The organism is Paenibacillus aestuarii (assembly GCF_027789125.1).
GTDB lineage: Bacteria > Bacillota > Bacilli > Paenibacillales > NBRC-103111 > Paenibacillus_E > Paenibacillus_E aestuarii.
Window position 1 is genome coordinate 57,114 of record NZ_JAQFVF010000015.1, and the last position, 57,671, is coordinate 114,784.

The 57,671-nt window shown below is 48.6% G+C and carries 52 protein-coding genes, 3 pseudogenes and 1 riboswitch (1 of these 56 only partly in view); of the genes and pseudogenes, 12 read left to right on the plus strand and 43 right to left on the minus strand.

Annotated features, from left to right (window positions below):
• Window positions 1-104: 104 nt before the first annotated feature.
• Complete coding sequence (locus tag O9139_RS03420) at window positions 105-1,289, plus strand: FAD-dependent oxidoreductase (protein ID WP_270878049.1); 1,185 nt, start codon at window positions 105-107, stop codon at window positions 1,287-1,289.
• A 60-nt stretch (window positions 1,290-1,349) separates the two neighbouring features.
• On the opposite strand, the gene O9139_RS03425 is transcribed toward O9139_RS03420, so the two are convergent.
• The 3 genes from O9139_RS03425 to O9139_RS03435 form a co-directional block, all read right to left on the minus strand.
• Window positions 1,350-1,583, minus strand: a complete 234-nt coding sequence (locus O9139_RS03425) for a carboxymuconolactone decarboxylase family protein (protein ID WP_333742445.1) — start codon at window positions 1,581-1,583, stop codon at window positions 1,350-1,352.
• Window positions 1,584-1,591: 8 nt separating this feature from the next.
• On the minus strand, window positions 1,592-2,860 hold the full coding sequence (locus tag O9139_RS03430) for an MFS transporter (protein WP_270878050.1): 1,269 nt from the start codon (window positions 2,858-2,860) through the stop codon (window positions 1,592-1,594).
• A 132-nt stretch (window positions 2,861-2,992) separates the two neighbouring features.
• Window positions 2,993-3,466 carry a MarR family transcriptional regulator gene (locus tag O9139_RS03435; protein WP_270878051.1) on the minus strand — a complete coding sequence of 158 codons (474 nt, stop codon included), beginning with the start codon at window positions 3,464-3,466 and terminating at the stop codon, window positions 2,993-2,995.
• Window positions 3,467-3,912: 446 nt separating this feature from the next.
• Between O9139_RS03435 and O9139_RS33275 the strand changes: the two are divergent.
• Together O9139_RS33275 and O9139_RS03445 are read left to right on the plus strand one after the other, a co-directional pair.
• A pseudogene (locus O9139_RS33275) lies at window positions 3,913-4,043 on the plus strand (hypothetical protein); the annotation flags it as partial.
• 60 nt (window positions 4,044-4,103) lie between these two features.
• Window positions 4,104-4,376 (plus strand): annotated as a pseudogene (locus tag O9139_RS03445) (spore germination protein); the annotation flags it as partial.
• Window positions 4,377-4,456: 80 nt separating this feature from the next.
• Here the strand turns inward: O9139_RS03445 and O9139_RS03450 are convergent.
• From O9139_RS03450 to O9139_RS03530, 17 genes are all read right to left on the minus strand, one after another.
• Window positions 4,457-5,620, minus strand: coding sequence for an iron-containing alcohol dehydrogenase (locus O9139_RS03450; RefSeq protein WP_270878053.1), 1,164 nt, complete (start codon window positions 5,618-5,620; stop codon window positions 4,457-4,459).
• A gap of 30 nt (window positions 5,621-5,650) precedes the next feature.
• Window positions 5,651-6,676 carry an NADH:flavin oxidoreductase/NADH oxidase gene (locus tag O9139_RS03455; RefSeq protein WP_270878054.1) on the minus strand — a complete coding sequence of 342 codons (1,026 nt, stop codon included), beginning with the start codon at window positions 6,674-6,676 and terminating at the stop codon, window positions 5,651-5,653.
• 244 nt (window positions 6,677-6,920) lie between these two features.
• Window positions 6,921-8,084 carry a serine hydrolase domain-containing protein gene (locus O9139_RS03460; protein ID WP_270878055.1) on the minus strand — a complete coding sequence of 388 codons (1,164 nt, stop codon included), beginning with the start codon at window positions 8,082-8,084 and terminating at the stop codon, window positions 6,921-6,923.
• 174 nt (window positions 8,085-8,258) lie between these two features.
• Window positions 8,259-8,498, minus strand: coding sequence for a DUF2798 domain-containing protein (locus tag O9139_RS03465; protein ID WP_270878056.1), 240 nt, complete (start codon window positions 8,496-8,498; stop codon window positions 8,259-8,261).
• Between the two features lie 149 nt (window positions 8,499-8,647).
• Entirely contained in the window at window positions 8,648-9,679 is a 1,032-nt protein-coding gene (locus tag O9139_RS03470; RefSeq protein WP_270878057.1) for an LLM class flavin-dependent oxidoreductase, read from the minus strand.
• Between the two features lie 42 nt (window positions 9,680-9,721).
• Entirely contained in the window at window positions 9,722-10,210 is a 489-nt protein-coding gene (locus tag O9139_RS03475) for a MarR family winged helix-turn-helix transcriptional regulator (protein ID WP_270878058.1), read from the minus strand.
• Window positions 10,211-10,480: 270 nt separating this feature from the next.
• Entirely contained in the window at window positions 10,481-11,383 is a 903-nt protein-coding gene (locus O9139_RS03480; protein WP_270878059.1) for a nucleoside hydrolase, read from the minus strand.
• Window positions 11,384-11,421: 38 nt separating this feature from the next.
• Window positions 11,422-12,258, minus strand: coding sequence for a carbohydrate ABC transporter permease (locus tag O9139_RS03485; RefSeq protein ID WP_270878060.1), 837 nt, complete (start codon window positions 12,256-12,258; stop codon window positions 11,422-11,424).
• Window positions 12,259-12,284: 26 nt separating this feature from the next.
• Window positions 12,285-13,160, minus strand: coding sequence for a carbohydrate ABC transporter permease (locus tag O9139_RS03490; protein ID WP_270878061.1), 876 nt, complete (start codon window positions 13,158-13,160; stop codon window positions 12,285-12,287).
• 70 nt (window positions 13,161-13,230) lie between these two features.
• Window positions 13,231-14,541 carry an ABC transporter substrate-binding protein gene (locus tag O9139_RS03495; protein ID WP_270878062.1) on the minus strand — a complete coding sequence of 437 codons (1,311 nt, stop codon included), beginning with the start codon at window positions 14,539-14,541 and terminating at the stop codon, window positions 13,231-13,233.
• Complete coding sequence (locus O9139_RS03500; RefSeq protein ID WP_270878063.1) at window positions 14,538-16,043, minus strand: DUF5605 domain-containing protein; 1,506 nt, start codon at window positions 16,041-16,043, stop codon at window positions 14,538-14,540. Before O9139_RS03500 ends, O9139_RS03495 begins: the two co-directional genes overlap by 4 nt.
• 181 nt (window positions 16,044-16,224) lie before the next feature.
• Window positions 16,225-17,409, minus strand: coding sequence for a response regulator transcription factor (locus tag O9139_RS03505; protein ID WP_270878064.1), 1,185 nt, complete (start codon window positions 17,407-17,409; stop codon window positions 16,225-16,227).
• Window positions 17,387-19,198, minus strand: a complete 1,812-nt coding sequence (locus tag O9139_RS03510; RefSeq protein ID WP_270878065.1) for a sensor histidine kinase — start codon at window positions 19,196-19,198, stop codon at window positions 17,387-17,389. The genes O9139_RS03505 and O9139_RS03510 overlap by 23 nt, the downstream gene beginning before the upstream one ends.
• A gap of 131 nt (window positions 19,199-19,329) precedes the next feature.
• Window positions 19,330-20,874, minus strand: a complete 1,545-nt coding sequence (gene glpK, locus O9139_RS03515) for a glycerol kinase GlpK (RefSeq protein WP_270878066.1) — start codon at window positions 20,872-20,874, stop codon at window positions 19,330-19,332.
• Between the two features lie 10 nt (window positions 20,875-20,884).
• Window positions 20,885-21,823: a transketolase family protein gene (locus O9139_RS03520; protein ID WP_270878067.1), complete on the minus strand. Its 939-nt coding sequence runs from the start codon at window positions 21,821-21,823 to the stop codon at window positions 20,885-20,887.
• 4 nt (window positions 21,824-21,827) lie between these two features.
• Window positions 21,828-22,673 carry a transketolase gene (locus tag O9139_RS03525; protein WP_270878068.1) on the minus strand — a complete coding sequence of 282 codons (846 nt, stop codon included), beginning with the start codon at window positions 22,671-22,673 and terminating at the stop codon, window positions 21,828-21,830.
• Window positions 22,674-22,697: 24 nt separating this feature from the next.
• Window positions 22,698-24,131, minus strand: a complete 1,434-nt coding sequence (locus tag O9139_RS03530; protein ID WP_270878069.1) for an L-fucose/L-arabinose isomerase family protein — start codon at window positions 24,129-24,131, stop codon at window positions 22,698-22,700.
• Between the two features lie 238 nt (window positions 24,132-24,369).
• Between O9139_RS03530 and O9139_RS03535 the strand changes: the two genes are divergently transcribed.
• The gene (locus O9139_RS03535) at window positions 24,370-25,407 is read left to right on the plus strand and encodes a LacI family DNA-binding transcriptional regulator (RefSeq protein WP_270878070.1); all 1,038 of its coding nucleotides are present in this window, start codon (window positions 24,370-24,372) and stop codon (window positions 25,405-25,407) included.
• An 80-nt stretch (window positions 25,408-25,487) separates the two neighbouring features.
• Here O9139_RS03535 and O9139_RS03540 read toward each other — a convergent pair whose 3' ends face one another.
• Both O9139_RS03540 and O9139_RS03545 read right to left on the minus strand, forming a co-directional pair.
• Window positions 25,488-26,402, minus strand: coding sequence for an aminoglycoside phosphotransferase family protein (locus tag O9139_RS03540; protein ID WP_270878071.1), 915 nt, complete (start codon window positions 26,400-26,402; stop codon window positions 25,488-25,490).
• A 469-nt stretch (window positions 26,403-26,871) separates the two neighbouring features.
• Window positions 26,872-27,429, minus strand: a complete 558-nt coding sequence (locus O9139_RS03545; RefSeq protein ID WP_270878072.1) for a hypothetical protein — start codon at window positions 27,427-27,429, stop codon at window positions 26,872-26,874.
• Between the two features lie 230 nt (window positions 27,430-27,659).
• Here O9139_RS03545 and O9139_RS03550 point away from each other — a divergent pair, with 230 nt between their 5' ends.
• Window positions 27,660-28,319 carry a class I SAM-dependent methyltransferase gene (locus O9139_RS03550; protein WP_270878073.1) on the plus strand — a complete coding sequence of 220 codons (660 nt, stop codon included), beginning with the start codon at window positions 27,660-27,662 and terminating at the stop codon, window positions 28,317-28,319.
• Between the two features lie 27 nt (window positions 28,320-28,346).
• Here the strand turns inward: O9139_RS03550 and O9139_RS03555 are convergent, their stop codons facing one another.
• The 3 genes from O9139_RS03555 to O9139_RS03565 all read right to left on the minus strand — a co-directional run bounded on the left by O9139_RS03555 (window position 28,347) and on the right by O9139_RS03565 (window position 30,827).
• On the minus strand, window positions 28,347-28,778 hold the full coding sequence (locus O9139_RS03555; RefSeq protein ID WP_270878074.1) for an Ohr family peroxiredoxin: 432 nt from the start codon (window positions 28,776-28,778) through the stop codon (window positions 28,347-28,349).
• Between the two features lie 90 nt (window positions 28,779-28,868).
• Complete coding sequence (locus O9139_RS03560) at window positions 28,869-29,663, minus strand: alpha/beta fold hydrolase (protein WP_270878075.1); 795 nt, start codon at window positions 29,661-29,663, stop codon at window positions 28,869-28,871.
• A gap of 276 nt (window positions 29,664-29,939) precedes the next feature.
• Window positions 29,940-30,827, minus strand: a complete 888-nt coding sequence (locus O9139_RS03565) for a LysR family transcriptional regulator (RefSeq protein ID WP_270878076.1) — start codon at window positions 30,825-30,827, stop codon at window positions 29,940-29,942.
• 108 nt (window positions 30,828-30,935) lie between these two features.
• On the opposite strand from O9139_RS03565, the gene O9139_RS03570 reads away from it, so the two are divergent.
• A complete protein-coding gene (locus O9139_RS03570; RefSeq protein ID WP_270878077.1) occupies window positions 30,936-31,337 on the plus strand; it encodes a tautomerase family protein in 402 nt (133 codons plus the stop codon).
• A gap of 3 nt (window positions 31,338-31,340) precedes the next feature.
• Window positions 31,341-31,694, plus strand: coding sequence for a carboxymuconolactone decarboxylase family protein (locus O9139_RS03575; protein ID WP_270878078.1), 354 nt, complete (start codon window positions 31,341-31,343; stop codon window positions 31,692-31,694).
• A gap of 47 nt (window positions 31,695-31,741) precedes the next feature.
• On the opposite strand, the gene O9139_RS03580 is transcribed toward O9139_RS03575, so the two are convergent.
• A complete protein-coding gene (locus tag O9139_RS03580) occupies window positions 31,742-33,085 on the minus strand; it encodes an MFS transporter (protein ID WP_270878079.1) in 1,344 nt (447 codons plus the stop codon).
• Between the two features lie 302 nt (window positions 33,086-33,387).
• On the opposite strand from O9139_RS03580, the gene O9139_RS03585 reads away from it, so the two are divergent.
• On the plus strand, window positions 33,388-34,626 hold the full coding sequence (locus O9139_RS03585) for an MFS transporter (protein WP_270878080.1): 1,239 nt from the start codon (window positions 33,388-33,390) through the stop codon (window positions 34,624-34,626).
• 45 nt (window positions 34,627-34,671) lie between these two features.
• On the opposite strand, the gene O9139_RS03590 is transcribed toward O9139_RS03585, so the two are convergent.
• Window positions 34,672-35,568, minus strand: coding sequence for a DMT family transporter (locus tag O9139_RS03590; RefSeq protein ID WP_270878081.1), 897 nt, complete (start codon window positions 35,566-35,568; stop codon window positions 34,672-34,674).
• Window positions 35,569-35,639: 71 nt separating this feature from the next.
• A complete protein-coding gene (locus O9139_RS03595; RefSeq protein ID WP_270878082.1) occupies window positions 35,640-36,737 on the minus strand; it encodes a GNAT family N-acetyltransferase in 1,098 nt (365 codons plus the stop codon).
• A gap of 49 nt (window positions 36,738-36,786) precedes the next feature.
• Window positions 36,787-36,866: riboswitch (ZMP/ZTP riboswitch) on the minus strand.
• Between the two features lie 136 nt (window positions 36,867-37,002).
• On the opposite strand from O9139_RS03595, the gene O9139_RS03600 reads away from it, so the two are divergent.
• On the plus strand, window positions 37,003-38,349 hold the full coding sequence (locus O9139_RS03600) for a catalase (RefSeq protein WP_270878083.1): 1,347 nt from the start codon (window positions 37,003-37,005) through the stop codon (window positions 38,347-38,349).
• 128 nt (window positions 38,350-38,477) lie between these two features.
• Here O9139_RS03600 and O9139_RS03605 read toward each other — a convergent pair whose 3' ends face one another.
• The 11 genes from O9139_RS03605 to O9139_RS03655 all read right to left on the minus strand — a co-directional run bounded on the left by O9139_RS03605 (window position 38,478) and on the right by O9139_RS03655 (window position 49,791).
• Window positions 38,478-38,639, minus strand: coding sequence for a hypothetical protein (locus O9139_RS03605; protein ID WP_270878084.1), 162 nt, complete (start codon window positions 38,637-38,639; stop codon window positions 38,478-38,480).
• A gap of 129 nt (window positions 38,640-38,768) precedes the next feature.
• Window positions 38,769-39,596, minus strand: coding sequence for a carbohydrate ABC transporter permease (locus O9139_RS03610; RefSeq protein WP_270878085.1), 828 nt, complete (start codon window positions 39,594-39,596; stop codon window positions 38,769-38,771).
• 14 nt (window positions 39,597-39,610) lie between these two features.
• Window positions 39,611-40,501 (minus strand): carbohydrate ABC transporter permease, encoded by an 891-nt coding sequence (locus tag O9139_RS03615; RefSeq protein ID WP_270878086.1) that lies wholly within the window; start codon window positions 40,499-40,501, stop codon window positions 39,611-39,613.
• Window positions 40,502-40,572: 71 nt separating this feature from the next.
• Window positions 40,573-41,913, minus strand: a complete 1,341-nt coding sequence (locus tag O9139_RS03620) for an ABC transporter substrate-binding protein (protein ID WP_270878104.1) — start codon at window positions 41,911-41,913, stop codon at window positions 40,573-40,575.
• 141 nt (window positions 41,914-42,054) lie between these two features.
• Window positions 42,055-42,729 carry a helix-turn-helix transcriptional regulator gene (locus O9139_RS03625; RefSeq protein WP_270878087.1) on the minus strand — a complete coding sequence of 225 codons (675 nt, stop codon included), beginning with the start codon at window positions 42,727-42,729 and terminating at the stop codon, window positions 42,055-42,057.
• A 13-nt stretch (window positions 42,730-42,742) separates the two neighbouring features.
• On the minus strand, window positions 42,743-43,567 hold the full coding sequence (locus O9139_RS03630) for a carbohydrate ABC transporter permease (RefSeq protein ID WP_270878088.1): 825 nt from the start codon (window positions 43,565-43,567) through the stop codon (window positions 42,743-42,745).
• Window positions 43,564-44,448 (minus strand): carbohydrate ABC transporter permease, encoded by an 885-nt coding sequence (locus tag O9139_RS03635; RefSeq protein ID WP_270878089.1) that lies wholly within the window; start codon window positions 44,446-44,448, stop codon window positions 43,564-43,566. The genes O9139_RS03630 and O9139_RS03635 overlap by 4 nt, the downstream gene beginning before the upstream one ends.
• A 77-nt stretch (window positions 44,449-44,525) precedes the next feature.
• Window positions 44,526-45,833, minus strand: coding sequence for an ABC transporter substrate-binding protein (locus O9139_RS03640; protein ID WP_270878090.1), 1,308 nt, complete (start codon window positions 45,831-45,833; stop codon window positions 44,526-44,528).
• A 117-nt stretch (window positions 45,834-45,950) separates the two neighbouring features.
• Complete coding sequence (locus O9139_RS03645) at window positions 45,951-47,021, minus strand: response regulator transcription factor (RefSeq protein ID WP_270878091.1); 1,071 nt, start codon at window positions 47,019-47,021, stop codon at window positions 45,951-45,953.
• On the minus strand, window positions 47,018-48,829 hold the full coding sequence (locus O9139_RS03650) for a sensor histidine kinase (RefSeq protein ID WP_270878092.1): 1,812 nt from the start codon (window positions 48,827-48,829) through the stop codon (window positions 47,018-47,020). The genes O9139_RS03645 and O9139_RS03650 overlap by 4 nt, the downstream gene beginning before the upstream one ends.
• 122 nt (window positions 48,830-48,951) lie before the next feature.
• Complete coding sequence (locus O9139_RS03655; protein WP_270878093.1) at window positions 48,952-49,791, minus strand: helix-turn-helix transcriptional regulator; 840 nt, start codon at window positions 49,789-49,791, stop codon at window positions 48,952-48,954.
• Between the two features lie 133 nt (window positions 49,792-49,924).
• Between O9139_RS03655 and O9139_RS03660 the strand changes: the two genes are divergently transcribed.
• On the plus strand, window positions 49,925-51,301 hold the full coding sequence (locus O9139_RS03660; RefSeq protein WP_270878094.1) for an MFS transporter: 1,377 nt from the start codon (window positions 49,925-49,927) through the stop codon (window positions 51,299-51,301).
• A gap of 56 nt (window positions 51,302-51,357) precedes the next feature.
• Here the strand turns inward: O9139_RS03660 and O9139_RS03665 are convergent, their stop codons facing one another.
• Window positions 51,358-52,092 carry a YoaK family protein gene (locus O9139_RS03665; RefSeq protein WP_270878095.1) on the minus strand — a complete coding sequence of 245 codons (735 nt, stop codon included), beginning with the start codon at window positions 52,090-52,092 and terminating at the stop codon, window positions 51,358-51,360.
• Between the two features lie 285 nt (window positions 52,093-52,377).
• On the opposite strand from O9139_RS03665, the gene spoVB reads away from it, so the two are divergent.
• Window positions 52,378-53,916 carry a stage V sporulation protein B gene (gene spoVB / locus O9139_RS03670; protein WP_270878096.1) on the plus strand — a complete coding sequence of 513 codons (1,539 nt, stop codon included), beginning with the start codon at window positions 52,378-52,380 and terminating at the stop codon, window positions 53,914-53,916.
• Between the two features lie 39 nt (window positions 53,917-53,955).
• Here spoVB and O9139_RS03675 read toward each other — a convergent pair whose 3' ends face one another.
• The 3 genes from O9139_RS03675 to O9139_RS03685 all read right to left on the minus strand — a co-directional run bounded on the left by O9139_RS03675 (window position 53,956) and on the right by O9139_RS03685 (window position 56,575).
• Entirely contained in the window at window positions 53,956-54,768 is an 813-nt protein-coding gene (locus O9139_RS03675; RefSeq protein ID WP_270878097.1) for an SDR family NAD(P)-dependent oxidoreductase, read from the minus strand.
• Between the two features lie 71 nt (window positions 54,769-54,839).
• Complete coding sequence (locus O9139_RS03680) at window positions 54,840-55,418, minus strand: TetR/AcrR family transcriptional regulator (RefSeq protein ID WP_270878098.1); 579 nt, start codon at window positions 55,416-55,418, stop codon at window positions 54,840-54,842.
• Between the two features lie 116 nt (window positions 55,419-55,534).
• Entirely contained in the window at window positions 55,535-56,575 is a 1,041-nt protein-coding gene (locus tag O9139_RS03685) for an NADH:flavin oxidoreductase (protein ID WP_270878099.1), read from the minus strand.
• Window positions 56,576-56,805: 230 nt separating this feature from the next.
• Here O9139_RS03685 and O9139_RS03690 point away from each other — a divergent pair.
• A pseudogene (locus O9139_RS03690) lies at window positions 56,806-57,671 on the plus strand (IS3 family transposase) (its annotated part continues 338 nt past the right edge of the window); the annotation flags it as partial.

Consider the following 57,671-nt stretch of genomic DNA (forward strand, 5'->3'; position numbering starts at 1 on the left):
TCTTCGTCTTGAACAGAGCTGTCTTTTTTGTTTACATTCCGTTTAAGTAGGAAAGGTAAGATACAAATATGAGATCACACATTTTGAAAAAGGAGCTTGTTTGGATGCCAATATCGAATATAGCAACGAAGTCTTCATGGAAGAACGGTCGCATCGCCATCATCGGCGGCGGCCCTGGAGGACTGTCTTTAGCCCTCATTCTTCAAAAATACGGAATCCCGGCCGTCGTTTATGAACGGGAGGCATTTGATCCCAATAAAGAGCGCGGCGGATCGCTTGATATTCATGATGATTCCGGCCAATTGGCGCTGAAGGAAGCCGGTCTGCTCGAAGAGTTTCAAGCCATCGCCAGGTATGAAGGCGAAGATTTCCGCCTTTTGGATCAACACGGGAACGTGTTTATGGACGAAGTGGCGGATGACAGCCATGACGGTGATCGGCCGGAAATTGACCGCGGTGCGTTATGCGATCTCCTGCTGCAGGCGCTCGATCCGGATCGTATCCGCTACGGTTATAAGCTGCTGCAAGCCGTTCCTCTACAAGACGGCAAGCATGAGCTGCATTTCGAGAACGGGCATAGCGAAACGGTCGATCTGGTCGTTGGCGCTGACGGTGCATTCTCGCGTGTGCGCCCGCTTTTGACGGACGCCGCTCCCGAGTACGCCGGGCTCACGATGGTCGAGCTGAACGTCGAGGCAGCCGCCCATCCGGAGCTTGCCGCTTTCAATGCGCGCGGCAAACTGTTTGCACTCGGCGAGCACAAAGCGATTCTTGCCCAGCTGAATGGCGACGGCCGCATCAAAGTGTATGCCAGCTTTCGAGCCGACCGGGATTGGTTGGACACTTGCGGCATACCGTTCGAACAGCCGGAGGAAGCGAAGCGCCGCCTGCTTGAGCATTTCGCAGGCTGGGATCCGATGCTGCTGAATTATATCCGCTGCGCAGGAGATACGTTAATGCCGCGCCGGATTTACATGTTGCCGGTCGGTCTCCAGTGGAGCGGCAAACCAGGCGTTACGCTTATCGGTGACGCCGCGCACCTCATGTCTCCTTTTGCCGGGGAAGGCGTCAATCTGGCGATGCTCGATGCGATGGAGCTTGCGCTCGCTATCGTCAATCACGAAGCGCTGGATGCCGCCATTGCCGCTTATGAAGCGAAAATGTACGCCTACTCCTCCCAATCCGCACAAATGTCGGATAGTAATCTGCAAATGATATTTGGCGAGGAGGCCGCAGCAAATTTAACGGCGTTTTTCCATGAGCACAATCAAACGCTTCAGACGCACTAAATACAAAAAGAGTCCGCCCCAAGTCATCATCGCAGATGTCAGCGGGCAGACTCTTGTTATTTATTTGCTCGCGGCTGGTTGATAATCTCCTGGTATCATACCTGTGGAAATCGCCATACGATTCCAAGCGTTAATCGCATTAATCGCCATGAGCAAATCAACAAATTGCTCTTCATCAAAAAGTCTACGAACTTTATCAAACAACGCCTCCGGCACGCCGCCATCGGAAATTCGGGTCACAGCTTCCGTTAATGCAAGTGCTGCCCGATTGACAATCTTCTTAGACGATTCCACCAACTCATCTAGCTGTTCGACTGATTTTTTGTCTTTAGTGCCTGGCTAGCGAAGCGACTACCTTTATACAACACGAGAATAGCGGCTGCTATAAGAATCATCCCCATAATAGCAGGAGCGGCATGGCCAAGTGATACATAGACTTGCCCTCCAAGGATAGGCCCAATGATTCTTGCTAAAGATTGAATCGATTGGCTGCCTCCTTGAATCCTTCCTTGTTCGCTAGAATCCACAGACTTGGAGACCATCCCATTGAACGAAGGCCCAAAGATCGAATCACCAAATCCAAAAATGAACATGCCAACGATTAAAAGAGGATAGAAGGAGAACAAGGCCGATGCTGCAATAAGACTGTAGCCTATAATCTCAGAAACCATTCCGAGAATTGTAATCTGTTCATCACTAAGTTTTCTCAATAGTTTCGGCATAATGAAAGCTTGTGAAAGAATGTCTTGGATGCCCATTATTGAAAACATAAGTCCGATAAGCGCAGGCTTCCAATTGAAAGTATCTATAGTAAATTGTGAAAAGACGGCCTGTAAAGATCCGTTAGGTACCCAAAGTAAGAACGCGGACACAAGCAGCCTTTTTAAGTTTTTTATGGAAAGTACGTTTACAAGCTGTGTGAATGGATTCAGCCTTCCTAAGGTAATCTTATTCAGTCTATGATTTCTTTTAAGGCTCTCAGGCATATATAACATGCCATACACAAAATTTATTAATGTAATCGTCGCTCCAAAATACATAGGTACAGAATAACCAAACTTGGCAAGCAATCCGCCTAGCGTCGGTCCAATCGCAGCACCAGCACCCGCAACCGCACTTACCCAGCCAAAGTATTGGGTTCGTTCTTCTCTAGGCGTGATATCTGCGAAATAGGCGAAGATCGTACTTATGCTCCCGCCTGTTATACCCTCTATGATGCGCCCAACAAAAAGGATCCATAGAGCTCCTCCGATGCCAAAAATAAAGTACCCGATTGCGGAACCCAATAGGCAAACTAACAGTAATGGACGACGGCCGTATCTGTCGCTCAAAGCGCCAAGTCCGGGCGCCGCAAATAGCACACAGACTGCATAGACAGAGGTTAACAGCGTAACAACGATAGCTTGATCTCCCGGATTGCTTATATAAGGCTGCACTAAGAATGGGACGACAGGTGTAATGATACTAAAACCGATCCCGCAAAGAAAAACGGACATTAATCCGAATAAAAAAGCTTTTCTATCTATAGTTTGTTCGGTGTTCTGTCCGTTGTGTGATCTAAATTTGGACATGAAATTCTCCCCTCGATGATGTTTTGTTTCCTAGTTAACAATAATCATATGTTAATTTTGTTTCCTTGTAAACAAAAACGAAGCAATAAAAATGCAGCCTGTTCTCCTTAGAGAGCGGCTGCCTGTCGTTCATTATTCCGACTTCATATCTAATCCCTGTTTCTTGATTTCCGCATCCAAATGCTGACTATACGTTTTCAAGAAGTTAAGCACCTTATCGAATTGTGCCTCGGTTACTTGCTCAAATACGGCTTTATCCCGCTCTTCAAACTCGCTGTGCAATTCCTCATGGATTTGGTTAATGGCTTCCCCTTGCTCCGTCAGCTTAAAATAGATTTCTTTCTTATTATCTGGCTTCTGGTAGCTTTCAATTAAGTCTTTTTCCATGAGCTTCTTCGTTATTTTACTGATGGCACTTCTAGTCATATATAAGGATTCCGCAAGTTTGGTCACATTGGAATCTACATGTTTGCCAATATATTCAATACAATGCACTTCAGAAGGCTTATAGTCTTTAAGGCAGACTTCCATCTTCGATTTATTCAGCCAAGACATCTTGTTTAATAAGTCCCTGAAACCTACTATGACTTGATCTTTTTTATTCACGGCCTGTCCTCCTCCATGTGTGCATGTACCCTATTATATTATATTTTTATGAAAATAGGTCCCGCCATTTCACTCCTCTTGAACGAACCGACTGCCATATTCCATTTGTATTATTCTAGCTTACACGGAAACAAGGTACGAGTAAACGCTCTCTATGAACCATCTTCAACATGTGCATAAACGAATTTATCACAGGAAAGGGTAGAATTAGCAACTTTTGAGGAGGACATCGTCATGCAGTTAGAAGCGGATGTTATCGCCCATACAATTGCCCAAGAGTTGGGCCATCCGCCGGATCTCATTTGTCTGGCAATCGATATGCATGACCATTCGACGATTCATTGCCTTTATATTGTCTCCAACGTGATGACGAAGCAAGTGGATGAATTAATTATCAAGCCTATCATCGAGGCCAGTCAGCAAGGAAGCCATGCTGGGAATACCGAGTGGTTGAAGAGCGCGATACCTTTAGGGCAAAGGCGGTATTGCATGATTACAGCCAAGCTGCTCAACAATTGCTCGCCGGTCACTGTTTGCTCATCCCTTCTACAGAATCACAGTACCTAAGCTTCGATGTTTCGAACTCGAAATACCGAGGCGTCGAGGAACCGAGTTCAGAGGTGGCTATCCGCGGTCCGAAGGACAAGTCGCCGTACTTACGGACGGTACACCAATGGCTTTGCTCGGACCCGTCGCCTTTTTTCAGTTTTTCACATCGCCTGAAGACCATTATCAACGGGCTGACATTGCCACGCTCATCCGCTGGTTGCGTATGTTCACATTTTTGCTTGCCATTTTTACGCCTGCTCTATATGTGGCCATCGTCAGCTATCATCAGGAATTATTGCCTACATCCCTGCTCATCAACTTATCGGCACAGCGCGAACAAGTTCCCTTCCCGGCTTTCGTGGGTATTGGCCATTTGCTTGATTTTCTCATTAAATAAGTAAAAACGCGGTCCTCAACAGAGGCACCGCGTTTCTTTAATTTTTATAGCGAGTTTTGCAAAATCTCTCTGACATCCTCTTTCGCCAGCGGCACATAACTGCCGATCGTTGCACCCACCATCGCTCGTTCCGTCATCAAGTCGAGTTCTTTATCATCGATGTTATAATCGGATAGCCGCGACGGCGCGCCAATCGATGTCCAAAATTGCCGTAAGGCATGAGCGGTCTCCGCCGCCAATTGCGCATCTGTTTTGCCTTCAGCTGCGAGGTCAAATACGCGCACGCCTAACTGTGCGATTTTTTCCGGCTTTTGCTTGGCGACATGCTCCATCCAGTGCGGGAACAATATCGCTAATCCGCCGCCATGCGGGATGTCATGAACAGCCGAAACGGCATGCTCAATGTCGTGAGTCGCCCAATCTGTCTGTACGCCTATCGCCGTAATGCCGTTTAGAGCAAATGTGCCATTCAGCAACATAACTTCACGGTACTCATAATTTTCTAGGTCGTTAACGAGTTTGGGCGCTACCTCCATCACCGTGCGCAAGATGGCTTCCCCAATTCTTTCTTGCAGAGGAGCATTGGAAGAAGCATGAAAATATTGTTCAAACACATGTGACATAATATCCACAATGCCATAGACGGTTTGATCCCGCGGTACGGTGAACGTCAATTCAGGGTCCAAAATACTGAATCTTGGGTACACATGGATTGAGCCGAAAGCGCGCTTGCTGTTCGTTTCCCAATTGGTTATGACGGAGTTTCCGTTCATTTCAGAACCTGTAGCAGCCAATGTCAGCACAGTGCCGATGGGAACTGCGGATGTCACGGCCACCTTCCGCGTAATAATGTCCCAAACGTCGCCATCATAATGCACGCCTGCGGCGATCGCCTTGGCACAGTCAATGACGCTACCACCGCCAACGGCCAAAATAATGTCAAGATGGTGCTCTTTGATCAGGCCAATCCCTTTGTTAACCGTCGTTAGCCGCGGGTTAGGTTCAACGCCGCCAAGCTCAATGACTTCCGCACCGATTTCTTGTAAATTCGCCAGCACTTGATCGTACAAGCCGCTGCGCTTAATGCTGCCGCCGCCGTACAGCAGCAGCACGCGCTTCCCGTACACCGGAATTTCCGCTTTGAGTTTACTCAACTGCCCTTTACCAAAAATCAGCTTAGTAGGATTAAGAAATTGAAATGCATTCATCGTTTCTCCTCCTTGATGTTTCGTTTCTGCTTATTTAAAGCCAAGGTTGTAAACGCCAGGATATTGAATTTCTTTGCCTAGCTGCGTAGCTGCTTCCAATGCCCAATAAGGATTTCTGAGCATCCCTCTGCCTACGGCTACCAGATCCGCATCTTCATTGCCGACAACGGCATTCGCTAACCCAGGCTCGTCCAGTCTGCCGACTGCGATGACAGGGACTTGAAGTGCATTTTTAATATCTCGAGCCATCGGCACTTGATATGCAGTATGCGTACCTGGTCTGCCATGCGCCAGGATCGGGCCTTCTCCACCGGAGCTCACGTGGAAGACGTCCACACCTGCATCTCGATAAGCTTTGGAAAAGGCGATGCTTTCTTCAATGCCATATCCGCCATCCACATATTCTCTCGCGGAAATGCGCATGATTAAAGGCATACTTTCAGGCAACACGCTTTTCACGGCCCGTACGACTTCCTTGCCGAATAACGTTAAATCTTGACCATATTCATCCGTCCGTTTATTGGTATATGCCGATTGGAATTGATGGATTAAATATCCGTGTGCAGCATGGATCTCCATCGTATCAACCCCAGCTTTGACAGCCCGCGCAGCAGCCTTGCGGAATTTCTCTACCATTTCCTTCACTTCTTCGGTCGTTAGTACTCTTGGCGTTTTGGATTTCTCATCGTAAGGAATCGCCGATGGGGCAACAGGTTCAGCTGCATCTTCCGCTTTACGTCCTGCATGCGCGATTTGAATGCCGACTTTGGCACCATATTGATGACATGCTTCAATAATACGCGCTAGAGGTGCGATATGATCGTCCGACCATAATCCTAGATCCAGGTCCGTGATTCGCCCGTCCGGTTCCACATCGGTCATTTCGATGATAATAAGGCCGGCTCCGCCGATGGCGCGATTGACGTAATGCATGTAATGCCAATCATTCACGACGCCGTCTTTTTTCGTCACCGCGTATTGGCACATCGGGGGCATGACGACGCGATTTTTCAACTCAAGCCCTTTTACTTGAAATGTTTGAAATAAATGCTTCATTCTCTTAGACTCCTTTGCATGCTTCTTGATTAAAATACTAGACATACTTTCCCTGTATATCTAGGCAACAATCTGTAGTATTTCGTTACAAAACGTATTGTATTCCCTAAACATCGTTATAACATATTATGAAATACAGAGTTTCTATCGATATTTTTAGTAGATTACTGAAGAAGGTAAGTCATTTTCATAAAACCCAAAAAAAGACATGGACGCAAAGTCCATGCCTCTTTTCCTGCTATGCTTAGTTCAGTGCTCCGTAAATAGCAGCCCGCAGCCGGGGATGAATGTAAGGCTCGAGGCTTGGCAGCATCTGCTGCATGTACACAACGGACAACTCTTCCTTCGGATCGATCAACAAGTAAGAACCAGCTAATCCCGCCCAACCGAATTCGCCTATCGTACCGTTGATGCCGCCAGCGGCTGGATCGATCATCACACGAACGCCCAGGCCGTAACCATAACCGCTCATTTGCGGCCAGTTGAAGTCGTTAAGCTGCTGCGGATTTAAATGATTCGTCGCCATCAACTGAATCGTCTTCGAACTTAGCAGCCGTACGTCGTCGAGCTGCCCTCCCTTGGCGAGCAATTGGGCGAACCGGCTATAATCGCTGAGCGTGGAAAGCAAACCGCCTCCACCGCTTTCATAGCGGCTTCCCGGTTGGTAACGAGCGTCCATCCTCGTATTAGGCGTCAAGATGCCGTCCTCTGCTCGATCATACATGGTGCATAGGCGATCGCGCTTCTCATCCGGAATTCGGAAGAAGGTGTCGTTCATTCCTAGCGGCGCAAAGATCTCCTTATGCAAAAACTCGCCGAACGTTTGTCCAGACAGGACCTCGATCAAGGCTGTCAAGACATCATGGCTCGTTCCATACTTCCAATGCGTGCCCGGATCGAAGGCCAACGGTATTGCCGCCAACGCTTTGGACAAAGCCTGCATGTCCTCAATCCCTGCATCATTCTCCATCATGGCACGGGTTTGCCGTTCTGTCTCTGTGTTGTCCCCGCCGTACGTTAGCCCGGAGGTCATCGTGAACAGATCCTTGATCCGAATCGGCCCCGCCGCAGACGAAACCTGATTGGCACCGATTTCGTTATATCGGTACACCTGCGGATTTTTAAACTCTGGTAAGTATTCTTCCAAAGGATCGTTTAGTAGATATAGCCCTTTCTCATACAGCATAAGTGCCGCTACGCAAGTAATTACTTTCGTCATCGAATAGATCCGGTAGATGGAATCAGGAGCGAGTGCTTTCTTCTTCTCTATATCCGCATACCCCAGAGATTCCTCATACAAAACTTCGCCTCGCCGAACTACGGTACATGCACAACCAGCCGACCCTTTTTCCATCACACTCTTAAGCAGTGGAGTCAATCGCTCATTCAGTCGTATACTCGAGTTCATTTACCTATCCCTCCCGGAATCGTTTTCAACGATAATTATAGCATAATTTTCCAAGAGGATTGGAATTAATTTCTTGAACGAAATGAAAGAGGAGCATTGCTGCGACCCTGGCAGTTGCTCCTTGATTATTCCATATATTCCGATGTCTCCTGCTGCTGAAACCGGAATGGTTATTTAAGCTTCATTTTCCACAAAATGAATTTTGCCCATCACTTTTCTTATTCCTCTAGGCAAAAAGTAGGCGACTGGAAAGGCAATGACAAAAGACATTCCCCATGCTACGGGCCATTTTCCGAAAAAATCTGCATGAAACCCTGTTTTTACTAGCGTTGTGATGAAAGAAATAATACAGGACATCCCAAGAGCCATAAAAAATGTAAACACAATGAGTTCATATTTCTTTTTGATTTTCATGTAAATCTCCTAAAATAGTATTGTCTATAAATCAATAAGTCATCCCACCATTTTACCACGGTTCCTGCTGTTTTGTATTAAAAATAAAAGAACAGCGTCAAGAATGCGCTGCTCTTTCATCTTCTGAATCCCCCTGTCTCAACAGCGATTCATGACAACTGTGCGCGAACCCGCGGTGCGACTTCTGTCCCCAGCAGTTCGACCGCTTTCATCACATCTGCATGAGGCATCGAGCCGACAGGCATATGCAAGAAGAAGCGTGAAAAGCCTAAGTGCTTGCTCATGTAAACAATTTTGTTAGCCACTGTTTCAGCATCACCTACATACAACGCGCCTTCAAGAGTGCAAGAGGCATCGAAGTGTGCACGGGTAAAGGTACCCCAACCGCGTTCCTTACCGAACGTATTCATCGTAGCCTGCGTAGGCGGGAAATACTTCTCTACCGCCAGCTCCGTGCTTTCTGCGACATACCCGAGCGAATGTAAAGCAACCTGCAGCTTCGAAGGATCATGTCCCGCACGTGCACCTGCTTCTTTGTAAAGCTTCACAATCGGTGCAAATCGCAACGGGTTCCCCCCTATAATAGCCAATACGAGCGGTAAGCCAAGCACACCCGCACGGATCGCCGACTCCGGATTGCCCCCGCTGCCGATCCAGACGGGTAACGGGTTTTGCACCGGACGCGGATACACGCCTAAATTCGTGAACGCCGGGCGGTGACCGCCTCTCCAGGTTACGATCTCGGAATCCCTGACTTTTAACAGCAACTCCAGCTTCTCTTCAAACAGCTCTTCATAGTCCTTTAAATCATAGCCGAACAATGGGAACGCATCGACAGATGAGCCGCGACCTACGATCATTTCCGCACGACCATTGGAAATCCCATCCAGCGTGGCAAATTGCTGAAACACACGAACCGGATCCGCTGCGGATAGCACAGTAACCGAGCTTGTTAAACGGATGTTCTTCGTCATCGATGCGGCAGCAGCCAGAATCAAGGTGTTCGCTGAATCCGCAAATTCCTTACGATGATGCTCGCCGACACCGAATATATCTAAGCCGACCTGATCGGCAAGTACGATTTCTTCCACCACCTCGCGCAATCGCTGCGCATGGCTGATTGTTTTGCCTGTATGGACATCCGGCGTTGTTTCTACAAATGTATCTACTCCAATTTCCATGATCGTTTCCCCCCTAAACGTTACCTATTAAGTAAAGGTGTTTCATTTAAAATGATCCGTCTCGCCACTCCCAGCCACATCTTCACGATGTTGGATGCCGTACCCGATTTTCTTCATGACGCTAATCAGCATCATCTTCTCTTCATCCGTCGCAAAAGACAAATTGTCACAAATCGTTTCAACATGCTGTGGAAAAATCTTATCGAAATAGCGACGACCTTCGTCCGTCAAGGCGACATTCGTCTTACGCCGGTCCCCCGGAATCGGTTGCCGTTCCAAATATCCCTTCTTCTCCAGCTTGTCGATCACATACGTGATACTTCCGCTTGGAATCGAGAACGTGTCACTTATTCGTTGAACAGGCTGCGGCCCCTTATTGTAAAGCAGCTCCATGATTTGAAACGTCTCCCGGTTAAGGCCAAATCTGTCGATGTCTTTCTCTAAGCTTCCAAAAAGTGTGTTCACCGCGTTTCGTAAAACACGGACGAGCTGTAAATCAAGCGCCTTACCGGCATCATCGCGCATGGTCATTCCCATTACCCCTATATAGATGATTTGGACGAAAATCATCCTAAAATTATTTATTCTAATAATATTTAAAATAATACTAGTCGATCGTTTTGTCAACATTAGCCGAAAAGCAAATAAGATGAAGCCCTTGTCATCGTACTTTGACAAGAACTTCATCCTATAACAACGATCAATTGATCAAGATACACTCGAATAATTGGCTACCTTTTCAAAAAAGTCCCCACTGCCCGCACATAAGGCGGATTTATCGAAAATGGATGGGGCCCACTTTTACGCCCCGTAGTGCAGTTTGAGCTTGGCGAACATATCCTCCAGCGTAAAACGCGGGTCGATAAAATGGTACCAACGAACGAGGCGCTCCTCTTGCTCATGAATATATCGCATATCTGCTGTGATCCGTGGTGCGGGCTTCAGCGTGTAGCCGTATGTATGATCGTCCAAAAGTACGCTTACCGCTGGGGAATCCCCTAAGCTCCACATCTCCCCTTTGGGCCAGTGCGCTTGCCAACCCATCTCCATGTTAAAATCAACCAATTGCTGATACAGATACTCACCAATTGCACCGCATGGCTTCACTTTGACCGCCAGCTCGGCAATGCTGACACGCATCGTCGAGTACACATCGCGAGGGATGACCCAGAGCGGAATATTGGACTGAAACACGACGTTCGCCGCATGGATATCATTGCTCAAGTTAAACTCATTCTCACCGTCCGGCCACACCCCGCCGCCGATCCAAACCGCCGTCAACTTGTCGGCAATGGCTGGCTCCTTTAAATAAGCTGCTGCCAAATCAGTGATGGCGCCAAGAAAAATAACATATAACGGCCTCGAATCATCGGCAAGCGCCTCACGGATAATCAGGCCGGCTCCTTCTGACGGGGCCGGTGTTTGCTCATCAGGCATCGCCTTTTCCGCGCCTTTTAATACTGAAACGCTGCCATCCCATTTCATCAAATCCAATAGCTTCACAATCTCATCGTAGCTCTCCTGCATGGAAGCTTTCGTCCGCCGTTCGCCGAAATGGGCGGCAATGATGCCTCTTATATCAAAACGAGGCGTCAATAGTGCATGTACGATCGCAAATTGATCGTCCGCCTCATTTTTGGCGTCTGTGTTGACGATTAAGCGTATTTTTTTGCTTTCTGGAATGTCGTACGGATGTTGAATCATCGATTTTGACCTCCACATATTTGGATTCTGATCTATCATTACCCTTTGACGGAGCCTGCCATGCCGTTAACAAAGTACTTCTGGAACGTGAGATAGACGATAAAAATGGGGACGATGGAGATTAATACAGCCGCATTGAGCAGCGTGTAGTCCGTCGTAAATTGACCTCGAAAAGCCATGAGGCCGGTTGTGATCGTTTTCATCGTATCCTTCGTAATAAATATTTGCGCGAGCAAAAATTCATTCCAAGTTGCCATAAAGTCAAATATGACAAGTGTCGCGATAGCCGGCATGGATAAAGGAATAATGACTCTGAAAAATTTGCCGATATCGCCGCAGCCATCGATTAGTGCCGCCTCATCCAGCTCTTTCGGTATCGTGCGAAAAAATCCGCGTAAAATCAATATGCCAAACGGGATCCCGAAACCGATGTAAATCAGAATGATCCCTGGATAGGTGCTGACCAAATGCGTTTTATTCAAAAAAATGTTCAATGGCACAAGCGTTGCCTGTATCGGAATCATCATGCCAACTAGGAACAGCGTAAACAACGGCTCGCTCCATTTGAAATTCAGCCTCGTCAAAGCGAAGGCCGCCAAGGCTTCAATCAATATGCCCAGAGGCACTTTGATGACACTGATGAGGACCGTATTTTTCATATACATATCCATTCGGCCTTGCTTCCAAGCCTTTAGAAAATTCTCCCAATGCACCTGCTTCGGCAGCGTGTAGAAAGGATGATTCATCAAATCAGCATTGGATTTCACCGCTGTAAAAGCGATAAATGCAAGGGGGATCAAAAATAGAGCCGATAAGAGAATGAGCGCAACATAGCGGATTGCTCCGGATATCGGGCGGGTTCCTGCTTCATGCATATCTGATATTCACCTTCCTCCCGCAATTACAAATGCGATTTCTTCGTGGTGTAATAGACATACGGAACTATCACGATCATAACGATAAAGACGAGCATCCACGAAATCGCTGAACCAATCCCGATATTGGCAAATTTGAACGTTTGGTAATACATCCAGGAGGAGAGTACTTGCGTGCTCTCTGCCGGTCCCCCGCCAGTCATGGCAATAATGATGTCATAGACTTTCATCGAGGCGATCATGGTTGTGGCGATAACAATCACAAACGTCTCTTGCAATAACGGAATCGTAATATACCAGAACGACTGATAAGGCTTAGCGCCATCGATGATGGCTGCTTCATACGGATCCTGCGGCAATGTGGACAAGCCTGCCAGGAAAAGAACCATCGGTTGGCCTACACCTTGCCAGACCCCTGCAACGAAGACGGCATAGAGCGCGATTTTGGGCTCTGCGAGCCAGGCATGCGTCCAGCTTTCCAAACCGGCGGACTCCAATATTTTATTGACGAATCCTTGAGTCGGGTTGTACATCCATGCCCATACCGTGGCAACCACGACGCCTGACAAAATATACGGAAAATAAAAGATGCCTCGCATCAGCGTGCGCCCTTTGAGCTTCTTATTCAATAACAGAGCGAGCGACAAGCCGAGACCCAATGTCACCACAAGCGAGCCGACCATCCAAAGCAAATTATTTTTTAGCGCCCGGGGAAAAACGGTGTCCTTGATAAATAAATCCATATAGTTTTGCAGGCCGACAAAAGCTTTGGTAGGCGCGATTCCGTTCCAGCTGAAAAAGCTTAAATAAAGCGTATATAGCGACGGCACTAAAATGACCGTCATATAAATGACCAAAGCAGGCAGCAAAAATATCCACGGTTTCACGGTCCTAAGTCCCATCCGTCCATCCACTCCTTCCGTAAGCGTCCGGAGCGATCAATATCTTGATCGCCCCAGCCAACCGCTCTTTCTATTTCTTATTCTTGTAATCGGTTGCCGCCTTATCGATTTCTTGTGCGGCTTGCTGTGGTGTCCACTCACCGATTGCGACACGGTCTTGCGCCTCGAACACTTTCTGGATCACTTGCTGTGGCAGCGCCTGGTCCATGATCAGAAAAGCGCCATCATTTGCGCTATCCAGCAGCTCTTTCAGATGCGGCGTCTTATCCGAAATTTTCGTGTTCAACGCCGCCGGTGAACCGTAATCTTCAATATATTTATTGACGACATTCACGCTCGTCACATATTCAGCAAGCTTTACAGCCGCTTCTTGCTTCGCCTTATCGGCCGTGCCGTTAATTTGGAACATTTCGGCGAACACCGAAGGGCGTGCCGGCTTTTGCTCTGTCGGAAACTTGAATACGCTGAAATTTTTGGCATCTGTCGCGTTGGTATTCAGATTGCGGTCAAACCATGTGCCTTCGTTGATTAAGCCCGCTTTTTGCTGATAAATAAGCGCTTCTGCTTCCTGCGGATCGAGGGAGACGTAACCTTTCGGGAAATATCCCTTATCCGTGTACTCTTTCAGCTTCTCAAACGTTTTCACAACGGCCGGATCGTTCCAAGACGCATTCAAGCTCGTCAATTTATCATGCAGCTCCGGCCCGCCAAAATGTTCCAGCAGCGCTTCGGTCAGCCTCATCGTATGCCAGCCGCCTTTGCTGCCGAACGCCAGCGGAGTGACACCGCTATCTTTCAACGTTTTCAATTGTGCTTCAAAATCGGCAAACGTCGCTGGCGGCTTCAAATTCGCTTTCTCATACACGCTGTTCGGATACCACATGCCAAGCACGTTCAGATGGAGCGGAATTCCGGATAATTTACCATGATAAGTGGACATATCCAATGCCGCTTTGTTGTACAACTCCGCATATTTATGATCCTTGGCGATCTGCGTCAAATCGAGCGTCAAGCCATTCTCGGGATAAAAGGATCCAAGCGATCCCCCCCAAGTAAACCACATGTCCGGAAGCGTCTTGGAATTTGCGGCCAGCTTCAGATTCTCTTTGATCGGATCCGTTCCATATTTACTGATTTGCACGTCGATGTTCGCATTTTCTTTCTTGAAATCGTCCACGGCTTTATCCAACCATTCCCAGCCATTATCCAGCGACCACACCGTAATCGTTACTTTCTGTCCGGCATCCTTTTTATCGCCGCCAGCCGCTGCCCCGGTACTGCTTGCGCCTCCACTGTCATTAGACCCGCCGCCTGAGCTGCATCCAGCCAGCATGCCTCCGGCCAGCAAGACAGATGCAAGAATGGAAAATCCTTTTTTCATACGTTTTCCCCCCGTTGTAAATTGGATGATGCTATTCTGATTCTTAGCGCCATATACGGTTTGGCCGGCAATTCAATCCGGCATACCCCCTCATACAAACCTTGCATGCGGGTAACTGCCATCTCCCAAGTATCGATCAGATCCATCTCAAAACGGATCCCTTCAGGAAGGTTCAATTTCCGAAAAGCAGGACGGCTTTGTCCAAAATACACCCAATAATGTTCCTGATCGCTGCCACCTGCTGCTGTATCCCACTGGAAATTGATTGCGATTTGTCCAAGCTGCGGACCTTCCTCCATGAGCGCTTGCAGAAACTGAATGCGCGCAGCACTTTGGCCATGCAGTGTACCGCCATGCGACCACCAAATGATATTCTCGGGATGCACATACGTTTCACCATGTGTGACATAGCCGCCAAAAGCCATTCCCCGCCAGAAACATTCCGTCATCGCCTCGGCTGTCAGATTGCCCCAACCGTGATTCAAATCTCCTTCATACCTGCACTCATCAATGACGATCGGCTTGCCGTACAGCTTGCGCCACTCCGGAATGAAATTCAGATCGTGATGCTGAATGCTGGCGTGCGTCACCCACGGCTTGCCATGATCGTACCAATGGGCATTGCTGCGATAATGAATTTCCGGGTGGTGCCAGTTATGAATCGACCTCAGGTGCTGGTAAGGGTCTTTCGCTTGGATGAGCTTGAAAAACTTATCCCAATCCTGCATCTTTTTCTCATGCATCAGATCGTATTCATTCGCCAGCGACCACCAGATATTGCGAAAAGAAGCTAAGCGAGCAATCGCATATTGCAAGTACAACTCATCTGTCTCTGCAGTCATCTTGGAGAAACCCCAACGATCATAAGGGTGAAACAGGATGAGATCCGCTTCTATGCCCATGTCCAACAAATCCTGCAGCCGGCTTTCCAAATGACTCCAGTAAGATGGGTCAAATCTTGTGAAGTCCCAACCCGCCTCCAAAGATCCTGCAAACGGGTACCGCTGCGGTTCGTTCAGATTGTAATCATAATGTTTCGGAAAAACACACATTCTGATTTTGTTAAACGGTGACTGACGCAAGCTGGCCAACGTCATCGCTTCGAGCTGCTCGCCCTGGTGCGTCCATGCGTAGCAAGTCGTTCCGTACGGCCGGTATAGCGTGCCGTCGGCATACGCAAAATGATGCGTATCATGAACCCGCACAGGCCCTCGGTTGCCTGGCAGCGGCTCTTGGCAGCGCAGCGTCCCTGTATGACCATGGAGCGCTTCGCAATTGCTAACGGTTTCGAACGTCCACAAGCCTAACGTGTCCGGCATAAACCGTATGCAGTACTGCCCATCTCCATCATAGAATCCCTCTGCGTCTACGATTCGATGATCGTATCGAAAGCGTCCCACGAGCCGGACGTCCGTAAACGGATTCCCCTCCTGCGGTCCGGTACACCGGTACTCGAATCTCCCCCATTGCTCGATCTCGTAACCATTCTCGTTCAGTGTCATTGGCTGCGGTTCCTTTCTTGTAAGCGTTAACTTCATTGTACGGGAACCTGTGAGCAGCCGTAAGGAACTAAACTTGCTCTTTCCTTTGTTTTTATGTCCATTTCAGCCAAGAAAAAGGAGCTCCCGGTGCTAGAATAGAACTTTTTTGACATTCCGTATGTTTTTTTGCTCTGGTCTGTCCTTATTGGTTGCGGTATTCAATCGGGGTAACCCCAAATTTCTCCTTAAACAATTTGCTGAAATAATGAGCGTTTGCATACCCAACCTCAGTGGCGATCTCGTATACTTTGCGATTCGTTTCGCGAAGCTTCTTTTGCGCGTATTCAAGCTTATTGCGGATCACGTAATCGCTGAAATTTTCCCCCACTTCTTTTTGAAAAACCCGGCTCAAATAGCCTTGACTCACATGGATGTCTGCAGCGACCTTACTGAGCGTCATATCTTCCTCCAGCAGCCTGCGGTCCACCCATTCTTTGGCCATACGCACAATCAGATTATCGCTTTGCTCTTTAACCGGCAGCCGCAATAGCGCCTCTAGATAAGCTTTTGGCAGGTCGGTGATATGAGCGTAACAGGAGCTGTGCGAGTAGACGACGGCTGCATTCAGCAGCTCCAGCACTTTTTGCCGCAATCCTTCCAAATACTTACTCTTTTCCGGCTGCTTATTACCGCTTGCCTTGGCCATGAGCGGAGCGATCCAAATGACTTCACGATAATGACGGTGAAAAACGAAGCCTCCCCAATCCTTCGCTACCAGCTCGTCAATCAAGTACAGCAAAGAAACAAAGCGTAAATGCTCGGAATCGGCAGTTTCCGCAATCGCATCTTCTCTTTTGCGAATGATGGTCAACCAACAGCCCATCTTGAATTCATCCGTCTCCAACTCCGAGGCAAACGGCGGGGACGGGAACGTATACGTGTCCAGCATGGAAAGCAGGTACTCATTCTTATCATCACCGCTCAACTGCTGGCGTGAAGGCGGCTTTTGCTCCTCCAGGAGCTTAACGGCTTTGCCCAGCACCTCTCTGATTTCGTCCTCGTCCATCGTCGGTTTATGCAAATAATCAACCGCACCGAGACGAAGCGCTTCTTTGGCATAAGCAAAATCGTCATAGCTGCTCAAAAAAATGACCTGTACGCCCGCATATTGCTGTTTGATTTGCTTCGCCAACACCAAACCATCCATGCCCGGCATGCGAATGTCCGTCAGCACGATGTGAATTTGCTGCGACGCCAAAATGCTGAGTGCCTCCTCGCCATTGGAAGCTTCCGCCTTCCAGTTAAGGCCGAGACTCTCCCAATTGACCATATAGCGAAGGCCAACCCTGACGATCGATTCGTCTTCAACTACGAGTAGATTCCACATCGTTAGACACCGCTTTCATTGTAATATAAGGCATGCAGAGGATGATTTGCGCCTTGCCCTCTCGCTGTTTCACAGCAAGTCCGTATTTGTCGCCGAATCGCAATCGAATGCGTTCTCGCACATTTCGAAGCCCGATATGAATCGAATCTGTCGAATCTTCCAGCTGCGGCACATCGCCTACTTGCTTCAGCTTTTCTTCTGAGAAGCCGATGCCATCGTCCGTAATTTGCAAAAGCAAATTCGATTCATCATCTTGCAATTCAGCCGATACGGCAATATGCAGCTTACGCTCCAAACCTGTCGAACCATAGAAAATCGAGTTTTCCAATAGTGGCTGAATCAGCATTGGCGGCACAGCCGCGTTCAGCAGCCGATCCGGGATATTCCATTCCACTTCGAAGACGTTGGTATAACGCAGATCCATTAAGCTGACGTAATGCTTCAACAGCTCAATTTCATGTTCCAGACTAATGAGTTCGGCGTCGAGCTTCATATTCGCATGCAGCAGCTTATTCAAAGAATGAATCAGTTTCGCAATTTGGGTAGATTGTTGCAGAAGAGCCAGCATGCGGATGGAGTTCAACGTATTGTACAAAAAATGGGGCTGCATGCGCGCGCGAAGCGCATACAGCTCGGATTTGCGCTTCTGCCGTTCCTTTTCCTCGATCGACAGGACCAGCTCATTGAGCCGCAGCACCATGCGGCCATAACTGTTCTGCAATTGGCCGATCTCATCGCCCCGCTCCAGCTGTACCGGCGCCAAAAATTTCCCCCGCTCCACTTCCCGCATCGAGCGGATCAAGCGCGAAATCGGCTTAGACAGCCCTCGCGCCAAAAGCCAGGACACCACAGCCGCCGCAATGGCCATCGTAATGACGATCGCTACCGTATAATTCCGGATCGTGCGGCTTCCTCGGAGCATTTCATCCTTGTTCACGCCCATATACACTTTCCAACCCAAGTAATCGCTTTGTAAATAAACGCCGCTGAACATCTTTCCATTTCTGTCTTCCGTCACGCTTGCTTCCCAACTGCCTCTTTTTTGCGCATTGCTGATCGCTTGAATGCGCGCCGCCAATTTGGTATCCGACGAGTAAATCAGATTTCGCTCTTGATCGAGCACGGTCACCTGAACATTATTCAGCTGCAGTGAATTCACAATTTTTGGAATGAAATCAGGCAGCATGTACAACGCGATGACGGCCAACGGCTTGGAATCCTCATCCAAAATCAACCGCGAACCTAGGATCGCTTTAAAAGGATCTTTAAACTGATGAATATCCATGATGCCGGTGACGACGAAACCGCCTTTTTTAGCCATCACTTGTTGATACCAAGCGGATTCTCTAGCTCGGTCTTCCTCATTGAGCGTGGGATTGCCGCTGATCAAATACCCGTTCTCCGACCCGTTCATCCCATAGACCATCAGCCCTTTAATCGATGAATTAATCGACGGATAAACGCTCATGAGACGAATCAAAGTCTTCTGTGCATCCCTCTCGGCCGTCCCCCACAACTCCGGGCTTGTATAAGGTTTATTCAAAAAACTGAACGTCTCCGGAGTAAAATAAGGAAGCATGGAAAAGCGGTCGAAGTCATTGATCTGACGTTCAATGGAGGTGTTCAGCTGAGCGAGAATGATATTCAGATCCTGCTCGGTCTGATCGTGCAGCATCACAGCCGATTTCTGGTAAGCGGTAATGCCAATCAACAAAGAGGGAATGCTGCTGAGCAATAAGAACATCATGAACAATTTCGTTTGAAAGCGAATATTTCTCCATTTCGACATCGATACACCCCGCGAAAGCTGTCATTATTTCCTCACATTATAAGGGAGTATAGCTTACTGGTATACAAAAAAATCCCATCCTGCGATCGGACCGCGGTTTGGGAAATTTCGGACTTGTCGTCATTCATGTTCTAGGTGCCGACACCTTCATTGTGATTCACGCCTCTGGAAGTCGCTTCAGCCTTCGCGTCAGATCTTAACACAGCAGCCACTGCCCGCTTCCAGCCGGTATAATGCGTTTCCCGCTCATGCATGTCCATCGATGGTTCGTATGCATGGTAGGATAAATGTCTTGTGGGAATTTCCTCCACAGAACGCCAAAACCCGACGCCTAGGCCGCCCAAGTAGACTGAGCCCATCGCCGATAGCTCGGCTATATCCGATTTGGCCACATGGATATCGAGCAAGTCGGCTTGGAATTGCATCAGCACGGCGTTATCCGAAGCACCGCCGTCTGCGCGCAGAACCTTAAGGCGAATCCCCGTTTCTGCCTGCATCAATTCAACTGCATCGCGCACTTGATAGGCGATGCTTTCAAGGGCTGCCCGAATAATATGGGGCTTTCCGGTACTTCGATGCATCCCCGTAATCGCCGCCCTCGCGTAGGGGTCCCAATATGGCGCCCCTAGCCCGACAAACGCCGGCACCAAATAAACGCCTTCGTTACGCGGTGCTTGGGCAAGCAGCTCACCCATCTCGGCAAACGAACGGAACAAGCCCAAATTGTCGCGTACCCATTTAATGGAATCCCCTGACACGCGTATCACTGCTTCCAGCGCATATTCGATTTGTCCGTCTCTGCCCCAGGCGATGGCACTAACGAGGCCTTGCTCCGACAACGCAGGCTTGCCGCCGACGTTCATTAACACAGAAGTGCCCGTGCCGTAAGTCGCTTTGGCCATGCCCGGCTCCCAGCACTGCTGGCCGAACAGTGCCGCCTGCGAGTCGCCGATCACCCCGGAAATCGGCACGGCTTCCGGCCATAAATCTATGTCAGCCGTACAGCCGAAGAGGTCGTCGGATGATTTGACGACCGGCAGCACCTCCAACGGCACACCAAACAAGTCGCACATCGCAGCATCCCATTGAAGCGAATAAATGTTGAATAATGACGTGCGGCTCGCATTCGTATAATCCGTCGCGTGCACGTTCCCGCCCGTCAGCTTCCACACCAGCCAGCTGTCCATCGTTCCGGCCAACAGCTTTCCTTGTGCGAGTAACGTTCGCGCCTCCTCTGCGTTGCGAAGCATCCAGTGCCATTTGGAAGCGGAAAAATAAGGATCCAGCATCAAGCCGGTCGCCGAGCGGACGAGCGGTGCGAAGCCCGCCTCTTGCAAAGCGGCACATTCGTCTGCTGTCCGTTGGCACTGCCACACAATCGCATGATGGATCGGCTTGCCTGTCGTCCGATCCCACATGACGGCTGTTTCCCGTTGATTCGTAATGGTCAAAGCGGCCAATTGCACGGCGCTGATGCCCGCCAGCTTGAGCGCTTCTTGGGCTGTTCGCTTGACATTCTCGTAGATCTCATCGGGATCGTGTTCAACCCAGCCGGGCGCCGGATAAATCTGTTGATGCTCTGCAGCGCTTTTAGCCACAATTTTGCCGTCTTGATGAATGACCAGCGCCTTGGTGCCGGAGGTACTCTGGTCAATCGCCAGAATGAATTTTTCCATGCGCGTCACCTTATTTCCCAAGCATTTGCAGCGCAATGCTTTTGATATTTGAGGCGCTGATCCCGTAATACGCGAATACTTCCGCTGTTTTGCCGGCGATGGCCGGTTCGTCCGGTATACCCAGAATCCGCATCGGAACAGGCCGGTGTTGAACGACGACTTCCGCCACAGCTGAACCGAGTCCACCGTTAATGCTGTGCTCTTCAACCGTAATGATATGACCGGTTTCTTCTGCAGCTCGGATGATCGCCTCTTCATCCAACGGCTTGATCGTATGCATGTTCAGAACGCGGCAAGATACACCGGCCTCCCGCAATGCGGCTTCAGCGTCGAGCGCGATGCGCACGGTTTCGCCGACAGCGATGATCGTGATGTCGTGCCCTTCACGCATCGTGACCGCTTTGCCGATGACGAACTCGTAATCGTCGGACTCATACGAGTCCTCGACCGGGTTTCGCCCAATCCGCACGTAGACGCCGCCTTCGTATTGAACGAGCGCTTCCGTCATTTTTTTGGTTTCATGCCGGTCCGCAGGCAGCACGACGGCCAAACCAGGAATGGCGCGAGCAACTGCAATATCCTGCACAGAATGGTGAGACATGCCCAGCGCCCCATAGCTGACGCCACCACTGATGCCGACCAACTTCACATTGGTTGCGGAATATGCGACATCGACTTTGATCTGCTCAATGCTTCGCATACTAAGGAAACATGCGGGCGATGTGACAAAAGGCTTCTTCCCGCTATGCGCCAGTCCTGCGGATATGCCGACAATGTTCTGCTCGGCGATGCCGACCTCCACGAATTGCTCAGGGTAAGCTTTCGCGAACGATGCCATTGCCGCAGAACCTCTGGAGTCGCTGGCGAGCACCATAATATCGCGATCATCCTTAGCCAGTTCCAGCAGTGTATCACAAATGACTTGGCGATTCGGAATCGTATTGGCCATCGTTCTAAATCCCCCTTTCTTCCTGCTCATAACTTTCGCGGACGGCTGCCAATTCTGCCAGAGCGAGCGCCAATTGCTCATCGTTCGGCACGTGATGGTGCCAGTGAGCGACGTTTTCTGCGAACGATACGCCTTTGCCCTTCACGGTGTTAGCCATCACGAGTGTCGGCTTACCCGCAGCAGTAGGGATGGACTCGAACGTCCGCACGAGCGCGTCCATATCGTTGCCATCTATGGAAACAACGTTCCAGCCAAAAGCCGCCCATTTCTCTTCGAGCGGATCAAGCCCCATCACTTCCTCCGTTGATCCACTGATTTGCAGGCGGTTACGATCGATGATGCCGATGAGATTATCCAGCTTATAATGAGCCCCGGCCATCGCTGCTTCCCATACGGAACCTTCCGCCTGCTCGCCGTCCCCCATCAGACAGAATACGCGAAAGCCTCTGTTGTCCAGTTTGGCGGAAAGCGCCATACCAACGGAAATGGCTAACCCGTGTCCGAGCGCGCCGGTGTTCATTTCAATGCCTGGAACCTTGTTATTCGGATGTCCGATCAGACGCGTACCAAACTGACTGAACGTTTTCAACTCCTCTTTTGGAAAAAATCCCCTGTCAGCCAGAATGCACCAGAGCGATTCCACGGAGTGGCCTTTGCTCGCGATAAAACGGTCCCGCTCCTCCCATTTGGGATGACTCGGATCCAACTTCATCACTTTATAGTAGAGTGCAGTAAGAATGTCCGTATTGCTGAGCGAACCGCCGGTATGGCCGGTTTTGGCGCCGTGGATCATTGTAAGTAAATCCATCCGGATTTGGGCGGCTTTCGCTTTAAGCGCAGTCGTTTCCATGCCGATGTCCCCTTTCATTGAAAGTTAAAGTCCTGCTCCGCGAAGCCAAGCTTGAATTTCCTGTTCAGTCGGATCGACTGGGTCCGGGGTCAGTCCCGGAATATAGTTACAAGCTTCATATAAAGCCGGAATCACGTTGGCGTGAATGCCGACCGAATGATGAACGTAAGGACCTTTAACTAGCTTTTCCTCCCATAAAGGCCAATCGTTCACTTCAACCCAGACATACGAGCCTCTCGTGTAAGGACCTTGAATACCGCGAGCTTTGCCCAGGAAAAGCTGATAGTCTCCATGGTCGCCATCGAAACGAGCCAACGTCATGCTGCCGCCTTTGATTTCACCTTCGTGCGTACCCGGAGAGTGATCGTCAAACAGAAAATGTTTGCGCAGCGCCGGTTTGTCTTCAACCGATAGGGAAACTGGGAAATTGCCGCAATGGAACAGCAGTTCGCCATTGGGATTGTCAGGGTGACGAACCGTCAAGTCGGCAAAGAAAGTCGGGTGCTGATTCATCGTCGCAGCCTGCACCATCACCGAAGTGATCGCTCCGTGAATATCCGTCTCGCAAGTGACGGGAATCTGTTCGTCGGTCAAAATCGCATTGGCCAGACATGGCATGATGCCCATCGCCGACTGCAGCGATGACCAGCACTGAATGGCGATTGCCGAGCTGCCCGTTGTAAGCGCATATTGCTTCATCGCTACTTTCAATGCAGCAATGCGTCTGACATCCGCTTCAGTCACTTCAGACCAGTCCAGCTTAGCCTTGATATAATCGATCGCTTCAGCCAACTCGGAGCTGCTGCCTTTCTCGATGTTCTGGGCGGCGCGCTGGATGTCGACGAGGGTGATCGGATGAATCTCAATGCCGAATCGTTCCAGCAGTTCGCCTTCATTGCACATCATCGTCCAGAACGATGACGGGCGAGGTCCGATTTGCAATATCCGCAGGCTGCGGAACTGGCGGACAACGTTCGCAGCGGCGATGAAGTTGGTGAACCCTCGTTCAAACACAGGGTCGTTGACACGGCTGTTTGTCACATATGTAAAAGGCACGTTAAAGCGGCGAAGCACCTTACCGGTGGCAAAAAGTCCGCATTGTGTATCCCGAAGGCGCATGCCGTCTTCGAGCGGAGCTTCGTCGCGCGGGCCCCACAGCAGCACCGGCTTGCCTAATGATTTGCCTACGCGGGCCACCGTATCTTCTGTACCGAAATTACAGTGCGGGAAAAATACTGCATCCACGTTCTCCTGCCGAAATCTATCGGCAATCAAGTCAGCGTTGATATGATCGTCATAGAGTAGACCTTCCTGGTTAAGTCCTTCCAGGTCTACAATATCGAGATCGAGGCCAAAACTCTCGATTTTTTCTCTAATGAGCACTTTGTAACGGAAAGCATCTTCTGCACTGAACACAAAGCGGCGTGTAGGTGCGTAACCTAGCTTGAATTTTTTCATTCTTCGCTCTCCTCTTAATACTTAATTTAGTTATAACTTTAATAAACAGTTTATGACAATAACATCAATTTAGCACCTATTTTTAACTTGGTCAATGATATTTTAGTTAATTTTAGTATGTATTTAAGGTGATTCAGTTGAATATATGACTTAACTAAATGAAATTTTAGTTATTCTTGCTTCTAAACTTTATTAATTGTATACTAAACTTACTAAATTGAAGGACGGGGATTCTACGTTGAAAATGGACGACATTGCTAGATTAGCTGGGGTCTCCAAAGCAGCTGTGTCCTTGGCGTTCAGCGGCAAACCGGGAATCGGCGCCGAAACCCGCGAGCGAATTATCCAAATCGCCAAAGAACACGGCTACCAGCCCAAAACGAGAAGTACAGCAAGTGATCAGCAAACAGATTCAATTACTTTTCTTGTATTCGCCAACTCGGGCATCGTTCTGGAGCAGTATTACCAGCAGCCCTTCTTTAGGGAGCTGATTCATTATATTGAGGAGCGGTGCCGCGCCAACGGCTACTCGCTTATTTTTACATCCGTTGATATGGCCAATTTTCAACACGGCATCCGTACGATTGCCCAAGAGAAGCGGACGGACGGTGTAATCCTACTCGGGACGAACCTGGACAAAGCGCATCTGGAACAAGTCTCGCAGCAGTTGGATGCCCCGCTTGTCGTATTGGATACTTGTTTCGAAATGCTGCCGATTCCGTTCATCCAGATCAATAACATTATGGGCGGCTATCAGGCTGGTGCTCATTTATGCGGGTTCGGCCACCGCGAAGTCGGCTATATCGCCTCAGATATCCGCATTCGAAATTTCGAAGACCGCCGAATTGGTTTTATGCAGGCGCTGCGTGATAACGGCGTAGCACTAGCGGAAGACAGCGTGTTTGCTGTCGCACCCACCATTTTATCCTCGCAGGAAGCGTTAAAGAGGCAGTTATCAGCGTTCTTGGACAAAGGGCATTCACTGCCGACAGCGTTCTTCTGTGAATGCGACTATATCGCCATCAGCGCGATCAAATCGTTGACGGAACTCGGATACCGAGTGCCGGAAGACATCTCCGTCGTCGGCTTCGACAACATCCAAGAAGGGTTAATTGTCTCGCCCGAGCTGACAACTGTACACGTGGAAAAAGAGCGAATGGCTCACCTGGCCGTGGATATGATCATTGAAGCGATTGAAACGGACACGATTTCGTTCTCTAAAATTTTAGTGGATACTCACTTCGTGGAGAGACTTTCGACTCGATCTATAGATTGAAAGCTTCGTTGAAACCCAAAAATCCCGTGCCATCCTGGCACGGGATTTTTTTATCTTAATCATAGGGGCTCTGCAAATGATTAAGATGAATTTTGCAGAACTTTTTGAATGACAGAGAGATGGTATTTAATCATTGCTGCATCTCCTGTCTCAACCCCATAAATAACATCATAAAAGTGGACTATTTTCATATAAAAATCGTTAATTCGCTGCCAAAATGTAGGGTCGATGATTCCGGTATAGTGATCCATCACCTTCATAATAAATTCCTTGCCGTATGCATCATAAAGGCCTACAAATTCAAAAGCAGGGTCTCCCACTTCCATAGCTCCGAAGTCAATGACACCTGACAAACGCTCATTTTCAACATCATAAAGCAAATGACTCGGTTTTAAATCAGCGTGGAGCAAACATGGCTTGAACTTAAAATTCGCCGGATTTGATAAAAAACGATCAAACAGTTGTTTAATCGAGCGATCTAACGCCTTGTTCGAATAAGGGCTTATTGCTCTTTTTATTTCTTTATAAAAATGCTCCCAATTCTCTTTTACATCTACATCCGTGAAATCAGCATTATTGATTTCTTTCACTGGGTAAGCATGGAGATCGGACAAAAACCGGCCGAGATCTTTTTGTACGCCCTTTTTTTGCTCTCTCGGCAGGGACTGATAAAATTTCTTGGATAGCTTGCTGCCTTTTATCAGTGGATAATATGCATAAGCTAATCCTTCATTTAGCCCAGAGACATACTTGATGGAAGGAATAGCAAGCGACAACCGTTCACTTAACTTAGGTAAAACTTGCTTTTCTATCTTGAGCGATTTTTTGGCAGAATCCGTTTTGGGAAATCGGAAAATGTATCGGTTCCCAACGATAACAACAGCATTGGACCACGATTCTTCCGCAAATTGAAACCGCTCTTTTGCCAGCTCTGGATGATTTCTAGAAATGCAAGCGATTAACGATTTCTGTTCAAATTCATAGTTGCCGCCCATCCTGGTCACCTTCAGTTTCTTTACATGATTAATATAAAGTATGGGGAAACCTGAATTTTGTATAGGTGAACATCGATAGGAATGAAGCAGCTGGATCGCCTTTTCTTTCATTCCGCTATGCGTATTATGGATTGGAGCCTAAGAATTCTTTTTCAAAAATATGTAATAAGTAATCAAGGGTGATTGGATCACTATAAGACGATGAATTCGTATCAATCTCAATAACGCGCTTATTCTTCACAGCAGGAATATTGTTCCACGTCTCTGTCCAACTCCATCCCTCCTTCATCCAGGTATCATCGGCCGATGTTGCAACCTATGCGCATAGGCTCTTGTGAGTCTCACACAAGTTAATACGCATAAGAAGTGAAAGTAATAACAAGCTTGCACAACATTTTTCAGTCAGTTCGACATCAACGATCATAAATGGAAAAAAGCCGCAGATATCTGCGGTTTTTAACGGTCATCTCTATTCAATATCACAGCTTGCTGCAATTGGCAGCTTAATTTGATGCTCCTCGTTCACTTTGTTGATAAAGCTTCGAATTTCAGCTTCATTCTCACAGATATCTGCATGTTCCAAATAAACGAGATGGCCTTTTTTCTTCACAGACGATATATAAAACGGGAAATGATCCCTGGATTTTATGATATACCAACCAGACTTCGCCGTTTTCCAAACCTTTGAAAACAAGCTTTTGTTAATTAATAAAGAACGTTTATGCCAGTCAATTTCCTGCTGCCGCCTGCGGAACGTTTCATAAATGCTCTTAATGCTGCTCTCTCCTGCAACTTCAATGAAACTGTTCCAGCCCTCATGCAGCGCTTGTTCAACGACGTCTTCCCGGTTATTCCCAAACCAATAACCGCTCACGACACGCTGATTTTGTTCATTCAAGGTCCATACTGCTCCGAACCATCGGTATCTCAACGAATAAATGTCCAGATAACCTGGCGCACATGAAAAATGAGCAACCTGCAAATCAGCCGGTTGTTTCATAAACCTAACGACATCGTGTTGTTTCATCACCATTTCCCCCTGCCTCATCTGTCATGCTCAAATTTTAAACCTGATCGGCATAAAAGCAGGGTAAATATTTGAGAGCAGAGCGTAAAAAAAAGATAAATGCTAACCTCCAAATCCGTCTGTAGACGGAGCTGAATGTCATTCGCCGGAGTGTTCAAATCTCGCAATCCATTCCATATAATGAAGTCGAAACGTTGGATCGATCTCAAGATAGAGGAGCTAGTGTCATTATGAAAAATATACGAAAAAACAAAGATGTCGGTATTTATGGCTTGACCGCAAAGTGGTATGACAAGAATTCCCGCAAAAGCCGGCTAACACAAATGCAAAATTATGCGAATGAAGTGGCTTCCTTAGTAAAGGACGGATCAACAATCTTGGAAGTTGCACCTGGACCCGGTTACTTGTCCATCGAACTCGCCAAAAAAGGATATCACGTTACAGCCGTTGAGCTGAGCCCGGACTTTGTCAAAATTGAAAAAAAGAACGCCGAAGAAGCAAATGTTACTGTCGACTTTAAGGAAGGGAACGCTGCTAACCTGCCATGCGAAGATCGCTTTTTCGACTTTATCGTTTGCAGTGCGGCATTCAAAAACTTCAAAGATCCGGCTAAGGCGCTCTGTGAAATGTATCGGGTGCTGAAAGCAGGTGGAACTTCCTTAATCATCGACATGAACTACGAGGCGACACTGGAAGACATTAACCATGAGATTAGCCAGACAGGCATGAAAGGCTTTGACAAGCATTTTGTAAAATTTGCCTTTCGAACTTTTCTCAAGCAAGGTGCTTACACGCAGGAAGATTTTGAATCTTTCATTAGAGAAAACCCCTTTCAACATTATCGGATCAAAAAAGAGGGAATCAGTTTATTTGTCTATCTGTATAAATAAAAAAAGCCGCGATTTACGCGGCATTGTTTAACCAACGAGATTCGTTTCGACTTGAATGTTGCCACGCACCGCTCTGTAATAAGGGCAAATCTCATGCGCTTCTTCGATAAGTTGCTTTGCCACGCTGGTTTCAATTCCTTTTATCGTAATGTCCAATACGACTGCCAGCACGTAATCGTCATGCTCATCCTTGCCAAGACTAACCTGAGAAGCGATTTGAATGCCTTCCGCTTTCATTTTCTTATTGCGCAGCGCAACCCCCAGCGCACCTTCAAAGCATGCGGCAAATCCTGCGGCAAACAACTGCTCCGGGTTCGTTCCATTCCCGCCCGGCCCGCCTAGTTCCTTCGGAACTTTCAGGGTTATGTCCAGAATGCCGTCGCTGGAAACCGCTTTGCCTTCTCTGCCACCTTCAACGTTCACAGTGGCTGTATACAATTTCTTTTGCATGACGATCATCTCTTAGCACTCCTTAGTTATGTAAGATAACTTACTTAACTAAGTTTCCCAGTAACTGCTTAAATATGACAAAGCGCGATCTCCTGTTTTTTAGAATCCGTACATCCGGCAGAAAAAACTTTTGATCAAATTAGCGATTGCATAATTCGCTTCCTCCAGCACGAAATGCCCGCCACATAACAAATGGGTTTCTGCATAAGTCACATAGCTTTGGAAAGCGTAAGCTCCCTGCAAGGTGAAAATGAAATCATTTTTCCCCCATGTTACGAGTATGGGAGGTTGGTACATCTGCAAATAATGCTGCCAAATTGGATATTGCTCAACATTAGTTTGATAATCATAACCGAGAGCTAATTGAATGTCTGCGTTTCCCGGCCGATCGAGAAAAAACTGGTCCATGTTATACCCATCAGGGCTAATAAGAAATGGATGACAAGCTCCATACAAATACTGTTTCTTCGTAAACTCATAATCACCTAACGCAGCAAAGTCAGCTTTGGTTTGGGGGTTCGGGTCAGACCAAAGCGCTTTGAACACATCAAAAGGTTGGCCTAGCCCCTCCTCAGTGATGACCGCGTTTTGAATGACAAATCCGAGGATTCGCTGCGGCTGGCGAACCGCTAGACGGAAACCGACGGGGCCTCCATAATCGTGGCAGTACAATATGTATTTAGAGATACAGAGTTGGTGAAGCAACTCTTCGATAATTAGAGAAAGATTTTCAAACGTATAAGAGAAAGAATCTGCCTTTGGCATGCTGCTATTCCCAAATCCCGGATAGTCCGGGGCGATCACATAATACCGGTCAGCCAATAAAGGAATCAAATTGCGAAACATGTGCGAGGAGCTTGGGAATCCATGCAAGAGGATGATTGCCGGGTTCATCGGGTTACCAGCTTCACGGAAAAAGATGTTAACTCCCCTCACGTCAATGGACTTTACATACTTTGGTATCGACATCTTCCCTCTCCTTCCATTTGGAGTGCCTTACCATAGTATGAATCGAACATCCGGTTAAGTCCTACCTTACTCCGGAAGCTTACCCCCTGCTTGGATAAGCGTATCCGCAACCACAGCATAATTCCCTTGCGGATCTTGCATATGAAGCGATCCCAGATGCAGCCTCGATCCGCCCTCATGCAAGCAAGCAGAAATTTCTGCTCAAGTGAACGGTTGGCCGATCTCCTCTTTTATCATGCATTGCAGCAATCGTACAGACGATCCAGCAGCGTAGCTCGCCTTGCGAAGTTGCAATAACCCGATCGGAATATGGGGTAAAACGAACTCAACATCGATCCTCGCGACCTCAGGAATCAATGGCGTGGACGCGAGCACGACACCGACAGCCTTCGTGTCTTGGATGAACTGCGGGATGGCCGTGATGCGGCTAACCGTATTTAGCTGCAGCGGCGACGCCTGGTACCGGGACAAATGCTTGGAGAACTGCAGATGGTATAGGCACGTGCTCCCTCCTGCTGTCAGCGGATAGTCCAAGACGTCCTCGAAGGCAACATGGCTTCGTTGACAGAGCGGGTGGTTGCGATCCGCAATGAGCATCGTTGTTTCATGATATAAGGGCTCGAAGTAAAATGCGGTCGACTCGGATGGCTCTCCACAGATGGCAAAATCAAGCTCTTCTTGCAACAGGAGCTGCGCTAGGGCGTCGGTATTTCCCGTCAAGATCTGGTACGCCATGCGTGGCTTTTGCTGCTGCAATCTGCGGACAGAACGGGAAATGCCCCCGTCAACCACGGATTCGATCCCACCGATTCGCAAACAACCGTATTCGTCGTGTTCTAGCGCTTGCGCAAGCTCAGCGACATCGTGCCAATGATGAATGAGGTTATCCACTTCCGTCGCGAGTACCCGTCCGGCACTCGTCAGTTGTGCATCCCATCCTCTTTTGAACAGCTGCACCCCCAGCTCCTTCTCCAATCGCTGAATCTGGTTCGTTATCGTCGATTGCGCATAATTTAATTTCTCTGCTGCCCGAGAGAATGTTCCTTCTTGAACGATGGTTTGAAAAGCGGTCAGTTCTTTTAAATCCATTGCCGTCTCCTTCATCGAATTATTAGATCGAGTTGATCACCTTAATCCATTATACAAATGATAAGTCTATCCGTACAATGAAGGTATCTCAATTAAGGAGTGATGAAGATGCCATTTATTCGCGTCAGTTATATGGAAAAGCAATATGCATCCCACCAGCTGCCGCTAATCAGTCAAACGATTATGGAAGCTATAATCAAACATTTTCAAGTGCCTGAAGACGATTGCTTTCAAGTGTTTCATGCCCATAAGCGTGAAGAATTCGTTTATAGCAAAAATTATTTGAACATCGAGCGGTCTGACGGCGTGCTGTTCATTCAAATCACTTGTAAGTCGGGAAGAACGACTGAACAGAAGACCCGTTTGTACGAAACACTTGCCACAACATTATCAAAGGCTGTTCCTATGAGACAAGAAAACGTATTCGTCGTACTCGTTGAAAACGAATTTGCCGATTGGTCGTTCGGAAACGGCGCTGCCCAAATGCTTCAAAGTACTGAGGAGGTGTAACAGATGGCGCACCGAAATATCAAGTCCACGGCAAGGGATTCGTTCGGGGATTTCGCACCGGCATTTGTCGCGTATTCGGAGGATGTGCTGTTCGGGGACGTGTGGCGAAGAGAAGCGTTAGCTCTGCGCGATCGCAGTCTCCTTACGATTGCCGCCTTGGTAGCGGGAGGGTTAAGCGAGCAGCTCCCTTACCACTTGCGCTTAGCGGAGGAGAATGGATTAACGCCAGAGGAACTGGTGGAAGCGATTACGCATCTTGCCTTCTACACAGGCTGGCCTCGCGCCGCTTCAGCGTTATCTGTGGCTAAGGCAGCGTTGGCCAGTGAGAGGAGCCTCCGGATTCCTCTTTCTGGATAAAAGATAAAAAAAAGAGCAGCTGCCATTCGGCAAGCTGCTTCTTTCCATTATTCCGGCTGATGCACGCGAGTTGGACTCATCTCTAGTTTCCGGTTCCGGATAAAGAGCGAAGTTCCCAGCGCCACCAGTGTGCTGATAAAGCCGAAGAGAAATAGATCGTGGAACCCTGTAATTCCTGGTGTTCGATTAAGGATGGCGCCCATAATCGTGACGCCAACCGCGGTCCCGATGTTCCTGCAGAACATGAGGAACGAGGTGGAAATCCCTCTCTGATGCGCCTCAGCCAACTGCTGCACAGCGATAATCGAGACGGTCGACGTCAGGCCGAAGGCAAGACCAACGACCGTGATGCATAACGTGGCATAGCCGACCCCCGACGCCGAATGGATCAGCGCCAGCAATACGCCGGATAGCACGAGCAGCAGATTGCCAACGAGGAGGAGCGGACGGAAGCCATAGCGCAAAACCCATTTGCCCGCAGGCACCGCCACGACCATCCAGCCCGCCGCCAGACCGAGAAGCGGAAGTCCGCTCATAAACAAGCTGGCGCCGGCAAAATTTTGCAGAAACAGCGGGATGAAGCTGCCGACGCCGAACAGAGAAAGGCACGCGACGAAGCCGTTAATATTGACCCACCGAATCGTCTGGTCGCTGAGCATACTGAGTGGCACAAGCGGCGATTGCTGTTTTCTTTCGAATACATAGAACCAGACCAGAAAAATGACACCGATCACGCCGCTTACCACTTGATTCTTCTCCAGCACAGTCACGAGCAGCAGCGCGCTTACGCCAATCGTGAACAAGATCGCTCCGATGTAGTCGACCTTCGCCGGTTTCGGCTGGTACACCTCTTTATAAGGAAGAAGCATCAGGAAGGCCAGCAAACAAATCGGCAAGTTGACATAAAAAATCCAGCGCCAACTCAAATACTCCACAAAGAAGGCACCGAGCATCGGCGCCAGTACCGCGGCAAGTCCCCACATCGAGGTGAAGAGCGCCTGAATTTTCCCCCGGTTCTCAACCGAAAACAAATCCCCTGCGATAATCATCGGAAAAGGCATCATCACGCCCGCGCCGATCCCTTGAACCGCCCGGAAAATGACGAGCTGCACCATAGACTGCGATAGGCCGCAGAGCAATGAGCCGACGAGGAAAAGCAAAATCCCGCAGGCAAAAACCTTTTTCCGTCCGAATAGATCTGAAACCCGCCCAGCCACAGGCGCCAGTACCGTGTTGAAAATCATGTAAGCTGCAAACGACCAGGCGTACAAATCGAAGCGCCCTAACTCCTGCGCGACGATAGGCATTGTTGTGTTCATGATCGTGGAGTCCATCGACGCCACCAGCATGGCCAAGACGATGCTGATTAATACGAAAGTCCGACTTTTCATGTACGTTGCTCTCCGATCATTCCTAGTTGATTAGTTAACAATAGGCCGATCTCATCGATCATAGTAAGCCCTCTTTTCTGTCCATAAAATGATGAATTATCCAACGTCCATCATATCAGTATCTAAAAGCTCTCCGCAAGTGGGTTAACCGTTCAACCTATGCCATCTGTCCCTGATAAATTGTCTAAAACTGTATCTTTTGTATAGGACACATTCCGTCTACAATGATTATGTCACATCTACCTTCTATCTACATAAGCATAATCGCCAAATTCTCATCCACATCTCAAGGGAGCGTTTGTATGTTCAAATCCATAACCGCGATGACGCCTGACATCAGGCACCTTGTTCTGCTCATTTTTATGTACCATACCGGAGCTTCCTTCATTTGGCCTGTCTACATGCCCTATATGAACCAAGAACTCGGCATTTCGCTGGCGACCGGAGGCACGCTGCTTTCTATTCATTTTGCCATGCAGTTTGCCGGGAACTTGGTCGGCGGCATCCTGTTTGACAGATGGAAAGCAAAAACGACAATCGTTCTTTCCTCCGCCGTTCCACTCGTCTGTTCGGTCGCGATCGGGATTGGCGGCAATTTCACGGTTTTTATTGCCTGTTTCCTGCCGCTCGGATTTTTCAGCGGATTTTTCTATGCGGTCACGAACGCGTGGGCTACGCGCCTGCGCCCGACCGGCGGCCGGTCGAACAGCAACTTGGTTTACGTTGTTTTAAACGTAGCCGGAGCGGTCGGAACCGCCTTGGGCGGTACGGCCTACGCCATCTCGCACGCTCTCGCCTACTGGTGCAACGTGCTGTGCTGTGCCGCATTTCTAGGTTTATTTTTCATCTATTTCCGCAAACACCACTTGTCCTGCACCGCAGCTAAGAAGGACGATTCGGCCTCTGCACGCCAAACGGCTGGTATCCCGTCACAGCTAAAATGGATCGCCCTCGGAACTCTTAGTCTCGGCGTCATGGTCACCTGGTTCATGTATATGCAATGGCTGACCGTCGTCCCGACTCTTTTGCAGAACATCCAACTGCCCTCCTATTCCTACAACCTGCTATGGACGATCAACGCGATCATTGTCGTACTGGCCCAGCCGCTTATCTCTTGGGCAATCCGCAAATGCCGATTGTCGCTGAAATCGCAGCTGCTTTGGGGCGGCCTTATCTTCGTCGGCTCTTCTCTGGTAATGGCCCAGGCCGGCGGATATGCAGGGTTTGTCGTGGCCATGGTCATCATGACGGTCGCCGAAATGCTCGTCTGGCCGAGCGTACCTGCGCTTGCCGCCGATTATGCCGAGCCGGGACAGGAAGGCACTGTGCAAGGGGTGGTTGCGGGCGGACCAACCTTCGGACGCGTGCTGGGGCCTGTCGTGGGAGGCATGCTATTCGAACGTACCGGCGCTTCTGCGGCCCTGTATGCCTCGACCCTTTTTGCCGCATTAGGGGTCTTATGCTTTCTTCTATTCATATTTCTTGCCAAAAAAACAAAAACTTCTCTATCCCCGGCGTCACGCCTGCAAATAGAGAAGTAAGCTGAGGCGCAATGTGCGACAATGATGCACGCTGCGCCTTACCTGTTATGCGGTAGCTGTCGCCGCTGCTTTATCCACGCTTCGACGCCGAATTGGAAAGTTCATGATCAAAAATCCGGCAATAAACACGAGGGTCCCGCCAAGTACATACCAGGTTATTGGCTCGTGATAGAACAAGTAAGACCAAACAATCGAAAACAATACCGAGCAGTTACCAACGATCGCAACAACCACGAACGATACCCGCCTCATCGCCTCTGCGAACCAGAAGAAGCTAAGTCCTGTAATGACCCCAAGCAGAATGAGTGCAGCCCAAGCCCACACCGAGACGGTACCGCTAAACCCTTGCGACTGAAAGGGAATTGGCAGTGAGACGAGCATTGTACTCCATAAAAATACAGAGAAATTCATGTTGCCCGAATCCATCGTCCGCGCCAGCGACCGCTGGCTTAGCACATGTACAGCCGCACCGATTCCCGCCAGGGTGAATAAAAGCGTCGTCAGTCCGCTTCCCTGCATCAAGGTGTGAAGAGATACTCCATTCCATCCGATGACAATCACACCGATCATGCAAAGCGATGCGGCGAACCATCCTCGCAGGGTCACCTTTTCCTTGAAAAGATATGCACTGGCAAGCAGCAATGTGACCGTCTGTATCGGTTGAACAAGAATGTTGCCGTATGAATAACCGATGGTAATCGCGATATTCTCAAAAATGTAATTGACAGATTTGCCAACGGCGCCAATCCAGATCCATTTCAGCCCCGATCGCAGCTGCACGCGACCATCCTTGATCAGCAGGAAAATACCGAGGAAAACGACGCCAAAGAAAAACCTAGAGAACGTAATGATCGAGCTATCCACCATCGTCGATGCGGTCTTCACGAGAACGCCAACAAAGCTCCAAGCGATAGTTGCAAGAACTAGCAATAAGTAACCCAAGATATGACCCTTCTTTTTGTGTTTTTATTCTCTCATTCTATCACAATTCGTTGCTTCTCTGACATCCTTAGTTACACTTCCGGATCCGGCATTCCGGCGACGTGCCGTTCGTATAAGTGTGCACTCCAGCCTTCGCCATCGTAGCGACCGCGTAACGCAAACCCCTCACGGACATAATATCGATTGAGTGCCGCATTTTCCGCCATACAATCCAATCGAAGCCAAGATTTGCCCTGGTTCTTGACATAGTCTTCGGCCCAATTGATCAGCCGCGCGCCGATTCCCATGTTCGGATGGGCTCGGGAGACTGCCAGCCGATGCACATAGCCAGCATTTTCATGGAACTGATCGCCCCAAATCACTCGATCCTCCCATTGTACGGAAAAGCAGCCGACAACCACTTCACCCATCTGCGCCACAAAAACCTCATAGCGCTCGATCACTTCGGACACATACGCGTACGTAAACCGCTCCTCACGCCACTGGTCTACTCCCTTCGTCCGCTGAATCCACTGCGCTGCGCCAACCAAAAGCCCGCGTATCGTTTCCGCATCCGCCAGCACGGCTCTGCGAATGTCCAGCTTCGCCCGCCAGCCGTACTCTAACCGCGAAGCGGTTTCTATCGCCCGCGATTCGCCGCACAGCCTCGCCACGACATGCAAAGCCGCGTCAAAGCCTGTCGTGACACCGCCGGACATAACGATGCGGCCGTTATCGATATAACGCACATCATCGACAACTGTTGTCCTTGGTGAAACCATGTTTCGCAAAAGATCATACGCTAGCCGATTCGTCGTCACTCGCATGCCGTCCAGTAAACCGGCTTTCGCCAGCAGAAGCGCGCCGGTACATACCGAGAGCACAATGGCAGCGCCGGCTGCCGTATCGCGAATCCAGGCGATCAGACGCGGGTTAGCGATTTCGGTGCGAGACCCCAGGCCTCCAGGCACAATGAGAATGTCCGGCGCAGGGCAAGTATCAAAGCTAAATTTCGGCGTAATCGTGATGCCGCTAACCGTCGTTAGAGGAGCTTCATTTTCAGCTACTGTAAACACATGAAAATCCCTGCCTAAGTAGCCAGCTACGCCAAACACATCATGCGGCCCTGCCACATCCAACGTATCTACCTGTTCATACAGCACAACTGCAACCTGCCTTGCCTTCGTCATCGACATCATCTCCTAACAAATAAAAAGAGCATAAGACCCATCGGATCAAACGCTCTGCCCAGGCGATCGGCTGTATGTCATATGCGCTCCCCCGTAGTCCTCTACGTTTCGCCAGTTACGCATACCAGAAATTTCCTTTATTATACATAGAAAAGCTGGAGCCGTCTAGAGAATCCGACTAAAATAGCTGTCATATTCAGATAGTAGCTGTACATATTTTGGGATATATTCAATCGATTCGCAAGCCGGCATGGGAGGTTGAAAAATGTACGAGAATAATGACAATCGTCCTAACAAACGCTCCGGAGATATTCCAGCAACTTGGCATTCACAAACGGTGGGCGAACGAGGACCTGTTCTGGAACAGGACAGCGTACTGCATGAAAAGCTGGAAACGTTCATTCATGAGAAATTGTTAGAAAGGCCTGTTCATACCAAAGGATATGGCGCATTCGGTTACTTTCAAACCGTACATGCCATGACACCTTATACACAGCTATGTTTTCTGCAAAATCCAGGTCAACAGACCCCCGTAACCGTCAGATTCTCTTTAGCCGTCAGCAACAAAGGCACTCCGGATACGGCTCGGAACGTGCACGGCTTCGCCACCAAATTTTACACCGAGCAAGGTGTATTCGATCTCGTTTTTAACCATAACCCCGTATTCGCCGTCCGTGACGCCATCCGTTTTCCCGAGTTTATCCACGCCTTACTGCCATCACCCGTCAACAACCTCATGGACCCAGATCGATTCTGGAGCTTCGTTGCCCGAACGCCGGAATCCACCCACTTTCTGCTCAGGCTATACTCTGACGCCGGCACAGTCAAAAGTCTGCGTCACATGCCAGGCCACAGCGTCAATACCTATGTCTGGAAAAATGCGCAAGGAGTCCGCACGTACGTGAAATATCACTGGATCCCTTTTGCGGGTGTGCAATATATAGATCGGCAAGAAGCAGCCCGGATCGCTTGCGAGAATCCCGATTATAACGGCAAAGATTTGTTTGATGCCCTGAACGCAGGCAAACCGTTTGAATACGGTCTTTATGTGCAGCTCATGAACCCCCAAGACGAATCCTTTCTCCCTTATGATCCTTTAGATAGTACGAAGGTATGGGATGAGCGGCAATATCCGTTGCTCCCGGTTGGGAGATTAGTCTTAAATCGCAATCCGGACAATTATCAAGAGCAGGTGGAAAAGTTGGCTTTCTCCCCTGCCAATCTGCTGGAAGGTGCAGAGCTGTCGGACGATAAGATATTGCAGGGGCGGGCCAATATTTATTGGGATTCACAGCGACGGCGGCTAGGTCCGGAATTCCGCAAAATTCCGATTAATCATCAGCAGAATTGGACGCCTGATTCGCTGGTAACCAGCGGGAACGGCAGATTCGTAGAAGGACGCCTCCAGCGGTCGGAGATCCCAAAGCAGGACGACTTCGCGCAAGCCGGGCAGTTTTATCGGGCGCTTACCCCGTTAGAGCAAGAGCATTTAGTCGAAAACCTGGCTGCCGATCTTGTCGGCGTAGCCCGCGAAACGCAAAACATCGTGCTTAGCTACCTTTCTCAGGCGTCTTCTGAGCTAGGTGAACGTGTCGCAAGACAAATTCAATGACCCATTCAACAAATCAAAAGTGGAAGAGAATCGATAGATTCTCCTCCACTCTTTTCGCTGTAATACCCCGCTAACAAATAAAAAATCCCCAGTTTACGGGGATCTGTATGCGTTCAGGCATGTATTCATTAAGATTTCTTGATGATGTAAACTCCGTATTGCTCGATTTCATCCAGAGCCTTACGGCCAAAAGATTCGATGAGCTCGTCGGCTCGGATTTTGGTACCCCCTAATGTAAGTCCGTCCCAACGTACAATTCTACCGTCTTTCACCAAAAAATAATCGTCCATACGACAACCTCCCAAATGAAAATTTTGGAATTTTCTACAGCGCTAGCAATCGCAGATTGTGACCCTGCTTATCTTATTTTAGCATACTCTTCCATAAGAACAAAAATGGATTTCAGCCAAGCATCCGCTTCAGGCTTTCACTGCCGAGCTGACCGTTAACGCCCGTTCCACTCGATCGGTGAAAAACAAATACAAGATCACCATAGGCAAGCTGGCGATGGTCATAACAGCGCCCATTCCCCCCCAATCTGTAGCATGCTGCCCTTGAAAGTAAATGAGCCCTATCGGTAAAGTCATTAATTTTTCATTCGTTATCAAGATGGACGCCAAGAAAAACTCATTCCAAGTGCCCATAAACTGAAGAATGATAATCGTTGAGACCGCTGGGGAGAGGATCGGCAAAATGATTCGAAAGAACGCTCGGTAAATCGATGCGCCGTCCATGCAAGCCGACTCTTCCATTTCATGCGGAATTCCCCGCAAAAAACCATAGAAAACCATCGATGCGAAGGGCAATCCGAAGGCGATGTATGGAATCAACAAGGCACCATATGTATTCGTCAGGTGAAAATCTTTGACGATAATTGCCAATGGAATGATGATCACTTGCATCGGAATAAACATGCCGATAATCATATACATCCGCACCGCTTCGCGAAATTTCCAACGCAGCCTGGCAATCGCATAGGAGAACATGACGGCGATAAGGACGACAGCGAGCGTCGTTACGGAGGCGACGAATGTGCTATTCGCGATATAGCTCGGTACATTGAATTTATTCCAGGCATTCACATAATTCTCGAATCTGAAGTGCGTCGGTAAGCCGAAAGGATTGGTTACGAAAATTTCATCGTTGTTTTTCAAGGAATAAAAGACCATCCAAATTAACGGATAAACGGAAACTACGAAATAAATCCATAAGAAGCACTGCAGGACGATTCCGACAATTTTATTCATGCCATGACACTCCTTTAACTCTGCTCCATTCCGCTCTCTTGCCGATCGAACACTTTGTTAATAATGAGCGTGACAATTAAGCTAATCACAATTAACAAAACCGAAATAGCGCATGCATACCCATATTGATTGCTTGAAAATGCGCTCCGAATAATCATGAAGGTCAACGTATAGTTCGTTGTCCCCGGCCCGCCGTTCGTCATAATGGCCATTTGCACATAAGCCCCGATCCCAGCTGTGATGGCAATGACGTAACAGAACTTGAACGTTTCCTTCATCAACGGGATTGTAATATGCAGGTGTGCCTTCCATTTACTCGCCCCATCAATACGGGCTGCTTCCAAGTAGTGTTCAGGAACGGATTTTACTCCGGCATACAGTAAGGCGAACTGAAATCCCATATATTGCCATGCATTGGTAAAAGCAATCGCTATGATCGATATGCTCGGCGAATTAAGCCAGTCTTGGCGGTAAGCCATTCCGAAAGCCTCAAACAATTTATTGATAAGCCCGTTAACGGGGTCATACATCGAAAGCCAAAGCTGACAAACGACAGTGACCGAAAGCACAACGGGAATAAAATACGCCGTTTTTAACAGTTTACGCCCCTTCACGGTCGGATCTGAGCAAATGAGCGCCAATAACGTCCCTAATCCAATTTGGAAAACGACCAGGACGACAGCAAACAAAAAACCGTTACGTAGCGAAGTGACTAACAAATAATCATGCGCAAGCTCGATGAAATTCCCAATACCGACAAAGGTCGCACGACCTAGCCCATCCCATTCAAAAAAACTGCGGTAAAACGTCTGCAAAATCGGATAAAACACGATCACGCTATAAAGAACAATCGCCGGCATTAAAAACATAAAAATGGCCCACTTGTTGCCTAAATATTGTTTCATCGCCATGTTCCTTTCCGAAAATAAACTCACACCGACTTACAAGCCGATGTGAGTCACATAGGTATTTGCAGTTATTTTTTCATCGTTTTGTTCAAATTTGTGGCGAATTGTTCGGCAGTAAATCCAGCCACCAATAAGTTCTGTGCGTTGTCGTCAATTCCCAGTTTGACGTTCGTATCATTCAGTACATCAGCGAAGCTGGTGATGTTCGGGATCACTTCTTTGCCGAGACGAGACAGCATTGCTGGAACTTGAGCCGTAATCGGCTTATCGATTTTGATCGATACGATTGGCGTCCCCGTCTGCGTGTACTTATATTCAGCGTATTTGCGCGCCATGAATGCGGCTACTTTGATCGCGACTTCTTTGTTTTTCGTTTTTGCGGAAACGGCGAAGCCCGACGGATCACCCGTTCCATTCATGGCGAATTTCGCTTTGTCATAGGTAGCCTCGTCCTTGGCCGGGAAGTTCATGAAATCCACGTTGTCACCCATATTTTTTTGTGAGCTGGCGATTTCCCATTGCCCATTAACGAACATGGCCGCCTTACCTTGATAAAACAGCGACGATGCTTGATCGTAATTCGTTTGGGTCGCGTTCTTCGCGAATAAGCCTGCGGCCTGCAGTTCTTCCACTTGCTTGGCAGCCAGCTTCAGTGCAGCAGGTGTCTCCGTCGCACCGTTAAGCACACCGAATCCTTTCGGCTCTTCACGTGTCATAAATCCTTGCAGAAATGAATTGCCGATCCACTTTTCTTTGGAGAAAATGGCGAGCGGGATGATGCCCTTCGCATTGAATTTTTTAGCCGCATCCTTCATTTGCTCGATCGTTTTAATCGGTGCCTGGACGCCCGCTTCGGCAAATAATTTCTTATTGTAGTACAAGATAATAAATTCAATACCAGCATAGGGATAGCCATACACGTGGCCATCTGGCGCAATCAATTTGGCTTCGTTGCCCTTATTCAAATCTTTCTTGAATTGTGCAGTTTCCGGAGCATCATCTAAGGTCAAAATATTGTTCGACTTACTGCCGATCTGCATAATCTCCCATGAGGTGTCAATAATGTCGGGCATGTCACCGGTGGCCATTTGTGTCTTGATTTTTTGACCGTTGTCTTGTTGGTAAGCCTGCAGCGTTAATTCCACGTTCGGCATTTCTTTTTTGAGCTCTGCAACAGCGTAATCGTAAGGCTTGGAGGTGTCATCGTCGAAGTGATTGGTAGCAATCGTTAACTTCACAACGGCTTGTTCGGCCGTCGCAGCCGGTTTGGTTTCCGCTGCGGGTGCGGCAGATGTTGTGGTTGCAGGCGTTGCTGTTGAGCCTGCCTCTTTCTGTGTCCCTGAACCGCAAGCTGCCAGAGAAATCGTCATGATCGATGCGAGTGCCATACTGCCAAGTTTTGTCCACATCTTCAAGTTCGAGTACCCCCATTCGTAATTTTCAGGTTATTACAGCGCTTACATAAACCCTGAATCCATTCTAAGTCTTACCTGAAATTTAATGAATGAAAGAATCGCTACGAAAACAGGGTAAAAATCGCTCCAAAATGCTTAGTTCCCAATATAATTTACGTATTCACTCGGCGTGTGACCGTAAAATTTCTTGAAACATTTGCTGAAGTAACCTGGATCGTTATACCCCACCATCTCAGAAATAGTCGATATATTGGCACATTTCATTCGAATCAATTCCTTGGCTCGCTGCATCCGAACATAGGTAATATAATCGGATATCGACATGTTGGCTTCTCGATTGAATATTTTACGCAGATAACTTCCATGTATAAAAGCAAGCTTCGTAATTTCTTCGACATTCAGATTGGGGTTTTGATAATTTTGTTCGATGTGCAGCTTCGTCTCTTCGTAGATTTGCTGCGAACGGGAAAGCTTCTTTGTTTCATCATTGATTTTCAGCGTTTTTCGAAAAATTTCTTCAAGCCACACATACATGCCATCGAGGTTTTCATGTCTCTTCATTTCCAGATCAGGTGAAAAATCCGCGCCGAGTACCGTTCCTACTTCATAGCCACGGGCCACAATATAGGACAAACATAGCGATACTAGACCGATCACCATCACATATATGGTTTCAGCCGTCAGTTTCTGTTCGCGAATCGTCTGAAAGACATCGTCAAGCTGTCTTTTGATTTCGGCATCATTTTGCAGGCGTAAGGCCAGCATCATTTTTTCATAGTGGGTACTGGAATAAAACCCCTGACATCCCATGATCATACCTCCTTTACCCTTTCACTGCCCCTTCCGTTATACCTTGAATAATCCATCGTTGGAAAATAGCAAAAATAATGACAATCGGTATCGATGACAAAATTAACGAAGCGAGAATTAACGACCACTCCCTGCTGTACTTGCCAAAAAACATGTTGATCGTCAACACGAGCGTATACTTGCGGAAGTCTGTCAGCAGCAAAACAGGCAGCAGGAAATCGTTCCAAAGCCAAAGCATATTCAGGATAACGATTGTAAAAGTGATAGGAAGCAGCAGTGGAAAAATGATCGTAAAAAAGGTCCTGAACTCGCCGCATCCATCCATCTCCGCCGACTCATCCAGCTCTCGCGGAACACCTTTGACAAAACCGTGATAAAGGAATATGGCCATATTGACGCCTAATCCGGCGCACACCACGCCTAAACCGAATGGAGTGCCCTGCAGCCCTAAGTCCTTGGCCATCTTGGTCAAGGTTACCATGATCGTCTGAAACGGAATCAGCATGGAAGCAACGAACAGCAAAAATATCGCATGGCTCAGCTTGCCTGGCGTACGGGAAAGCTTATATCCAGCCATCGAGCTGAAATATACAATTCCAGCAATCCCCGTCACCGTGACGACGATTGTATTCCAAGCGCTTCTGAGCATATTCGCTTTCTGGAACGCTTGAACATAGTTATCCAAATGCAGGCGAGAAGGCAGGCTCAGTACGGAATTGTACATCTCGCTCTGCGTCTTGAACGAATTGACGACGGCCATGTAAATCGGAAACAGAAAGTAAATGGCCAGAATGGCGAGAACAAGCAGCGACAAAACGGAAGACATGCTTCTTCTCATGCTTCCACCTCCCGCTTCTTCATGACGGACACTTGTATCATCGTGATGACAAGGATGATCAAAAAGAGGATGATCGCCTTCGCGCTTGCATAACCGTAACGATAGTTACGCTGATAGGCTTCCTCCAAAATATTCATGGTAATGACTTGCGTTGCTCGGGCAGGCCCCCCGCCAGTTAAGGCGAAAATGAGGTCGTACACTTTAAAGGAACTGTTAAGCGTCAGGAAGATGCATATGGTTAGCGCGTGCGCAATCAATGGCAGCGTAATATAACGAAACATATGAAACGATGACGCGCCGTCAATGATGGCCGCTTCCTTCAGAGGCTGCGGAATCCCTTGGATAGCGGACATGTAAATGAGCATGAGCGTGCCGACTCCGCCCCAGACCGATACAAGCAAAATCGTCCAGAACGAAACATCCGGATCGCCGAGCCAAGAGATGCCTAGAAATTTCAAAGCGGCAAATTTGGATAAGGCTGGCATCACTTTGGAAAAGACGAACACCCACATGAACGTGCTGATAATGATGCTTAGCATATTGGGCATGAAGAAGATAGTTCGAAACATGCCCTTCGCTCTTCTCTGCGACTCAATCAGCAAGGCAAGCAAGAGTGCGATCGTATTTTGCAAAATGACGGCAACAACCACGTACTTGGCTGTAAACAAGATCGCTGTTCGGAAGTTAGCATCGTCACGAATCGCTTCTACGAAATTGTGGATGCCGATAAAGCTGTATGATTTATTCAGGCCGTCCCAGTTCGTAAAACTGAAGTAAGAGCCTTGAATCATAGGGATCACGAGGAAAATGACGTACAACGCAAAGGCGGGGGCTACAAAGAGGATCAACGATACTGATGCTTTACGGGATCGATTTAGCATGATTGCACTCCTTTATGAACCTCAGGCCCTGTTATCGTCAAACGACGACGGCAGGGCATGACTGCGGTCCATATCTCCTATTTCTTGATCGCTGCGGCATTCGCGTCTTTCCAAGTTTTATCCAGGTCTTTTATAACATCGTCCTTGGACATTTTCTTGTTATAGTACGCTTGCAGCGCCTTGCCCACTTCATCCTTCACAGAGGAGGGAATCGATGGGTCCTTATAAAAGAGTCCTTTATTGGCGTAGCTTGCAGCTTCCTCGACCCAAGGATACGGTTTGAACGTATGATTTTTGGATACCGGATTAAACTTCAAGCTTTGATAAAGCCCGTTGGAGTCTTTGTCGTCAAGAATATAGTTGAGCAGGTCTTGTGCAACCTCTTTATTTTTGCTGTTCGTCGCCATCGCTAGCGAAGTCGATACCGAGACATTGATGAGCGAAGATTTGGGATCGTCATTCAGCGGTAAGGGCGCTACACCAAATTCCATTTTATCATTAGCTTTCAGAATGCTGTCGGCATTCCAAGGGCCTTGCACCCACATCGCCGCTTTACCGGCGGCAAAATCTGCGGAACCATCATCATTGCCAATTTCAAAAGCGCGCTCCGTTCCGTTTGCGTTCACCAAGTCGATAATATCGAACATTTCTTTGATATCTGCGAAGCTGCCTTGATCTTTGTTCATCTTGTCGATGAAGTCTTTATGCGAGCTGTTGACAAGCGCGCCGACGGCCAGCGGAAGGAATAGCTGTGGAATCCAGCTTTCTTTGTAGCTGAGCAGAAACGGTTTGATTTTGTTATCGTTCAGCTTCTGCACAACGGCTTTCATTTCGGTCAATGTTGAAGGCGGCTTAAGCCCCAGATCATTGAATATCTTTTTGTTGTACAAGAACCCCCACTGCAAGCTTTCCATCGGAACAGCTACGACTTTGTTGTCGAAGGATACAATAGGTTTAATGCCGTCCTGCAGCTTGGCGGCGAAAGGCTGGCTGGACAAGTCCGCCAAATAGCCGGCCTTATAGTAATCCGGAATATCGTTAACCGCATGGATGCTGAAAATGTCCGGTACATCGCCGGTTGCTAGGCGCGTCTTCAAAATCTGCGTCGCATTTTCAGAGCCCGGGTACTCGGAATTAAAAGTGACCTCGATATTTTTTTCCTTCTTTTCCTTTTCCGCAAATTGCGCGAAATATTTATCAAACTGATCGCGGAAGCGGTCTAGACCGCCGAGAAACACTTTCAACTCCACCTTCTTGGGAGCCGCTGCGGTCTTATTATCTTGCGTTCCCGCTGGGCTTGCCGCCGTGTCTTGAGTACCCGAAGAGCAAGCGACCGTAGAACTCAACATCAGCATAGCAGCCGCCATGACAAGTGCCTTCTTCATATTCGTTTATGCCTCCCCTTTATATTGGTAACGCTTTCGAATTCAGTATACCGGGAAGCTTATAAGAGCACATTGGACTGGATTTGCGCTGTTCATTGGACAATATTGATATCGGATTTACTCATGGCTGTCATTGCGGATTTGCCCTGGCGTCAGGCCAGTGACTTTTTTGAAAATACGGTGAAAATACGTCAAATCGGCGTATCCGACCGCTTCTGCGGCACTTTTGATAGAGGTTGCCGGGTTCTGCAGCAGCTGCTTGGCTTTCTCCACCCGCATCGTAATGATGTAATCCATCACAGTGGAGCCGACCTCTTGCTTAAATGTTCGGGACAGATGCTCCTTGCTCACAAAAAATTGCCCGGCAACCGATTCCAAAGTAATCGGCTCCGCATATGTGCGTTCAATATAGTGCCGGACTTCATCGATATTAATCCGAGTCTTGTTTCTCCGTTTCTGAATCAGTTCCTCCATCACGCCCATGTACGCCTCCGTCAACATATGGACCCATTGGGCGACCGGAGTGTCGTCCGTCACAATTAGCGTTCCTGTAGAAGCCGGGATGACGGACTTTGTGTCGGCCAGCATCCTTGAAACCTGTTCCTCCAGCAAATACATGAACTGCTTGTATAAAGAGTTGCTGATGCCCGCTTGCAGCGGTTCCAGAGCCGTCAGAACGGTCGCCAGCTCCGCAAACTTTTTGCAAACGCCTTCCACCTCCAGTCCTTGGAAATTTCTGGTTATTACCTGTTTGGCATCCGTCATCATATGCAAAATTTCCTTGTCGAGCGGTTGAACCGCATGAAGTCCCCGTGCGATCTGCAGCTCCCTGACGGCTTTCTCCAAAGCGCGGTTCAGCTCTTCCGGATGGATCGGCTTTAGTATGTACTCGTCCACCTTGGATTGAATCGCCTGCTTCGTATAGGCAAAATCATCATACCCGCTGATGACGATCTTCCGAATGAACGGGTAATCCTCCGAAAGCTTCTGCAGCAGCTCCACCCCGTTCATACCGCGCATTTTCATGTCTGTTATGACGATATCCGGTTGGATGCTCTGAATGATTTGCAGACCACTAAGGCCTTCTTCCGCCTCTTCCACCCGTACGATACCGAAACGCTCCCAATCCGCAAGTCGGCGTATGCTGTTCCGTGTCCAATATTCATCATCGATAATGACGGCCTTCATGCTCCAACCCCCTCGCTTTGCTTCGGGACTGACGGAATCACCAGCTTCACCGTTGTTCCCGCGTCCTGCTTGCTCGTGACATATAGTCCATAATCGCTGCCAAAAATAAGTTTAATCCTGGAATGAATATTGCTCATGCCCATGCTATCTCCCAGCTCTTGCTCGTCCGACTCTTGTGTGAGCTGTTTGCTAATCTGCCGCAGCCGCTCCTCCGCAATGCCGATGCCGTTGTCTTCAATACTGATCTCCAGCTCATCCAAAATCAGCTGTACGCGGATCGCGATCGACCAAGTCCCCATTTTCCCTTCGAGCCCATGCACGAAGCAATTCTCAACGATGGGCTGCAGCGAGAACTTGGGGATCTGACACGATCGGCACTCATCGTCGACGTCCATATGAATGAGCAACGTATCGTGAAACCGAATCTTCTGAATATGCAAATAATTGCTGACATGCTCCAATTCATTATCTATGGTAACGAGATCGGATTTCATTCGGATCGTATAGCGAAACAAATCGCTGATGGCACGGACATGCTCATAGATCTCCGGCACTTTTCGCTCAAGGGCAATACCGCCAATCGCCTGCAGCGCATTATACAGAAAATGCGGATTAATTTGTGCCTGCATCGCCTTTAATTGCGCGGTTCTCTTCTCGATCTTCGCTTTATACTCCGTTTGTATGAGTTCTTTAATCCGGAGCAGCATCGAGTTAAAGCGTCTTTCCAGCGTGCCGATCTCATCGCTTCGCACCTGGTTGACACCGACGTCGAAGTTTTGAAACTCCACTGCTTTCATCGACTTGGTCAAGCGAATAATCGGCTTCGTCGTGAAATACGCTGTCAGCACGGAAAAGGCAATCGCAAAACCGATGAAAATGACCGCAGTTACGAAGCTGAACGTCAGTGTCGAAGAAGCGCCTTGTGTCACATAACGCATCGGAATAAACTTGATTAGCCACATCTGATCGGATGCAACGGGCTGATAAAAAAGAAATCCTTCTTTTAATTGCCGGTAACCCGCCGAAGTCGGAGCGGAAACGATCTGTCCCAGTATGGATTTGTTGATAGAACCTGGCGTAGGACCCGAGTAGGGGTCATACATCATGTTCCCTCGCCCATCCACGATATACACTTCACTGCTCGACTCCGAATGCAGCATGTCCAGCACGCTGTTCATCATTTGCCAGCGGACATCCAGCGACACCCCACCGAGAATCTCGCGGTTCTCAAACCGGTTCATGCTGCGCACGATAGAGAACAAATTGCGATTCAAATTCGTCATCATGTTTACGCTTTCAAACGACATTTCGGCCTTTTGCCAATCCATGCTCGGCGTACTTAGCTGCGACGTGGCGCGGACAGCATCCTTATCCACTATAAACAATTGCTGCTTAGATTTCATAAACAATGAAATTCGCGCAATTTGACTATTATTGGCCGTATATAAGGCTCTCAGTTTCTCATCGATGTAACTATTTGACGCATTTTCCGAATTGACTGTTGCACTACTTATGGCGTCGCTACCGTTCGGAAACAAATTTTTATCTAACAAAACAGAATAGGCGATCGCTTGCAACTGATCGTACTTTTCATTGAAGTACTTGCCCGCCCACTCCATACGCGATTCATTGGAACGAATTACCTCCAAGCTTAACGACTGCTTCGTTGTCCGGGTAGCGAAAAGAGTGACTAAGCTTAACGGCAGCACAGCAATGACGACCATGATCAGCATTAGTTTATACCGAAGGCTCCTATTAAAAGGGGATAGCAGATGACGGAATATCTTCTTGCCTGTTACGAGTATCATTAGAATCCTCCGTCCTTGTATTGTTTTAAGAAGCCTCGTATTCTTCTATCCAATGTCTCTAACAAGATTATAGTAATTGCTCTTGACAAAAACAACAGCCGTGCATGCTGCACGGCTATTATCTAATCCGCTAAAAGCTGACGAAGCTTGAGGCTCGTATCGCTGTCATTTGTCGGTATATTGATCGTGACCGTAAGATGCGGAGCATCCGACACTAGAAACGAAATCTGGTCGAAAATCAGCAATCCGACCGACTTATGGTGATTGATTTTTTTGCCCTCAGGACCGTTCAGTACATCGTGCTGTGGCCACCATGCCCTGAATTCCTCGCTGGCGTGATTCAAATCCCCGATAAGTTCCAGCCACCAAGGATCACCCGCAAACTTGCCATAGCTGGCGCGAAATTGCGCTAAACGGTGACGCGCATGCGCTTCCCAGTTGTCCTGCAGCATGTCACGCACGTAGGGTGAAGTGAATGTCCGCCAAACCGTGTTACGCTCCCGGGCCGACATCGCCGCATAATCACCATAAATCAAGCTTGCCGCCCTGTTCCAGGCGACAATATTCAAGCGCTGATCACTCACATAGGCTGGACTTGTTCCCTGCAGATCAAGGAAGTCTTGCAAAGTCGGACTCACTGTCGTTTCGACCAGCGTCAGATCAGCAGGCAGCTGCTGCAATGCCAGCAAAAACAAATGTTTGCGCTCATTCACATCAAGCTGGAGCGCCCGGGCAATGTTCTCGAGCACTTGCGCCGATACTTGAATATCCCGCGCTTGCTCCATCCACGTGTACCAATCCACGCTAACACCTGAGAGCTGCGCCACTTCCCCGCGACGAAGACCCGGCGTTCGCCGCCGGCCTCCTCCAGACAGCCCGACTTGCTCAGGTGAAATACGGGCGCGGCGCGTCCGCAAAAACTGGGCCAGCTCATCCAGCCGTGTTTGATTTGATAGTTGCATAAGTGTCACCTGCTCCCTCTTGTCGCCTATCATAGGATCGATAGTCCCATGATAAACCCTCATCTTATTCTAGTATAGAATTCATTGTACACTTTCCAAGATGACGAAAACAAAAGATGGAAGGTGAGTTGGATTGGAAAAAGCAATGCTATCGAGCACGACCGGAAAGTTGGCGAGAACCATGCTGCTTCTTGGACTTGCGCTCGGATACTTTATGGTTCTGTTAGATATGACGGTGGTGAGTGTCGCCCTACCGGCGATTCGCGCCGATCTAGGGGGTGGGATAACCGGGCTGCAGTGGGTGGTCAACGCCTATACGATCGTCTTTGCCGGATTCCTGCTATCTATGGGGGCGCTAGCTGATCGTTTTGGCGCTAAACGTCTCTACATGGGCGGGCTCGCGTTATTTCTCCTGGCATCAGCTGCTTCGGCAGCCGCAGCATCGCTAGGCATGCTGATCGGGTTGCGAGCTCTCCTCGGTCTTGGCGGCGCAGCGTTGATGCCAGCCTCACTTACTCTGCTGGCGCATGCTTACCCTGAACCCGCGGAGCGCGCCAGAGCGCTTGGCATTTGGGCAGCAGTTACCGGTGCGGCAATGGCAGCGGGCCCTGTTGTTGGCGGACTGTTGGTGGATGCTTTGGGCTGGCGCAGCATCTTCCTGATCAACGTGCCTCTGGCCGGCATCAGCTTAATAATGACGTTCATGTACGTAGGGGAAACGGATCGTACATCGGGTAGAAGCTTGGATGCGGGGGGGCAAATCACGGCTATTATCGCCATAGCTGCTTTGTCGTTCGGGTTGATGGAGGGGGCAACGTATGGATGGCACTCCCCTGTTATTATCGCCGCATTCCTTCTGGCGCTAATCAGTGCGGGATTGTTTTGGAAGATAGAGTCGAAGGGCCAATCCCCGCTGCTCCCGCTCCGCTTATTTCACAATGCGACGGTATCGGCCGGCATGTGTGCGGGGATGGCGATCAACATCGGCTTATCCGGAGTTTTATTCGTCTTGCCCATATTTTACCAACAAATTCAAGGTTTATCCGCCCACATGACAGGCCTCGCACTCCTTCCCATGATGATTCCGCTGGCCTTCAACCCCATGCTAACCGGGCGTCTGGTTGGCAAGGTCGGCGCGCGGATACCGATGACAATCGGTTTTTGCCTCAGTGCGGCCGGGACCTTCCTGCAAATGAAGACGGAAATGGACACTGGCTATGCCACTACGATCCTAGGATTGCTATTGATCGGATTCGGTGTATCCTTTACGATCCCCGCGTTAATGGCGGCTGTCATCTCTTCCGCTCCACGAGAACTAACTGGTTCGGTATCAGGCGCGCTAAATGCAAGCCGCCAGCTTGGCGCAACGCTAGGCGTCGCGATCATCGGCTCCATGGTGAGCAGCAGCAGCTCGTTTATAGCCGGCATGCATGTGTCGCTGCTCGTTACTACAGTTATTTTGTTAGGTGGAAGTGTGCTTTCGTTCGTATATATTGGTAAAAAAACATAAAGTGAGAAATGAATAAAAGCCTACACGACGAAAGTGATGTAGGCTTGTTCGTACTTCTAGCTGTTCTTAACACCTGACGCTTTCTTGCCGATTGATTCCAGCTTTGGAAAATACGTCACTGCTGTAACCAGGATTAAAGCTACGAGCACGATCGGTACCCAAATGATCGCCAAGGGATACGATCTTTCTGCAACGGTTGCCATAGCAGCACCTAAGCAGTAGATCACGATGGCCGCCAGCCGGAGCATTGAATCCCATTTGATGGAAGGGAAGTGGTTATTCCGCACCCAGCCTCGGATCGTCGACACGACATCTTCGATCACGTTGGCCAAATTGTTCGTTAATACCGTTGTAGATATGGCCGCGACTCCTAAACGCCTCGCAGCTGTCGTCTGCATGCCCATGGCAAGACTTAATAGGGTGATCAGTAAGTAAATCATTGTTTCAGATGGCGATGAATCGGACAGGGTCATGATTGCAAATAAGAGTAAGAACCCGCCTTCAACGGTTAAGGCAGCCGTTACACTTTTGGGCCAGAAGGATGTATCCGTGGTTCTTCCGATGATGACCGCGGCAAACCCTGTTCCCATAATAAAACCAACAAGCGCGATCAGTGAACGCAGAATGGCAAAGCCTTCGGCATGTCCAATGGCCAGCCCCATCAAAACAATATTACCGGTCATATTTGAAGTAAATACGTGCCCAAGGCTTAAATAACCGACCACATCCACAATACCGGACGTTAAACATAGTGCAAGAATAATCACATGGCGGCAGGCAACCGACGTCATCCGCTTACAGCTCCTTTCCGGACTGAAACATGAACTACTATAAAATACCACATTTGCAGACAAGCGTCATACGATTAAAGATTTTTGATAGGAATAAAGCATTCCATATTATATTCTCCTATAAAAACAAAAAGCCGCGATATACGCGGCTTTGACGTGACATGATCTCGTCACACTTGACAAGTTCTTTGTTCAGTCCTTTTGGACAAATAAGCATGTTCACCTTATTTTTCGAATAGGTAAATACAATGGAACTATTTGAACAACAGGAGGACATGATGCCCAATGTCACAACCATCGCAAGCCTTCATGAGAGGTACGTTTTTCTTGTCCGTCGCCGCGTTTATTAACCGCATCCTCGGCTTCATCAGCGGGATGTTCGTCGCCAGGGTGCTGGGTGCGGAAGGAATCGGCCTATTGATGATGGCGCATCCCCTGGTTCCGCTGGTCATCACGATTACGGAATTAGGTTTGCCGGTCGCCATATCCAAGCTGGTCGCCGAAGCCGATGCCCGCGATGACCGGGTTAAGGTGCGACGCATCCTGCACGTCTCGTTGTTCGTCACCGGCTTCTTGAGTGTCACCCTGACGACACTTTCCCTGCTCGGCTCCGAGTGGATTGCCTCCGTCCTGCTTAGCGACCAGCGCGCGTATTACGCCATGCTCGCAATCACGCCGATTGCGCCGATCGTTGCCGTATCCGCAGTGCTGAAAGGCTACTTCCGCGGCAAGCAGCGGATGCATACGATCGCTGCGTCCGATGTGTTGGAGAACACCGTGCAGATTGCCTGCGTGCTGGCCTTGGTGCATGTCCTGCTGCCTTACGGTGTAAGTTACGCCGCTGCCGGGGCGATGGCCGCTTCGGTCGCCAGCGAGATCAGCAGCCTGCTGTTTCTGCTGGCCAGTTACAAGATGCGCGGCGAAGTCAAATTGCCGGGCGAGACGTGGTCAGCCCACCTGCGCCATGGCCGCTCGACCCTCACGGAGCTGCTTCGCATCGGCTTGCCGACGACCGGCAATGGCGTGATTCATTCGCTCTACGGCGCCTTCCAGCCATTGCTCATTACAACAAGCTTGGCCGCCGCCGGCATCGGAACGGCTATGGCGACCAAGCAATTCGGCATGATCGCTGGGTATGCCTTCCCTTTGCTCTTCATGCCCAGCTTCATTACGCAGTCGCTTTCCACGGCGCTCATCCCCGCCATCAGTGAAGCTGCCGCCAACAAGGACAGCCTGCTGATGCACAGCAGAATGGAGCAAGCCCTGCGCCTCGGTCTTTGGATCGGCGCGCCGGCCACCGTCATCTTGTACGTTTGGTCTACGCCGCTCACTACACTGATCTATCATGCGCCGGAGGCCGGATTGCTGCTGCGAATTTTGGCGCCGATGTTTTTCATGCATTATTTTGATGCGCCGCTGCATGCCATTCTGCTGGGACTCGGCCGCGCGAACGCCACCCTGTGGAATTACGCCGTCACCACGGTGTTCAAGATTGCCGCCATCTACGTGCTTGGCAGTCAATACGGCATCGCTGGTATTGCTTTTGCCCTTGGCCTCAGCATGGTCCTCATTGCGATGCTCAACTTCTACTCCATCTCTGGCAGCATCGGGTTCTACATGGACATCCGCCCTTTCGCCAGGGTCGTATTCTCGATGATCATTATGATTCTGTGCGGCGAGTCCGCGATACGGTACCTGGAAAGTTTGGAGCTTTCTATGCTATGGAACACCCTGGGTTCCATTGGCTTCTCGCTGCTCGCCTACTTTACGGCCATGTCCGTCACGAAAGCATGGAGCCGAAGGAGCAAAAGTATTTATTCCTAACAGGCCTTTATCCGGGGGTGTTCGAAGTCAGCTCGATCATCAATCTGCTTGAGCCGAACGCTCCCGCCATGTGTTGACCTCTTCCAGACGTTTCGTATAAGCTTCCCGAATCGTATAAGCCGCTTGCGAACCAATGGGCAAGCGAAGCGGCGCTTGACCGCTTTTGATCACAGAAATGATCGTTTCCACAGCTTTGGCTGGCTCGCCAATTTTCAAGCTCGATATCCCTTTTTCATAAGCTGCATACAGAGGAGCATATTCTTCTTTCTTGTCCGTTTGCTCCAGCGAATGACCTAAGAACTCGGTAGCAAACACGGCTGGCTCTACGATCGTTGTCTTAATCCCAAAGCTGGCGAACTCTTGCGCGAATGCTTCGGAGAAGCCTTCAACAGCAAACTTAGAAGCAGCGTACAAGCTGTAAGGGGGCATGGACCAGGTTCCAAAGAATGATGAAACATTGACATAATGCCCGAAACCCTGGCGTTTAAAAACGGGCAGTGTCGCACGGATGACATCGAGTACGCCGAACACGTTGACGTCGAACTGCTTGCGGATTTGTTCGTCCGTATACTCCTCCAGCATGCCGAAGAGCCCGTAGCCAGCATTATTCACGACAATATCGATGGTGCCGAAGACATCTAAAGCTTCTTGAACGGCAGTTTGAATTTGCTCCTTGTTGGTCACGTCCAGCGCGGCAAGGTGAACACGATCTGGTGCCAGTTGTTTAAAATCTTGAATAGCCTCCAGTTTGCGTGCTGTTGCGACGACCTTGTCTCCTGCTTTCAGCAGCTGCTCCACGAATTGACGGCCAAATCCTGTCGATGTTCCTGTAATCAACCATACTTTACTCATTGTTTTCAATCTCCTTTATTTTTATTTGGGAACGATCATTCTAATATGGGTAAAAAAATTTGATCGCTCCCTTAGGTATCTAGCTTAGACATCGCGGAATCTGCGATGCGGTGCAGTTTCTTTTTATCAGCCGAAGTTCGGGCGAGCACACGCAATCCAAGCAGCGAGTTATGCATATCCTCTGCAAGCTCACTGGCGTCACGAGTGGTCGCAAACTCCCCGTTCTCCTGGCCTTTCCTTATCAGATCGGCAAGAAGCTTCTCCACGATCACAAAACTTTCACTCGCTTGTCCGTCAATTTCGTCATCATGTGGAGCGAGCTCAACGGCCATATTGACAAACAGACAACCTGGCGGCTTACCTTCATAGCCATCAATCATAAAATCAAACAGGTATTGTATAGCTTGTCTGGCGCTGCCCGCGCGTGAGATGCCGGATTCGAAATGTCCGTTCAAAAACTTTTTATATCGTTCGATAGCTAACAGAAACAACTGGTGCTTATCACCAAACGTATCGTACAAGCTTCTTCGATGAATGCCTAAATGAGTGACCAAATCATTGATCGATGTTTTCTCATAGCCTTGTATCCAAAATAAATGCATAGCTTTCAGCAGCACTGCATCCTCATCGAATTCCTTCGTTCTCGGCATGGGTCAATCTCCCTTCTGATATAGTTATAACATAACGGGAACGATCAGTAAAGAATAATCTTTACTGATCGTTCCCGTATATCAATTTAATATGCTTATTTTAATCGACTATCATCTTAGAAAAGAGTTTTTACAGCCTCGGATGTGAACGGGATCAACTCAGCAGTCCGATTGTCGCGGATTTTGATCGCCCACGCTGGATCCACGATGAATGGGCGCCCCACGGCCACTAGATCGAATTCTTGCCGCTCGAGCCGCTCAATCAGCGCTTCGATGCCTGTGTTGCTCGATCCTGTTTTTTCCGTAAAAAAGCTCATAAAATCGCTATCCAGACCAACGGACCCGACCGTAATTGTTGGCTTGCCCGTCAGCTTTTTGGTCCATCCGGCAAAGTTCAACTCGGATCCAGTGAACTCAGGCTCCCAGAAGCGACGCGTTGAGCAGTGGAAGATGTCCACGCCGGCAGCAATTAATGGTGCCAAAAACTGCTCCAGCTGTTCAGGCGTTGCAGCCAATTTGGCCGTATAATCACTTGCCTTCCATTGAGAAATACGCAGCACGATAGGAAAATCCGGCCCAACCGCGCGGCGGCAAGCTTCAACCACCTCAACGGCAAATCGGGTCCGTGCAACCATGTCGCCGCCGTAGCTGTCTGTGCGCGTGTTTGTTTTCTCCCAGAAGAACTGATCTACTAAATAGCCATGCGCTCCATGAATTTCAATGCCATCAAAGCCAATTCGTTTCGCTTCGAACGCGGCCTGGGCAAAAGCTTCAACGATCGCCGCAATCTCCGTTTCCGTATAATCGCCAACATTTCCGCGCGCGCCCATATGCCAAAGCTGCGGAATAATCCGGCCTCCTGCCTCGTGTACTTCAGCCACTACGTGGGCCCAGCCCGCTAAAGCTTCCTCCCCATAGAAATGCGGGACGTTCGCAATATTCGATGCATCCGGGTGGTTGATGACAGTTCCCTCTGTGACGATAAGACCAACTCCGTTCTCAGCCCGGCGACGGTAGTACGCTGCCACATCTGCACCCGGCACCCCATTCGGGGAAAATTGGCGGGTCATCGGCGCCATCACGATGCGATTCGCCAGATCCATGTTTTTAGATGAGAATGGTTGGAATAACGATTGTACAGTTTGCGTTTTATTCATAGGAAACCTCCACATTTGAAATAATAATTTAGTTCATATCTGCAGCATCTTACTAGCTGCCACGAAACTGTTATTGATTTAATTACTGTTACTAAATCAATTACAGTATAAGGATATCCTTTCCTACTGTCAATAAGGAATTCGACTTTATTAAAAACTTAAAGCAGCCGAGCAAGATGTGAACTGCACCCCATTTGTTAGACACGACTAACAATGGAGGTGCAGTTTTTTTGCCTAATTTCAGTTTAGATGAGAAATTGAAGGCCATTTTTAAGTATCAGAATGGTACGGAAGGAATTAAAAGCGTTGCAAAATCATTAGGGATAAACCATGAAGTTTTACGTATGTGGGTTAGGCAATACGAATATCACGGGGTAAAAGCTTTTGAAAAGAGCTATACAGCTTACAGCATGTCATTTAAACTAGACGTACTCAACTATATGAACGAGCATGGGACGTCTCCAAATGAAGCTGCTGTCATTTTTAATATTTCCTCCCCTGGGATCATTAGAAAATGGCGCAATCAATTTAATGAAGATGGAAAGGACGCCCTGAAATCAAAGAAAAAGGGGCGCCCACTTATGACAAATAAGAAAGAGAACAATTCGAAAAAACTAGAACCTGCGGAGGGTTCAGTTGAAGCTCTGAAAGCAGAAATAGAACGTTTGCGTATGGAAAATACCTATCTAAAAAAGTTGAATGCCTTAGTTCAAAACAAGGAAAAATCACCAAACAAGACAAAGCACAAGTAGTCTATGAATTAAGGCTTGAATTCCCGGTGGTTGCATTGCTAGCGTTTGCTGACATCCCTCGTAGTACCTTTTACTACTGGGTAAAGCAGTTGAATAAGCCCGATCTAGACAAAGATCTAAAACTCCTTATTCGATCCATTTACATCGAACATCAAGGACGTTATGGCTATCGTCGTATCCGTGATGAACTATATAATCGGGGACATCGGGTTAATCATAAAAAAGTGCAGCGTATCATGAAAGAATTAGGCTTGAAATCAGTGGTGCGTATGAAGAAATATCGTTCCCATAAAGGAACAGTAGGTAAAATTGCACCTAACGTACTCAATCGTAATTTTCACGCG

Bases quoted from the DNA above. Each gene is read 5' to 3' on its own strand.
- O9139_RS03420 (WP_270878049.1), top strand. From the start codon at position 105: ATGCCAATATCGAATATAGCAACGAAGTCTTCATGGAAGAACGGTCGC.
- O9139_RS03430 (WP_270878050.1), bottom strand. From the start codon at position 2,860: ATGTCCAAATTTAGATCACACAACGGACAGAACACCGAACAAACTATA.
- O9139_RS03450 (WP_270878053.1), bottom strand. From the start codon at position 5,620: ATGAATGCATTTCAATTTCTTAATCCTACTAAGCTGATTTTTGGTAAA.
- O9139_RS03455 (WP_270878054.1), bottom strand. From the start codon at position 6,676: ATGAAGCATTTATTTCAAACATTTCAAGTAAAAGGGCTTGAGTTGAAA.
- O9139_RS03460 (WP_270878055.1), bottom strand. From the start codon at position 8,084: ATGAACTCGAGTATACGACTGAATGAGCGATTGACTCCACTGCTTAAG.
- O9139_RS03465 (WP_270878056.1), bottom strand. From the start codon at position 8,498: ATGAAAATCAAAAAGAAATATGAACTCATTGTGTTTACATTTTTTATG.
- O9139_RS03470 (WP_270878057.1), bottom strand. From the start codon at position 9,679: ATGGAAATTGGAGTAGATACATTTGTAGAAACAACGCCGGATGTCCAT.
- O9139_RS03475 (WP_270878058.1), bottom strand. From the start codon at position 10,210: ATGACCATGCGCGATGATGCCGGTAAGGCGCTTGATTTACAGCTCGTC.
- O9139_RS03480 (WP_270878059.1), bottom strand. From the start codon at position 11,383: ATGATTCAACATCCGTACGACATTCCAGAAAGCAAAAAAATACGCTTA.
- O9139_RS03485 (WP_270878060.1), bottom strand. From the start codon at position 12,258: ATGCATGAAGCAGGAACCCGCCCGATATCCGGAGCAATCCGCTATGTT.
- O9139_RS03490 (WP_270878061.1), bottom strand. From the start codon at position 13,160: ATGGGACTTAGGACCGTGAAACCGTGGATATTTTTGCTGCCTGCTTTG.
- O9139_RS03495 (WP_270878062.1), bottom strand. From the start codon at position 14,541: ATGAAAAAAGGATTTTCCATTCTTGCATCTGTCTTGCTGGCCGGAGGC.
- O9139_RS03500 (WP_270878063.1), bottom strand. From the start codon at position 16,043: ATGACACTGAACGAGAATGGTTACGAGATCGAGCAATGGGGGAGATTC.
- O9139_RS03505 (WP_270878064.1), bottom strand. From the start codon at position 17,409: ATGTGGAATCTACTCGTAGTTGAAGACGAATCGATCGTCAGGGTTGGC.
- O9139_RS03510 (WP_270878065.1), bottom strand. From the start codon at position 19,198: ATGTCGAAATGGAGAAATATTCGCTTTCAAACGAAATTGTTCATGATG.
- glpK (WP_270878066.1), bottom strand. From the start codon at position 20,874: ATGGAAAAATTCATTCTGGCGATTGACCAGAGTACCTCCGGCACCAAG.
- O9139_RS03520 (WP_270878067.1), bottom strand. From the start codon at position 21,823: ATGGCCAATACGATTCCGAATCGCCAAGTCATTTGTGATACACTGCTG.
- O9139_RS03525 (WP_270878068.1), bottom strand. From the start codon at position 22,673: ATGGAAACGACTGCGCTTAAAGCGAAAGCCGCCCAAATCCGGATGGAT.
- O9139_RS03530 (WP_270878069.1), bottom strand. From the start codon at position 24,131: ATGAAAAAATTCAAGCTAGGTTACGCACCTACACGCCGCTTTGTGTTC.
- O9139_RS03540 (WP_270878071.1), bottom strand. From the start codon at position 26,402: ATGGGCGGCAACTATGAATTTGAACAGAAATCGTTAATCGCTTGCATT.
- O9139_RS03545 (WP_270878072.1), bottom strand. From the start codon at position 27,429: ATGAAACAACACGATGTCGTTAGGTTTATGAAACAACCGGCTGATTTG.
- O9139_RS03550 (WP_270878073.1), top strand. From the start codon at position 27,660: ATGAAAAATATACGAAAAAACAAAGATGTCGGTATTTATGGCTTGACC.
- O9139_RS03555 (WP_270878074.1), bottom strand. From the start codon at position 28,778: ATGATCGTCATGCAAAAGAAATTGTATACAGCCACTGTGAACGTTGAA.
- O9139_RS03560 (WP_270878075.1), bottom strand. From the start codon at position 29,663: ATGAACCCGGCAATCATCCTCTTGCATGGATTCCCAAGCTCCTCGCAC.
- O9139_RS03565 (WP_270878076.1), bottom strand. From the start codon at position 30,827: ATGGATTTAAAAGAACTGACCGCTTTTCAAACCATCGTTCAAGAAGGA.
- O9139_RS03570 (WP_270878077.1), top strand. From the start codon at position 30,936: ATGCCATTTATTCGCGTCAGTTATATGGAAAAGCAATATGCATCCCAC.
- O9139_RS03575 (WP_270878078.1), top strand. From the start codon at position 31,341: ATGGCGCACCGAAATATCAAGTCCACGGCAAGGGATTCGTTCGGGGAT.
- O9139_RS03580 (WP_270878079.1), bottom strand. From the start codon at position 33,085: ATGAAAAGTCGGACTTTCGTATTAATCAGCATCGTCTTGGCCATGCTG.
- O9139_RS03585 (WP_270878080.1), top strand. From the start codon at position 33,388: ATGTTCAAATCCATAACCGCGATGACGCCTGACATCAGGCACCTTGTT.
- O9139_RS03595 (WP_270878082.1), bottom strand. From the start codon at position 36,737: ATGACGAAGGCAAGGCAGGTTGCAGTTGTGCTGTATGAACAGGTAGAT.
- O9139_RS03600 (WP_270878083.1), top strand. From the start codon at position 37,003: ATGTACGAGAATAATGACAATCGTCCTAACAAACGCTCCGGAGATATT.
- O9139_RS03605 (WP_270878084.1), bottom strand. From the start codon at position 38,639: ATGGACGATTATTTTTTGGTGAAAGACGGTAGAATTGTACGTTGGGAC.
- O9139_RS03610 (WP_270878085.1), bottom strand. From the start codon at position 39,596: ATGAATAAAATTGTCGGAATCGTCCTGCAGTGCTTCTTATGGATTTAT.
- O9139_RS03615 (WP_270878086.1), bottom strand. From the start codon at position 40,501: ATGAAACAATATTTAGGCAACAAGTGGGCCATTTTTATGTTTTTAATG.
- O9139_RS03620 (WP_270878104.1), bottom strand. From the start codon at position 41,913: ATGTGGACAAAACTTGGCAGTATGGCACTCGCATCGATCATGACGATT.
- O9139_RS03625 (WP_270878087.1), bottom strand. From the start codon at position 42,729: ATGGGATGTCAGGGGTTTTATTCCAGTACCCACTATGAAAAAATGATG.
- O9139_RS03630 (WP_270878088.1), bottom strand. From the start codon at position 43,567: ATGAGAAGAAGCATGTCTTCCGTTTTGTCGCTGCTTGTTCTCGCCATT.
- O9139_RS03635 (WP_270878089.1), bottom strand. From the start codon at position 44,448: ATGCTAAATCGATCCCGTAAAGCATCAGTATCGTTGATCCTCTTTGTA.
- O9139_RS03640 (WP_270878090.1), bottom strand. From the start codon at position 45,833: ATGAAGAAGGCACTTGTCATGGCGGCTGCTATGCTGATGTTGAGTTCT.
- O9139_RS03645 (WP_270878091.1), bottom strand. From the start codon at position 47,021: ATGAAGGCCGTCATTATCGATGATGAATATTGGACACGGAACAGCATA.
- O9139_RS03650 (WP_270878092.1), bottom strand. From the start codon at position 48,829: ATGATACTCGTAACAGGCAAGAAGATATTCCGTCATCTGCTATCCCCT.
- O9139_RS03655 (WP_270878093.1), bottom strand. From the start codon at position 49,791: ATGCAACTATCAAATCAAACACGGCTGGATGAGCTGGCCCAGTTTTTG.
- O9139_RS03665 (WP_270878095.1), bottom strand. From the start codon at position 52,092: ATGACGTCGGTTGCCTGCCGCCATGTGATTATTCTTGCACTATGTTTA.
- spoVB (WP_270878096.1), top strand. From the start codon at position 52,378: ATGTCACAACCATCGCAAGCCTTCATGAGAGGTACGTTTTTCTTGTCC.
- O9139_RS03675 (WP_270878097.1), bottom strand. From the start codon at position 54,768: ATGAGTAAAGTATGGTTGATTACAGGAACATCGACAGGATTTGGCCGT.
- O9139_RS03680 (WP_270878098.1), bottom strand. From the start codon at position 55,418: ATGCCGAGAACGAAGGAATTCGATGAGGATGCAGTGCTGCTGAAAGCT.
- O9139_RS03685 (WP_270878099.1), bottom strand. From the start codon at position 56,575: ATGAATAAAACGCAAACTGTACAATCGTTATTCCAACCATTCTCATCT.